The 57,671-nt window shown below is 49.2% G+C and carries 50 protein-coding genes (2 of these 50 running past the window's edge); 26 read left to right on the forward strand and 24 right to left on the reverse strand.

Annotated elements, in window-relative coordinates; genetic code table 11:
* From BWI97_RS08225 to BWI97_RS08250, 6 genes are all read left to right on the forward strand, one after another.
* Positions 1 to 331: the 3' portion of a hypothetical protein gene (locus BWI97_RS08225; RefSeq protein WP_102200661.1), read on the forward strand. It extends 2 nt beyond the left edge of the window; 331 of the gene's 333 nt are visible here — the last part of the coding sequence; its start codon straddles the left edge of the window (only 1 of its three bases is visible, at position 1); it ends in the stop codon at positions 329 to 331.
* Positions 332 to 387: 56 nt separating this feature from the next.
* Positions 388 to 669, forward strand: coding sequence for a hypothetical protein (locus tag BWI97_RS08230; protein WP_102200662.1), 282 nt, complete (start codon positions 388 to 390; stop codon positions 667 to 669).
* 314 nt (positions 670 to 983) lie between these two features.
* Positions 984 to 1,211 carry a heavy-metal-associated domain-containing protein gene (locus tag BWI97_RS08235; RefSeq protein ID WP_102200663.1) on the forward strand — a complete coding sequence of 76 codons (228 nt, stop codon included), beginning with the start codon at positions 984 to 986 and terminating at the stop codon, positions 1,209 to 1,211.
* Between the two features lie 35 nt (positions 1,212 to 1,246).
* Positions 1,247 to 1,582, forward strand: a complete 336-nt coding sequence (locus BWI97_RS08240) for a DUF6686 family protein (protein WP_146010897.1) — start codon at positions 1,247 to 1,249, stop codon at positions 1,580 to 1,582.
* Positions 1,583 to 1,591: 9 nt separating this feature from the next.
* Entirely contained in the window at positions 1,592 to 2,029 is a 438-nt protein-coding gene (locus BWI97_RS08245; RefSeq protein ID WP_102200665.1) for a hypothetical protein, read from the forward strand.
* A complete protein-coding gene (locus tag BWI97_RS08250; RefSeq protein WP_102200666.1) occupies positions 2,026 to 2,955 on the forward strand; it encodes a DUF6607 family protein in 930 nt (309 codons plus the stop codon). Before BWI97_RS08245 ends, BWI97_RS08250 begins: the two co-directional genes overlap by 4 nt.
* Before the next feature lie 57 nt (positions 2,956 to 3,012).
* Here the strand turns inward: BWI97_RS08250 and BWI97_RS08255 are convergent, their stop codons facing one another.
* The 6 genes from BWI97_RS08255 to BWI97_RS08280 all read right to left on the reverse strand — a co-directional run bounded on the left by BWI97_RS08255 (position 3,013) and on the right by BWI97_RS08280 (position 12,283).
* Positions 3,013 to 4,185, reverse strand: coding sequence for a glycosidase (locus BWI97_RS08255; RefSeq protein ID WP_102200667.1), 1,173 nt, complete (start codon positions 4,183 to 4,185; stop codon positions 3,013 to 3,015).
* On the reverse strand, positions 4,172 to 6,058 hold the full coding sequence (locus BWI97_RS08260; protein ID WP_102200668.1) for a sodium:solute symporter family protein: 1,887 nt from the start codon (positions 6,056 to 6,058) through the stop codon (positions 4,172 to 4,174). The genes BWI97_RS08255 and BWI97_RS08260 overlap by 14 nt, the downstream gene beginning before the upstream one ends.
* Positions 6,059 to 6,132: 74 nt before the next feature.
* Positions 6,133 to 7,239 (reverse strand): glycoside hydrolase family 26 protein, encoded by a 1,107-nt coding sequence (locus tag BWI97_RS08265; RefSeq protein ID WP_233207780.1) that lies wholly within the window; start codon positions 7,237 to 7,239, stop codon positions 6,133 to 6,135.
* A gap of 201 nt (positions 7,240 to 7,440) precedes the next feature.
* A complete protein-coding gene (locus BWI97_RS08270; protein WP_094813169.1) occupies positions 7,441 to 9,039 on the reverse strand; it encodes a RagB/SusD family nutrient uptake outer membrane protein in 1,599 nt (532 codons plus the stop codon).
* Positions 9,040 to 9,209: 170 nt separating this feature from the next.
* Positions 9,210 to 9,920: a hypothetical protein gene (locus tag BWI97_RS08275; protein ID WP_094813167.1), complete on the reverse strand. Its 711-nt coding sequence runs from the start codon at positions 9,918 to 9,920 to the stop codon at positions 9,210 to 9,212.
* Complete coding sequence (locus BWI97_RS08280; protein WP_102200670.1) at positions 9,887 to 12,283, reverse strand: TonB-dependent receptor; 2,397 nt, start codon at positions 12,281 to 12,283, stop codon at positions 9,887 to 9,889. Before BWI97_RS08280 ends, BWI97_RS08275 begins: the two co-directional genes overlap by 34 nt.
* Before the next feature lie 257 nt (positions 12,284 to 12,540).
* Between BWI97_RS08280 and BWI97_RS08285 the strand changes: the two genes are divergently transcribed.
* The 6 genes from BWI97_RS08285 to BWI97_RS08310 all read left to right on the forward strand — a co-directional run bounded on the left by BWI97_RS08285 (position 12,541) and on the right by BWI97_RS08310 (position 20,903).
* The gene (locus BWI97_RS08285; RefSeq protein WP_102200671.1) at positions 12,541 to 13,413 is read left to right on the forward strand and encodes an AraC family transcriptional regulator; all 873 of its coding nucleotides are present in this window, start codon (positions 12,541 to 12,543) and stop codon (positions 13,411 to 13,413) included.
* Between the two features lie 148 nt (positions 13,414 to 13,561).
* Positions 13,562 to 14,062 (forward strand): gluconate 2-dehydrogenase subunit 3 family protein, encoded by a 501-nt coding sequence (locus BWI97_RS08290; RefSeq protein ID WP_094813161.1) that lies wholly within the window; start codon positions 13,562 to 13,564, stop codon positions 14,060 to 14,062.
* 5 nt (positions 14,063 to 14,067) lie between these two features.
* Positions 14,068 to 15,774 carry an FAD-dependent oxidoreductase gene (locus BWI97_RS08295; protein WP_094813159.1) on the forward strand — a complete coding sequence of 569 codons (1,707 nt, stop codon included), beginning with the start codon at positions 14,068 to 14,070 and terminating at the stop codon, positions 15,772 to 15,774.
* A 156-nt stretch (positions 15,775 to 15,930) separates the two neighbouring features.
* Positions 15,931 to 17,004 carry an AraC family transcriptional regulator gene (locus tag BWI97_RS08300; protein WP_102200672.1) on the forward strand — a complete coding sequence of 358 codons (1,074 nt, stop codon included), beginning with the start codon at positions 15,931 to 15,933 and terminating at the stop codon, positions 17,002 to 17,004.
* 154 nt (positions 17,005 to 17,158) lie between these two features.
* Positions 17,159 to 20,035, forward strand: coding sequence for a TonB-dependent receptor (locus BWI97_RS08305; RefSeq protein WP_158242717.1), 2,877 nt, complete (start codon positions 17,159 to 17,161; stop codon positions 20,033 to 20,035).
* Between the two features lie 40 nt (positions 20,036 to 20,075).
* Positions 20,076 to 20,903, forward strand: a complete 828-nt coding sequence (locus BWI97_RS08310) for a tyrosine-protein phosphatase (protein ID WP_102200674.1) — start codon at positions 20,076 to 20,078, stop codon at positions 20,901 to 20,903.
* A 503-nt stretch (positions 20,904 to 21,406) separates the two neighbouring features.
* On the opposite strand, the gene BWI97_RS08315 is transcribed toward BWI97_RS08310, so the two are convergent.
* On the reverse strand, positions 21,407 to 22,300 hold the full coding sequence (locus BWI97_RS08315) for a phosphodiester glycosidase family protein (RefSeq protein WP_102200675.1): 894 nt from the start codon (positions 22,298 to 22,300) through the stop codon (positions 21,407 to 21,409).
* Positions 22,301 to 22,435: 135 nt separating this feature from the next.
* Positions 22,436 to 24,625 carry a S9 family peptidase gene (locus BWI97_RS08320; RefSeq protein ID WP_102200676.1) on the reverse strand — a complete coding sequence of 730 codons (2,190 nt, stop codon included), beginning with the start codon at positions 24,623 to 24,625 and terminating at the stop codon, positions 22,436 to 22,438.
* A gap of 333 nt (positions 24,626 to 24,958) precedes the next feature.
* Between BWI97_RS08320 and BWI97_RS08325 the strand changes: the two genes are divergently transcribed.
* Together BWI97_RS08325 and BWI97_RS08330 are read left to right on the forward strand one after the other, a co-directional pair.
* Positions 24,959 to 27,991, forward strand: coding sequence for a two-component regulator propeller domain-containing protein (locus BWI97_RS08325; protein WP_102200677.1), 3,033 nt, complete (start codon positions 24,959 to 24,961; stop codon positions 27,989 to 27,991).
* A gap of 70 nt (positions 27,992 to 28,061) precedes the next feature.
* Complete coding sequence (locus tag BWI97_RS08330) at positions 28,062 to 28,706, forward strand: response regulator transcription factor (RefSeq protein WP_094813959.1); 645 nt, start codon at positions 28,062 to 28,064, stop codon at positions 28,704 to 28,706.
* Between the two features lie 80 nt (positions 28,707 to 28,786).
* On the opposite strand, the gene BWI97_RS08335 is transcribed toward BWI97_RS08330, so the two are convergent.
* From BWI97_RS08335 to BWI97_RS08345, 3 genes are read right to left on the reverse strand one after another with little or no spacing between them, the layout of a single operon-like run.
* Positions 28,787 to 29,362: a hypothetical protein gene (locus tag BWI97_RS08335; protein WP_094813961.1), complete on the reverse strand. Its 576-nt coding sequence runs from the start codon at positions 29,360 to 29,362 to the stop codon at positions 28,787 to 28,789.
* A 21-nt stretch (positions 29,363 to 29,383) separates the two neighbouring features.
* Positions 29,384 to 30,253 (reverse strand): ChaN family lipoprotein, encoded by an 870-nt coding sequence (locus tag BWI97_RS08340; protein WP_102200678.1) that lies wholly within the window; start codon positions 30,251 to 30,253, stop codon positions 29,384 to 29,386.
* A 60-nt stretch (positions 30,254 to 30,313) separates the two neighbouring features.
* Positions 30,314 to 30,715: a GNAT family N-acetyltransferase gene (locus BWI97_RS08345; RefSeq protein ID WP_102200679.1), complete on the reverse strand. Its 402-nt coding sequence runs from the start codon at positions 30,713 to 30,715 to the stop codon at positions 30,314 to 30,316.
* A gap of 87 nt (positions 30,716 to 30,802) precedes the next feature.
* Between BWI97_RS08345 and BWI97_RS08350 the strand changes: the two genes are divergently transcribed.
* The 9 genes from BWI97_RS08350 (at position 30,803) to BWI97_RS08395 (ending at position 40,053) form a co-directional block, all read left to right on the forward strand.
* Positions 30,803 to 31,414 carry a thioredoxin family protein gene (locus BWI97_RS08350; protein WP_094813965.1) on the forward strand — a complete coding sequence of 204 codons (612 nt, stop codon included), beginning with the start codon at positions 30,803 to 30,805 and terminating at the stop codon, positions 31,412 to 31,414.
* 268 nt (positions 31,415 to 31,682) lie between these two features.
* Entirely contained in the window at positions 31,683 to 32,495 is an 813-nt protein-coding gene (locus BWI97_RS08360; RefSeq protein ID WP_102200681.1) for a hypothetical protein, read from the forward strand.
* 63 nt (positions 32,496 to 32,558) lie between these two features.
* Positions 32,559 to 33,434 carry an NAD kinase gene (locus tag BWI97_RS08365; protein ID WP_102200682.1) on the forward strand — a complete coding sequence of 292 codons (876 nt, stop codon included), beginning with the start codon at positions 32,559 to 32,561 and terminating at the stop codon, positions 33,432 to 33,434.
* 107 nt (positions 33,435 to 33,541) lie between these two features.
* Positions 33,542 to 34,504 carry a hypothetical protein gene (locus BWI97_RS08370; RefSeq protein WP_199181996.1) on the forward strand — a complete coding sequence of 321 codons (963 nt, stop codon included), beginning with the start codon at positions 33,542 to 33,544 and terminating at the stop codon, positions 34,502 to 34,504.
* Positions 34,505 to 34,570: 66 nt separating this feature from the next.
* Positions 34,571 to 35,242, forward strand: a complete 672-nt coding sequence (locus tag BWI97_RS08375; protein ID WP_102200683.1) for a DUF6089 family protein — start codon at positions 34,571 to 34,573, stop codon at positions 35,240 to 35,242.
* A gap of 100 nt (positions 35,243 to 35,342) precedes the next feature.
* Complete coding sequence (locus tag BWI97_RS08380) at positions 35,343 to 36,083, forward strand: isoprenyl transferase (RefSeq protein WP_094813975.1); 741 nt, start codon at positions 35,343 to 35,345, stop codon at positions 36,081 to 36,083.
* 99 nt (positions 36,084 to 36,182) lie between these two features.
* Positions 36,183 to 38,798 carry an outer membrane protein assembly factor BamA gene (gene bamA / locus BWI97_RS08385; protein ID WP_094813977.1) on the forward strand — a complete coding sequence of 872 codons (2,616 nt, stop codon included), beginning with the start codon at positions 36,183 to 36,185 and terminating at the stop codon, positions 38,796 to 38,798.
* 62 nt (positions 38,799 to 38,860) lie between these two features.
* Positions 38,861 to 39,436, forward strand: coding sequence for an OmpH family outer membrane protein (locus BWI97_RS08390; protein WP_094813979.1), 576 nt, complete (start codon positions 38,861 to 38,863; stop codon positions 39,434 to 39,436).
* A gap of 5 nt (positions 39,437 to 39,441) precedes the next feature.
* Positions 39,442 to 40,053: an OmpH family outer membrane protein gene (locus BWI97_RS08395; RefSeq protein ID WP_102200684.1), complete on the forward strand. Its 612-nt coding sequence runs from the start codon at positions 39,442 to 39,444 to the stop codon at positions 40,051 to 40,053.
* Positions 40,054 to 40,310: 257 nt separating this feature from the next.
* Here BWI97_RS08395 and BWI97_RS08400 read toward each other — a convergent pair whose 3' ends face one another.
* Together BWI97_RS08400 and BWI97_RS08405 are read right to left on the reverse strand one after the other, a co-directional pair.
* Complete coding sequence (locus tag BWI97_RS08400; protein ID WP_176454271.1) at positions 40,311 to 40,949, reverse strand: lipoprotein signal peptidase; 639 nt, start codon at positions 40,947 to 40,949, stop codon at positions 40,311 to 40,313.
* Between the two features lie 142 nt (positions 40,950 to 41,091).
* Positions 41,092 to 42,357, reverse strand: a complete 1,266-nt coding sequence (locus BWI97_RS08405; RefSeq protein ID WP_233207781.1) for a proline dehydrogenase family protein — start codon at positions 42,355 to 42,357, stop codon at positions 41,092 to 41,094.
* Positions 42,358 to 42,683: 326 nt separating this feature from the next.
* Here BWI97_RS08405 and BWI97_RS08410 point away from each other — a divergent pair, with 326 nt between their 5' ends.
* Together BWI97_RS08410 and BWI97_RS08415 are read left to right on the forward strand one after the other, a co-directional pair.
* The gene (locus tag BWI97_RS08410; RefSeq protein WP_094813983.1) at positions 42,684 to 43,784 is read left to right on the forward strand and encodes a chorismate mutase; all 1,101 of its coding nucleotides are present in this window, start codon (positions 42,684 to 42,686) and stop codon (positions 43,782 to 43,784) included.
* Positions 43,785 to 43,908: 124 nt separating this feature from the next.
* Positions 43,909 to 45,162, forward strand: coding sequence for an MFS transporter (locus BWI97_RS08415; RefSeq protein ID WP_102200685.1), 1,254 nt, complete (start codon positions 43,909 to 43,911; stop codon positions 45,160 to 45,162).
* 285 nt (positions 45,163 to 45,447) lie between these two features.
* On the opposite strand, the gene BWI97_RS08420 is transcribed toward BWI97_RS08415, so the two are convergent.
* The 8 genes from BWI97_RS08420 to BWI97_RS08455 all read right to left on the reverse strand — a co-directional run bounded on the left by BWI97_RS08420 (position 45,448) and on the right by BWI97_RS08455 (position 53,910).
* Positions 45,448 to 46,545 (reverse strand): M20 family metallo-hydrolase, encoded by a 1,098-nt coding sequence (locus tag BWI97_RS08420; RefSeq protein WP_094808442.1) that lies wholly within the window; start codon positions 46,543 to 46,545, stop codon positions 45,448 to 45,450.
* A 36-nt stretch (positions 46,546 to 46,581) separates the two neighbouring features.
* Positions 46,582 to 47,541, reverse strand: a complete 960-nt coding sequence (locus tag BWI97_RS08425) for an ADP-ribosylglycohydrolase family protein (RefSeq protein WP_094808441.1) — start codon at positions 47,539 to 47,541, stop codon at positions 46,582 to 46,584.
* 54 nt (positions 47,542 to 47,595) lie between these two features.
* A complete protein-coding gene (gene argB / locus BWI97_RS08430; protein ID WP_094808440.1) occupies positions 47,596 to 48,384 on the reverse strand; it encodes an acetylglutamate kinase in 789 nt (262 codons plus the stop codon).
* Positions 48,385 to 48,445: 61 nt separating this feature from the next.
* Positions 48,446 to 49,390: an N-acetylornithine carbamoyltransferase gene (locus BWI97_RS08435; protein WP_102200686.1), complete on the reverse strand. Its 945-nt coding sequence runs from the start codon at positions 49,388 to 49,390 to the stop codon at positions 48,446 to 48,448.
* A gap of 92 nt (positions 49,391 to 49,482) precedes the next feature.
* The gene (locus BWI97_RS08440) at positions 49,483 to 50,613 is read right to left on the reverse strand and encodes an aspartate aminotransferase family protein (protein ID WP_102200687.1); all 1,131 of its coding nucleotides are present in this window, start codon (positions 50,611 to 50,613) and stop codon (positions 49,483 to 49,485) included.
* A gap of 170 nt (positions 50,614 to 50,783) precedes the next feature.
* Entirely contained in the window at positions 50,784 to 51,740 is a 957-nt protein-coding gene (gene argC, locus BWI97_RS08445; RefSeq protein ID WP_102200688.1) for an N-acetyl-gamma-glutamyl-phosphate reductase, read from the reverse strand.
* A gap of 120 nt (positions 51,741 to 51,860) precedes the next feature.
* Complete coding sequence (argG, locus tag BWI97_RS08450; RefSeq protein ID WP_102200689.1) at positions 51,861 to 53,063, reverse strand: argininosuccinate synthase; 1,203 nt, start codon at positions 53,061 to 53,063, stop codon at positions 51,861 to 51,863.
* Between the two features lie 178 nt (positions 53,064 to 53,241).
* Entirely contained in the window at positions 53,242 to 53,910 is a 669-nt protein-coding gene (locus tag BWI97_RS08455) for a GNAT family N-acetyltransferase (protein WP_094808435.1), read from the reverse strand.
* Positions 53,911 to 54,282: 372 nt separating this feature from the next.
* Between BWI97_RS08455 and aat the strand changes: the two genes are divergently transcribed.
* On the forward strand, positions 54,283 to 54,918 hold the full coding sequence (aat, locus tag BWI97_RS08460) for a leucyl/phenylalanyl-tRNA--protein transferase (RefSeq protein WP_102200690.1): 636 nt from the start codon (positions 54,283 to 54,285) through the stop codon (positions 54,916 to 54,918).
* An 86-nt stretch (positions 54,919 to 55,004) separates the two neighbouring features.
* Here aat and BWI97_RS08465 read toward each other — a convergent pair whose 3' ends face one another.
* The 3 genes from BWI97_RS08465 to BWI97_RS08475 form a co-directional block, all read right to left on the reverse strand.
* The gene (locus BWI97_RS08465) at positions 55,005 to 55,709 is read right to left on the reverse strand and encodes a head GIN domain-containing protein (protein ID WP_233207782.1); all 705 of its coding nucleotides are present in this window, start codon (positions 55,707 to 55,709) and stop codon (positions 55,005 to 55,007) included.
* Between the two features lie 115 nt (positions 55,710 to 55,824).
* Entirely contained in the window at positions 55,825 to 56,781 is a 957-nt protein-coding gene (locus BWI97_RS08470; protein WP_102200691.1) for a hypothetical protein, read from the reverse strand.
* Between the two features lie 95 nt (positions 56,782 to 56,876).
* On the reverse strand, positions 56,877 to 57,671 hold the 3' portion of the coding sequence (locus BWI97_RS08475) for a flavin monoamine oxidase family protein (RefSeq protein WP_102200770.1). Its footprint extends 759 nt past the window's final position; the window shows 795 of its 1,554 coding nt (coding positions 760-1,554); the start codon falls outside the window, past its right edge — the gene reads right to left on this strand; it ends in the stop codon at positions 56,877 to 56,879.

The raw sequence follows: 57,671 nt of genomic DNA on the forward strand, positions 1-57,671 counted from the left end.
GGCTGCACCCTTGCCCAAAGTGACGGAGTCACTAAAAAAACTGTTAGACTACGCGGAGGACATCCGTCAGCATCACCCGGACGTCTGGAAAAAAGGCGGTAATATCCAGGGTAATGATAGCTATGATACACTAAAAAAAATCGTTCAACGGGGTCACTTTGAAGAGGGTGATGCCGAGTTTATAAAAACCTGGAAGGCCTGGAAGGCTCGTCATATGAACCATACCAACATTGAAGGAATGGTGGCCAGTTTGAAATGGCTGGCTGTTCCTGAAGTAGGTTTACGGGAAATGAAAAAGGTGATTAAGACTGAAACTGATAAGTCTAACTAGATTACTATCCATCCTATTCCGATTTTTAAATAGACCAACAACCAATCCTTGTACCCATGAAACGTTTAGAAAATCAGGTAGCCGTCATTACGAATGGCACGCAAAGTGCAGCCACCACGCTGGCCGAAATTCTCCGCAACGAAGGAGCTAAAGTATTATTGGTAGACGAAGACAAAGAAGCTCTGCAAGAAGCCATGCATCGACTGGGCGTTGGCAGTGGGGATGATCTGGGTTATACGATAGGTTCCGGTGAATCAGGTCCCTCAGCGTATGCCCAACAAGCCATCGAGCGTTTTGGCAAAGTGGATTTGTTCATTGCGTTATCGTCGCTTTCCTAAGATACAGCAACCTTTCTTTACATTTTTGATTTTCAGCTTCGCCCCGATTTGTAACCCTTATGGTCAGATCGGGGCGAATGTTGTTCATAAGTGAAGGCCCTTCGTTTAATCTCGCGTCACTAACGCGAAACCATCTCCGCCCCGATCATTCCCTAACGATTTTACATCGGGGCGAGCCCAGTCCAAAAACTTTTCAACAATTTTTCCCAATCACTTGTACGGCATGTTTTCATCATGCACTTTTGTATTAATTATAATTAGTCTAAATAAATATTAACTCAATTACCTCACCAATCATTTCATTGATTCAGCTTATGAAAAGAATCTGTTTTCAAACGAATTTGAATTCTCCCCTGGGAATTCAGGCGGTGAAAGAAAGTCTGGGTCAACTGGGTATCACCCGATTTAGCATTGACTTTCTGACGCAGTCACTGGAGGTATTCAGTGAATGGATTGCTCCCGAGCGAATTATAGAAGCCTTGAAGCGTACAGGCGTCACCTGTAAACTCCGGCATATAAAAACGCCTTCCCTGGCTGATTGAATTCGATCCTTTTCTCCGATTTAACTCCGGTACTCATGCACCAATCTCATTGTTTCCGTACCCTCACGCAACAGGAAAATGGCTACATCGGCTACTGCGAAGGTTGCCAGACGTACAACCTGGCTTTCAATAATATCTTACTGATTTTCAACGCCGAAGATTTCCAGTATTTTTTGGAAATGCTCCAGGAGCGGTGCAACATGAGCTACTTTTCCACCTCGCACGGCAAAGAAATTATCATGCGGTCGCCGGTATTGAATCTGAATATTCTGCTCGCTGAATCGGAGCTGGAAGAACTCATTAACATGATGCAGGAAGTGAATCTGATTGTGGAAGCTCATAAAATTCTGTATACCAGTTCGCTTGAATAACTAATTCTCATGAGTATTTCCCGTATCCGTATTCTGATTTTCTGGGTGTTGACCACCGTGTGCATGATCCTGCACTTCAATTTTCATGTAGGCGATTTGTTCTACGGCATCAACATCGTTCGCGAAGGGGCCAATGGACAGAAACCCATGTCGCTGGTCATCATCCGATTCATTTTTGAATTATTTCCGCTCATCTGGGCGGTTGCTCTGCTCTATCTTCAATCGATCGAGTGGCGGAGGGTAAACTTCTTCCTCAGCATTCCGTTTACGCTGGCTCACCTGAGTCATGTCGTCGGCGAACTGAAGGAAGGAGACCCTTCGCAACTTTTATTATTAACCTTCGTCCTGCTGATGAGTATCCTGCTGACGATTGAATCCTGGAAGTGGCTTAAAACCCCTGATTACCAATTTACGAACCAGCAAAAATCGAAACCCGTATTCGAATGAAACGCTTTATCTTCACCTTAACCCTGGGTAGTCTGCTTAGTACTGCCTTTGCTCAGAAATCAGCTGATATTCAGGCGATCAAAGGTCAGTGCGGCTGTCACGCCATCACTTTTAAATACGCTGAAACGTTCTCTCCCAACCGCGAATACAAATTCAAGGACCGAAAAGAAATGGGTGCGTTAGAGTACGTATTCGTGGACGAAGAAACGCCCAATAAATTAGTACTGATGCACCTGCTGGTCATCAACGATAGTACCATCATTAAACATTGGCGGGAAGACTGGAAATTCCAGAATACGGATCTGCTGGCGTACGAACAGGACGCGGAGTGGAAATACAAAGCCCTGACCGCCCCGCAGGCCAAGGGCCAGTGGACGCAACAGGTTTTTGAAGTAGACGATAGCCCCCGCTACGAAGGTTCGGCTACCTGGTTTCACGCCGATGGCCGCCATGTCTGGGACAATACCACCGACGCTCCCCTGCCCCGCCGCGAGTACACGACCCGCAACGACTACAATGTGATGCGTCGCGGCAATCGCATCGTTATCACGGATTACGGCTACCTGCACGATCAGGACAATGCCAAAGTCCTGCGTACCCCCGATGGCGAGAAAATCATTGCCTACGAAAAAGGCATCAATGATTACCACCGCGTTAAAGAAGCGGCTTGTAACTCAGCGAAAGACTGGTGGACGAAACACCGGACGTTCTGGGTGGATGTCCGGAATGTCTGGGGTGATCTGATTGCTCAGAAAAAAGGTATTCAACTGGAAAAGAAAATTGACGGCAAGAGTCTAAATCAATCACTGGATGACCTTTCTGCGGCGTATCTGAAAGCTCCCAAAGCGACAGCGGCTAATAAGGCCGAAATCAAAGCTACGATCCAGAAGTTTCTGAAAAATAAGGAGTTAGTAGGTATGAAGTAATGAACCTATGATCTTTAACAAAAAAGCTCGTCCGTATGACACGGACGAGCTTTTTTGTTAGTTGGTTAAGGCCTTGTTTCGATCAATTAAAGCCGTTAATCGCTGTACCGAAGCCGCCGACCGCATGCCATCCACCGGGGTATGTACCACATAGTCAAGCAATCGGTCGAGCGTGGTTGTTGCCACGTGCATACGCGTGTCGGATGAGCCGTAGTAGATGAATACCGTGCCGTCGTCGTCCAGAATCCAGCCGTTGGAAAAGACTACGTTTGATACATCGCCGATCCGTTCTTCCCCTTCGGGTGCCAGTACGTAACCCGCCGGCTTGTAAATCACTTTTGTCAGATCCTGTAAGTCCGTCATGAACATATACAGCACGTATCGCAAACCAGCCGCCGTATTTCGTACCCCATGAGCCAGATGAAGCCAGCCTAGTGACGTTTTCAGCGGAGCCGGTCCCTGCCCGTTTTTGACTTCGTATACGGTATGATAGTCTTTCGGATCGATCACCGTTTCCTGGGTAATGATGGCTTTTTCCATCGAATCCGCCAGACCCAGAGCAATCCCTCCGCCCGTACCCGCCTGAATGAATCCATCCTGCGGCCGAGTGTAAAACGCGTATTTACCTTCCACCCATTCGGGATGTACTACCACGTTGCGTTGCTGCGGCGAGGGCGTTTGCAGATCGGGTAATCGCTCCCAGGTTTTCAGGTCACGGGTCCGGGCGATGCCGCACTGGGCAATAGCCGCCGATTCATCGCCGGGTTGGGCGTTCGGGTCTTTGCGTTCGGTACAGAACAGGCCATAAATCCAGCCGTCTTCGTGCTGTACTACCCGCATGTCGTACACATTGACGTCCGGTTCATCGGTTTCGGGCATGGTAATGGGATACTCCCAGAACTGAAACTGATCGATTCCGTTGGGGCTTTCAGCTACGGCAAAAAACGATTTTCGATCCAGTCCTTCCACTCGCAGAATCAGTAGATACTTGTCTTCTATTTTGATGGCCCCGGCATTGAAGGTGGCATTGATTCCAAACCGCTCCATCAGAAACGGATTGGTTTCGGGATTCAGATCATACCGCCAGAAAAGCGGCGTATGGGCGGCCGTTACGATGGCATATTGATAGCGGTCGAACAGACCATTCCCCAGATCTGCCTGTACGTTGGGACGTCTGAGCAGTCTATCGTGGGCTTCCTGCAACTGAGCAAGCCGTTCATGAAAAGTCATTTAAGGTTTTAGTTAAACGGTGAGCGGAAGCTGGCGATGCAGGTTCTTCCGTCGGTAAGCGATCCCACCAGGTTTTCTTCAAAATCACTACACAAAGGCCCAATACACCCAGGGTTATCGTTAGCTCAACGTTCATTTTCAAAATCAGATACATGGGCACCAGCGTCAGTCCACACTGAGCGATGATCCCGATGATGACATTAAAGGCGTCTCGTCCAAACGCTTGGTTGGGCCGAAAATCGGGATCTTCGGCCTGTACCTGATCTTGAATCGGCTTCCAGAAACCCCAGGGACGTACGGTCCGGTAAAAGGTAGTCAGCGTTTGCCGATCCGTCGGCGGCGTCACCAGCGAACCAATGATACACCCCGCCAGCGAGAGCAGAAACAGCAGCGGGAAATAATACAGACTCAGCGTTTCGCGGAAGACGTAAGGGAAAATCAGGGCCGGAACGATTCCCGCCAGCATACCCCAGAAAAAGCCATTGGCATTAAATCGCCACCAGTGCCACTTTAATACATTGGCCGCGACGTAACCGCCGTACAAAGCCGAGACGATCCATTGCAGAATGCTGTTAACATCTTTAGCAAACAGTCCCATCAGAATACCGATACTGGCTACTACCAGTCCTGAGAAGTAATTCATCCGGGAAATGCGGCTATTGCTGGCTCCGGGATTGATGTATTTCAGGTAAATGTCATTCACTACGTAGGCCTGAGCGGCATTGAGCGTACCCGCAAAGGTGCCCATAAACGCCGCCAGTAAGCCAGCCAGCAGCAGGCCCATCAGCCCGGCAGGTACGAACTGCAAAATGGACGCGGGCAGGATTTTCTCGAAATCAATGCCCCGCGATGTATGCAAGCCTAGCTGATCGAAATGCAACAGAGCCAGTACCGTCAAACCCATCACCATTGCGTACCGCACGGGCAGCAGCACGATGGAGACAATCCCACTCATCTTGGCGGCTTCCTGGGGTGATTTGGTCGATAGAATTTTCTGCATGTCGTAATTCGGAGCGGGTCCGGCCAGACTTGCCAGTATTCCTTTAAAGGTCATCATCATGAAGAAGATTCCGAACAGGGAAAAACCATCCGACTTGATTTTGGTATTCACCTCATCCAGAATCCCCGACCAGTTCAGATCATCAAGTTTCCAACCGAAAAAGGGCGTATACCAGCCCTGCGGTACTTCCAGCGTTCTACTGGAAAGCTCCTGCATGGCAATGACGGCAATCACGAAAGCCGAAATCGTCATGATCCCGTACTTCAGTACGTCGCCAATCACGATGCTCGTCATACCACCCAAAATGGCGTAAAATACGGCAAAGGCAGTAAAGATGATGCCGTAGAAAGGCCCCACGTATTCCGGAGCGATGCGGAACGGCAGGTACGGAGCCATGCTTTCAAAGGGAATAAAAATTTCCATGAATTTGCCCAGACCCACGAAACCATACGCCAGAAATCCCAGGCAACTCAACAGGGCAAACACGACGACGATGGTATGCGAGGCCGTTACCCCCGGCCCCTTGCCAAACCGTGTTCCGATCCATTCGGCTCCAGTGGTCACGTTCGAACGGCGTAGCCAGACCGACAGGTACATCATCATAAATACCTGATTGAATACGGGCCAGAGCCAAGGAATCCAGAGGCTTTTCAGTCCGTACACGAAGGCCAGGGAGACCATCCACATGGTACCGGAAATGTCAAACATGTCCGAGGCGTTCGACAGCCCCAGCATATACCACGGCAGGGTTTTGCCGCCCAGCAGATACGCTTCCTTGTTGCGGGAAGCCCGTTTTTTGAGGACTAAACCCAGCACAATGACCGCCACCAGATAAATGATGATGATACAAAAGTCCAGTAGGGATAATTTCATGATTGCTCCGTTGCTAGCTAACCAACTCAGTATACGTTAGGCAAGTTCCGGAGAGTCATGCATGAGCCGAATACTTAGCGGTAGAGTTGGGCAGCCGCCGTTTTCTTTTGGAGGTAAACGTCCGATTGCTGGGAAAATTTCTTAAAATCTTCCGCAGTGGCTTGTCCGGCGTAGGGAGCGTAAAAGTGTCCCGGATTGCCATTTCGCCAAACCAGCACGTAAGATAAACCCGCGTTTTTGATAATCGGTGCCAGTACCTGCGTCCACCAGTTCGGCTGGGGCAGTTTTTCGAGGCCGGTTTCGGTGATGGCGTAGACCTTTTTCTTTTCCTGCCCCACCTCTTTCAGAATTTCCACCATTTGACGCGTATTCGCCACAAAATGGTCAGGCTGACCGGGTTGCGGACGGTGGTAAATGTCAAAACCAACGATGTCGATATACGCATCGCCGGGATAGCGTTCGAGGTATTCTTCTTTCGTTGGAAAACGGTCGGTCGAATACGCATAGAGTACGTTATGAACGTCCTTTTTATCGCGTAAATACTCGACCGTATATCGCCACAATTGCACGTATTCGGCCACCGTAGCGTGGTCTTTCCCCCACCAGAACCAGCTACCCGTATGCTCGTGGAAGGGTCGGAAGATGACCGGAATGGCTTCGCCTTTGGGGCCTTTCAGACTTTTGAAATAAGCCGCGACCCGATCCAGCCAGGCATCGTACCGTTGCCGGGCCTGCGAATCGCTGAAGAGTGTACGAATGGTGAAATCTGCTTTGTCCCAGCTGGTTTTCGTGGGGTTGGTCGGGTTGTTTAGGTGCCAGCTAAAGGTGTTGACACCGCCCTGAGCGTAGACCTGCTCCACAAATTTCCGCTGACTTTCGAAGGGAATCCCGTCGATTTCGTGGGTGCTATCGAATTCAATCCGTCCCAGATCCCAGCCGAATACGGCGGGGTACTCGCCCACGACTTCCTTTACATCCGAACGACCGGCTTCAGCCCGCCAGTTCACGCCATACCCCAAATCGTCCTGATGGCCGAACATGGTTCCTTTTTTTGCCAGCTTCTGCAAATTGGCATACAGATTCCGGGTTTCTTTCGTGGCTTTTTTATCAATGGGGGCGGTCTGAGCACCGAGGCTTCCCGCGTATAAAGTCAAACAAACCAGAGCCGTACGCAACATCATTTTTTTTGTTTAAAGATAAAACAAAGGCTTCTACCCGATTCGAATAGAAGCCTTTGTTTGGTTATTGATTGTTAGTTGCTGGACTAGTACTAGCGTTCGTTGATGGGCTATTCGGATCTGATTAGTAGTTTACAAACAATCGATCTTATGTACCTATCAGTTTAAGAACTATCAACCAACAACTAAAAACCAACAACCCAATTAATACGCCGGATTTTGTTCCAGACCCCAGGACTGTACTTCGTTCGCCGGAATGGGCAGTACAGGGATGGAATTGACCGAACCTTTAATACTATGACTCATGGCCGAAGAACGAATCGAAGCGGGTAGTGAGTTAAAGTACGTTCCCGTACGAACCTGATCCCAGAAGTGCAGGGCTTCCATACCCAGCTCCACGCGACGCTCGTGGTAAATGGCATCCAGCAGAGCCGTTCCCGTTACCGTAGCGGCGATCGGCGGCAGGGCCGAAGCGGGCGTATTGGCGGGTTCGTAGGTCATGGTATTCAGTTTCGAACCTTTGGGTAGCGTAGACTTACGAGCCCGGTCACGAATCTGATTCAGGATCGTCCGAGCTTCGCTTTCGTTGCCCAGGTGAGCAGCGGCTTCGGCTCGCATCAGCAATACATCCGCGTACCGCAACTTACGAATGTTTTGCGGCGACTGCGAAGGCTGCGTAGGCTTGATGATGGCCGCTTTCCGGTTCAGGAAACCCGTTGAGTTTTCGGAAGGGAAGTTGATCACCTGCTCGATACCCGTAACGATGTCGCCCGTTTTGTAGATCGTAGCGGCTTTACGGGGATCATTCGCTTCAAAGGCATTCACCAGACTTTGCGTCGGGTTATTGAAGCCCCAGCCCCAGGTATTCCGGTTGTTCTGAATCTGGTTGTTGTTCGTTCCGGAACGCTGGATACCCCAGGTCACGTTGGATTCGGCAAACTGAATTTCAAACAACGATTCCGCATTGTTTTCATTTTCACCTTCCTGAATCGCGGCGTAGTTGTCGGTCAACGCGTACTGACCCGATTTGGCAATTACATCGGTCAGATCGTACAACTCTTTCCAGGTATGTCCCCGGGGATTGTCGGTTCCCATCTGATACAGGATCGCACGGGCCAGGAATCCATTGGCAGCACCTTTGGTCGCACGACCCGCGTCTTCCGCCGCGTAGGCATTTTTCTCGGGTAACAGTTCAGCGGCTTTCTTGAAATCTGCCTCAATGAACGCATACGTTTCGCTGAGGGTAGACCGCTTGGTATTGCTGTAATCCGAAGGCTGTACGGGTTTCGTGAACAAAGGCAGTCCACCGTACAAACGCAGCATGTAGAAATAGCTGTAACCCCGAATGAAGTACGCCTCGCCCATCAACCGGTTTTTCAGCGTTGCATCGATGGGTGAATTTTCCAGGTTTTGCAGCAACAGGTTGGTCCGATAAATCGCCTGGAACATGTTTTGCCAAACGGCCTGAGCGATGGTGTTGGTACCCGTAGCCCGCCATTCTTTCAGCTCCTGTAAGGGAGGCATATCGCCCGGCGTACTGCCTTTTTCGGCGTCTTCCGAAAGTACATCCCCGAACATCCACTCGTAATTGTGGTTGACGTAGTTGCCCAGACCATCGTTTCCTTCGTCGTAAGCCAGTACGTCATAGGCCGCATTAACGGCCAGGATGGCATTATTGGGATCGGTATAAAAGTTCTGGTCCGTATCCTGGCCCAGCGGATTTTTATCCAGAAAATCGCTGCAGCTCTGCATGGTACCGCTGGTAGCCAGCAGCAAAGCCACGATGATATATTTGAATTTCATTTTTTTCAGTTTACTGTTATGAGTTTAGAGTTTAGGGTTTAGAGTTGATTTTGCATCCAACCCAAAACTCCGACTCTAAACCGTTTTGAAAATTGAGCGTTAGTTAGCTTGAGTTTAATGCTGATCTGTACATTTAACTCAAAACGCTAAACCCTAAACTCAAAACTCTCCTAGAAATTGAGCGTTAGCCCGGCACGCCAGGTTTGGGGTTGTGGATAGGTTCCCACGTCCACACCCACGGCCAGCGGGTTGTAGCTCCGGTTGTAACCATACTCACCGATTTCGGGATCCAGACCTTTGTAGCCCGTTACGGTCAGGAGGTTATCTACTGAAACGTAGGCCCGTACCGTTGACATTTTCCAGCGATCCGTTACCACTTTCGGAAGGGTGTATCCCAGCGTTACGTTACGCAGACGCAGGTAATCACCACTTTGTACGAACCGATCACTGAAGCGGTAGTTGGCATTGGCATCCTTCGCCGTCATGCGGGGTTCGTTGGTATTCGTGTTCTCAGGCGTCCAGCGGTTGAGGCGATCCGGAACGGAGTTCCAGGTACCCATTGAGCTACGGGTAAAGTAATCCAGTGCATTTACTACTTCTACGCCTTGTACACCCTGGAAGAATAAACGGAGATCAAAGTTTTTATAACCCAGCGTTGCGTTGAAACCGTAGCTGAATTTCGGCGTAGCACTACCTAAGTATACGCGGTCCTTGTCATTGATGATCCCATCACCGTTAGCATCTACGAAACGTACATCACCCGGTTTAGCGGTACTTTCACCCACAATGTTGTATTGCGTATTGTAAGCATTTGCTTCTTCCTGCGTTCTCAGGATGCCATCGGTTTTCAGCCCGTAGAAGTAAGCGATTTCGCGACCCACCGACGTACGGGTAATGTTACCCCAGTTACTGATGACGTTAGCCGATTCAATACCCGTACCTCCACCAAGCTGGTTACTTCATTTTTGATCTTCGTGAAGTTTACGCCTAAATCGTAACGGAACGCTCCGATTTCATTGCGATAGTTCAAGGCTAATTCGATCCCATTATTCCGCATGCTACCGGCATTGACATACGGAGGTCCTACGCCGATAAACACGGGTACAGGAACGCGTACAATCATGTCAGCCGTATTCTTGATGAAATAATCGGCCGTCAAACTCAGGCTATGATTGAAGAAATCCGCGTCGATACCAATGTTGGAGCTCGTCGTCGTTTCCCACTTCAGGTTCGGGTTGCTCGCCATCGTCGGAGCGAAACCTTCCACGATTTGGTCGCCGAACACGTAGCGGTTACCACCAGAAATCGTCGTTACGTACCCGTAGTTATTAGCCGAATTCTGGTTACCTACCTGACCCCATCCGGCCCGTACTTTCAGGTTGCTGATGGCTTTGATGTTAGCCATGAAGGGCTCATCCGTTACGTTCCAGCCGAAAGCAAAAGCCGGGAAAATACCCCAACGGTTCCCTTTCAGGAAGCGGGAAGAACCATCATACCGCAGCGTAGCCGTCAACATGTACTTCTCGTTGTAGCTATAGTTCGCCCGACCAAAGAACGACAACAGGGATTCATCCGAAGGTGGCGTAGTCGTCGGAATCACGTTCGGATTACGGCTGGAGGACAAATACCGCAGATCCGTATTGTTCGGCACATTATAGGCCGTCATACCGATGTTATCAAACGTGCTGCGTTGAGCTTCCGTACCAATCATACCCCCGACGTGGTGCTTACCAAAGTCATTATCGTAGGTCAGGTAAGTAGAAGATACCCACTGCGTCTGCTCACTCCGATACTCCGTCAACTGGCTGTTGGGACGTAATTCTTTGATGTCCAGGAAAAACTCGGGCAGGTACTGCTTGTTGTGAACGTTTTTGTAATTAACGCCGAATTGGGAACGCAGTTTGAAATGTTTCAGGAACGAAGCCTCTACGTATGCGTTGGCGTTCAGCAGACTTTCGTAGCCTTTGTTACCGGACATTTCATTCGCGGCACGAGCCGGGTTGTTTTCCTGCGAGACAATCGTACGACCCCAGTTATTCGTTTCCGGGTTCCAGGCGGGTGTAATGGGTTCCGCCCGCAGAGCCGTAGTCAGTACCCCCGAGAACAGGTCATTGTTGGTAAACGTTTTGTTCGTACGGGAAAACGCTCCGGAGATCCCACCCGTCAGCCAGTTGTTGAAGGTATAATCGTTGTTGAAACGCAGGAAATACTTGCGTAACGAAGAGTTTTTCACAATCCCGTCCTGACCGAAATACGTACCCGTCAGGCTGTAGCGTGATTTATCCGTACCACCCAGTACGTTCAGGCTGTAGTTCTGGATGGAACCCGTTTGCATTACTTCTTTCTGCCAGTCCGTACCCTGCATGTTGGTTTGAACGGCGTTGTTGAGCAGGCGATACTCGGCTCCATTCTGATCCAGCACTGTTCCGTCGTTGCGGTACGCTTCCAGACGAAGGGTTCCATATTCGGCGGCGTTCAGCATTTTCAGTTTGTTCCAGGCATTCTGTACCCCGGCGTAACCATCCAGCGTAAAGCGGGTTGGACCGGAACGACCACGTTTGGTCGTAATCAAAACCACCCCGTTGGCTCCGCGAGAACCGTAAATAGCCGTAGCCGAAGCATCTTTCAGGATTTCCATGGAAGCAATATCCGTAGGAGCCAGGAAGCTGATGTCGTTCGTCTGAAAACCGTCCACTACGTACAGGGGATCGGAGTTATTGATCGTACCAACCCCGCGAATCCGAATCCGGCTGGCCCCACCGGGTTCGCCCGAGTTAGCCGTTACGTCTACCCCGGCTACGCGGCCCTGAATGGCCTGCGTTACGTTGGGCGTGGCAATCTGCGTCAGTTGCTCCGACTTGATGGAAGCCACCGAACCCGTCAAATCACTTTTCCGGGCTGAACCGTACCCAATTACTACCACTTCATCAAGCGATTTGCTGTCGGATTGCAGTACAATCGTGTAGGTCGATTCGTTCGTAACCGGAATTTCCTGCGTCTGCATTCCCACGAAAGATACCACCAGCGTGGTAGCATTGGCGGGGATGCTCAGGGTAAAGCGTCCTTCAACATTGGTGTTGGTTCCAAGGGTGGTTCCCTTGATGGAAAGGCTTACGCCGGGGAGCAACTCCCCTTTCTCGTCAGCCACGGTACCGGAGATCGTCCGGTTTTGAGCAAATAAGGTTCCGAAGCACCCTAGAAGCATCAATCCTGAGAAGAAAAGATAAAACTTAAAACGATTCATAGAGTCAATTTTTTCGCAACAAAATTATGTTTCAATTTTATCATTGCACTAACACAATTTTATCATTTACTTGAACATATTTTCATTTTTATCAGTCATAAATTATCATTATATATCGATTAATTGCAATGATCGCCGAATAGTGCCACATTTTTCTTTGATTATTTAAACGGATTACCGAACAAAAAGTAACTTTGTACTAATACTATGTTATCAAAACTTTTGTTTATCGCTAAAACCTCTTTTACCTTTGCTTTATGAGTAATCTCTACCGCGAAATCACACCGCTTACCCAGCATGACTGCTTCACGCTGTTTGCCCGGGTTAAGTCTGATTTTGATTTCCCCCTGCACTATCACGAAGAATTTGAGCTGAATTTTATCGCCCGTGGACCCGGCATCAAGCGGATCATTGGGGATCATTCCGAAGTGATCGAAGATCTGGAGCTGGTACTAGTAGGCACTAATCTCCCCCACGGCTGGTTTCTGCACCAGTGCGAAAACAAGGAGATTCGGGAAATTACGATTCAGTTTCACCGCGATCTGTTCGACGAAAAATTCCTGCGTCGGAATCAGTTGACGTTTATCCGGATTTTGCTGGAGCGAGCGGCCAAAGGGGTACTGTTCTCGCGGGAAACGATTGAAGCGGTACGGCCCCGGCTGGAAGCCCTTACCCAGAAAAGCGGTTTTGATTCGGTACTCGACCTGATGTCGATTCTGCACGATTTGTCGATTTCCCGAAACATGCGTACCCTTTCCAATACCTCTTTCACGCACGATCCCTTTCATTATAATAGTCGGCGGATTGAAAAAGCCTTTGAGTACATGCGGGCCAACTACGATAAGAAAATCACCCTGGCCGATGTCGCTAAGGTTGCCAGTATGCCAGAAGTGTCGTTTAGTCGTTTTATCAAGAAAAGTACGGGCAAAACGTTTGTTGATAGTCTCAACGAAATTCGGCTGGGTCACGCCTCACGCATGCTCATCGATACCACACAGACCATCGCCGAAGTATCTTATAAATGCGGATTTAATAACTTATCGTACTTTAATCGGACATTCCTGAAGAAAAATGGCTGTACACCACGGGAATTTCGCAGTAACTATTCCGGTTCGCGGGTCTTTGTGTAAAATGCCACGCTTACTCTTTATTTTTACCTGAATCAATCCTCTAAACCAGGTATCATGCCAGCCTTCCTATCTATCGCTCAAAGGCTTTGGTTCTGATCGAAAACTTTTTAATTCATCATTTGTGGAACGTAGAATCGCATTAAAAAACATGGCCGCCGCGTTTGGCGGTCTGCTGAGTCTCCCCTCCTGGGCTCAGCACTGGACGCCCGAGACGGTGGCGGGTTCTCCCTTGCTTTCCGCTCTGGAAGAATCCACGCTGGCGGACCTGGCCGAAACCATTATTCCGGAAACGGATATTCCCGGAGCGAAAAGCCTGGGCGTTCCCGCTTACATTCAGAAGATCGTCAATGATTGTATGGATACGAAAGCTCAGGAAACGCTGAAAAACGGACTCTACACGGTCAGCGATCTGGCCCAGAAGAGTTCAGGTGGCAAAACGTTCTCGGGCATGGACACCAATCAGCGACTGAATTTTCTCAATCAGCTGAACGCCGGAGCCGATGAAGAAACCAAAGACTTTTTCAAACTGGTCAAAAGCCTGACCATTCGCGGCTTTACCACTTCGGAGTACTTCCAGACGAATATCAATCATTACCAACTCGTACCGGGCTTTTACCACGGTTGCGTCCCCGTTTCAACTGGCAAATAACGATCATGACTATACTGGAATCAACGGCAGCCAATCAATACGATGCAATCGTGGTTGGTTCGGGCATCAGCGGAGGCTGGGCCGCCAAAGAATTAACGAAACACGGGCTGCGAACGCTGGTACTGGAGCGGGGAAGGGACGTGAAACACGTAACCGATTACCCCACGGGCATGATGAGCCCCTGGGAGTTTGAGCACCGTACCCAGCTTCCCCTGGAAATTAAAGAAGCCAACCCGATCGTGAGCAAGTGTTACGCCTTTTACGAAGGCAGTACGCACTTTTTCGTGAAAGATGCTGAACATCCGTACGTACAGGAAAAGCCTTTCGACTGGATTCGCGGTTATCAGGTCGGTGGAAAATCCCTGTTATGGGCCCGCCAGACGCAGCGGTGGAGTGATTTCGATTTCGAAGGCCCCGCCCGCGATGGCTTCGCCGTTGACTGGCCCATCCGTTACGCGGATATTGCTCCCTGGTACAGTTACGTAGAAAAATTCGCCGGGATTTCCGGTAATAAAGACGGACTGCCCAACTTGCCCGACGGCGAGTTTCAGAAGCCCCACGAAATGAACTGCGTGGAAGATTATTTCCAAAAGCAGATTGCCAGCAAATACAAAGACCGGAACGTGATTCAGGGCCGTTGTGCTCACCTGACCGAACCGAAAGACATTCACTTCCAGCAGGGTCGGGCCCAGTGTCAGCACCGTACCATCTGCGAACGGGGTTGTCCCTTCGGTGGTTATTTCAGCAGTAACGCCTCAACGATTCCCTGGGCCGCCAAAACGGGTAAAATGACCCTACGGCCTCATTCCGTCGTCCACTCGATTATTTACGACGAGAAAAAAGGGAAAGCAACGGGCGTTCGGGTGATCGATGCGAATACCAAGAAAATGACGGAGTACTACGCCCGCATCATTTTCGTCAACGCAGCGGCTCTCAATACCAACCTCGTACTGCTGAACTCAACGTCGAACCGTTTCCCTAACGGATTGGGTAACGACAGCGGTGTGCTGGGCAAGTACGTGGCCTTCCACAACTACCGGGCTACGATTTCTGCCGAATACGATGGTTTCCTGGATATGAAAACCGAAGGTCGTCGTCCCAATAGTCCGTATATTCCGCGTTTCCGGAACGTGCATAAGCAGGAGACCAACTTCCTGCGGGGCTATGCCGCGGGCTTCAACGCCGGTCGGGGTACGTATACCAATCAGGACGGTATCGGTGCGGATCTCAAGAAAAACCTGATGAATCCCTCCTGGGGCGGCTGGCACGTAGGCTCCCACATGATGGGCGAAACCATCCCGAAAGAGAACAGTACGGTTCAGCTTGATCCGAATAAGAAAGATCCGTTTGGCATCCCGCAATTGGCCATCAACATGTTCTACGATGACAATGACGAGAAGATGATCAAGGATTTCCACGAGCAGTTCACCGAAATGTATACGGCGGCTGGTTTCAAGAACATCCGTACCCGTGATTCCAAGCAGGCTCCGGGACTGGATATTCACGAAATGGGCGGCGTTCGGATGGGTAAAGACCCTAAAACATCGATGCTCAACAAGTGGAATCAGCTACACGCCTGCAAGAACGTGTTCGTTACGGACGGGGCTTCGATGACTTCCACGTCGACGCAAAACCCTTCGCTGACGTACATGGCTCTGACAGCCCGTGCCGTCGACTACGCCGTGAAGGAAATGAAGAAGCAAAACCTGTAATTTCAGGATAGAAGTCTGATTTTGAGGTCTGGTACACATTGTATCAGACCTCTTTTGTTGGGCCCGCAGTCTACCTTTTTGGTAATAATTTCTTAATCCTTCCAGCCTCAAACCCGGTAGTAACGAATCCTATCTTTACTGGAAATATCCAGCGATATGATTTCCCTCATTACCACCTTCGCTTTCGCTCAGGCCTTGATTGGTTTGTACGTCTTACCCAAGCAGACCATCTTTAGCCGCCAGTATTTATACCTGAAAACCTTGATTGCCCTGATCAGTATTCACCTGGGCGTCAAACTGTTTCTGCTCTCGGTCCTGAACGACCCGTATCTGTTTGGCCGGCTCAACAGCTTCACGACCTTTTCCTACGGACCACTGCTGTATTTTCAGTATCTTCAGTTCAAAGGCAAAGTCCTTTCCCGAACGCATAAAGTCCTCCACCTCGTACCGTTTGTCTTCGCTTTTACGCTGTACGTTTCCTGTTTGATTGGGCAAATTCCCAGCAAAAATCCGGCTTTGTTTCAACAGATTTTCGAAGTATTTGTCTACCTGCTTATGGGCTCCGTCGCCAGCTATACGACCTGGTTGCTCTGGAAACTCGTACCGGATACGCAGCTACCCCGCCGCGAACGGAATCTGTTACTCCAGTGCAGTGCCTTTTTCATGAGTTCGGTTTTCATGGGCTACTGTACCTCTTTTTTCAATACCTGGCTGGGTACGCACTGGGACGCTCATTTTTTCCCCTACCTCGCGTTCGGGATCATTTGCTGGATTTGTCTGCGGTTTTTTCTGACGCAGAACTATACCCAGTCCAAACCAGCCGAAACCGCTCGTGAAACCTATGAGAAATCGGGCCTTTCGGACGCTCAACTACAAGCATACTTCGAAGCTCTGGAGCAGCTCATGCGACGGGAAAAACCCTTCCATAATCCCGATCTCTCGCTGGATGATTTAGCCCGATCCCTGAAAATCTCCCGGCAGCAATTGTCGCAGGTACTGAATCAAAAAGCCGAGAAGAATTTTTACGCCTATGTGAATGATTACCGCGTTCAGGAAATGATCGTTTTACTGAAAAACCATCCCGGTGAAAAAATTGCGGAGCTGGCTCATCAGGTCGGCTTCCAGTCGAAGACCACGCTGAATACCTATTTCAGGAAAGTGACCGGATATAGTCCCACGCAGTACCAGCAATTTCTGAGCAGTCCCATCTCGGAGCCGTCTAAAATTTAACAATTCGTTAAAATTCACAAACACCTAACTTCCAGTAGTTTACAAGAACGAAAAGTTCAGGCCGAACGGGGCGAACCTGCCCGTTCGGCCTGAACTTTTTTCTTTTCCCACGCCCCTAGTTTCGCTGCCGAAACACAATGACACCCCTATGCAATTGAAACGATTACTTTTTAGTCTGCTCCTCTGCCTGAGCGGAACCGTTGCGTTCGGTCAACATTCGGGCTCCGTAACGGGACGGATTGAGGACGAAAACGGTCCCTTACCCGGAGCGGCGATTCGCCTGAAAGGTACCTCGCAGGGAACGGTAACCGATCTGAGTGGAGCCTTCCGACTGACGAACGTACCCGCCGGACCGGTTACGCTGGCTGCTGGCTACATTGGCTACCAGACGGCTGAACTGACGGTACAGGCTACGACGGGCGAAGTAGTTATTCCCGTCATTAAACTCACGCCCGAGGGGAAAGCTCTGTCGGACGTAGTAGTTCGCGGTACGATGGCGGCCTCCCAGATCAAGGCGATGAGTATTAAACGAAATTCCCTCGCCCTGATGGACGTGATGGCCGCCGATGCGATCGGAAAACTACCCGACCGTAACGCCGCCGAGGCCGTCCAGCGGATGCCCGGCGTGGCGGTGGCCCGCTACCACGGTGAGGCCGATCAGGCGACGGTACGGGGCGTACCCTTTAGCTGGACTTCTACCCTGCTCAACGGCACCCGCATGCCGAGTGCCAGTGTGGGCGGTAGCCGGAATGCGGTACTCGACGCCGTTCCTTCCGAGATCATCCAGTACGTACAGGTAGCCAAAGCTCTGACGCCCGATATGGAAGGCGATGCCATTGGCGGTTCGATCAATTTTGTGACGCGGGTCGCTCCGGAGTTTCGCAAGCTGAGCGTGAGTGCCGCCGGTGGTTACAACAACTTTTCAAAAGACGGTACGTACAACGCTTCCATTACCTACGGCGACCGCTTTATGAAAGGCAAGCTGGGCGTCATGCTGACGGCGGCCATCTGGGATCGGCAGTGGGGAACGGACGAATACGTCGTTTCGTACAATACGGGCCTGCCGGTTCCGGAGCAACGGTATTCTTTGAACAGCTTATTGCTGAAACGGTACATGGGTAAACGCCAGACGTACGGACTTAACGCCGGGCTGGAATACCGTTTCAACGAGAAACACCGAATCTTTGGTCGGGCCCTGCACGACAAGTTCAACGATATTCGTCCGGTATACGAGTCGTATCTGCTTTTCAATACCAACGAATACCAACTGAATTACCGCTACTCCTACTACCAGACGCGAATTGACGGCGGAGAAATCGGTGGCGAGCATCAGCTGGCGTCGCGGTTGAAACTAGACTGGTCGGCTTCAAATTACGTTAGCGAATACTACATCGATACGCCTCCTACGTTGCCCGAAGAGAAACGCGGTTTGCCCATTGCCACCTTCCGGCAGAAGCTTACGCAGGGTTTCGGGGGACTGGCTTCGGATGGGAAACGGTATTTGTCTTTTGATTCTCCCAACGGCGTAGGTGACGACCCGATGCAGATTCTGCCCCACCTGAAAGACCCGAAGGAACGGGTGGACCCCACGCAACTCACGCTGCAGCAACTGGTCATTTATCAGTTAGGTACGAAAGAAGAAGACCGGATAGCTCAGGCTAATGTGAAGTATGACTTTTCGTCGCGTTTTTCGTTAAAGGTTGGTGGCAAGTACCGCCACAAGTATAAGGAATCGACGCAGGCCTCGCTGGTTTATCTGCCCAACCGAGCTCTGGGCGTTCCGAATGCGGCTCCGCTGGTGCCGCTTAGTCAGCTGGAACGTACCGAATTTCCCGTTCGCCAGAACTTCTTCCGTAACCTGAATGCTGATTATGGTTCCTATGCGATCAATAATCTGACCAAGAACCAGTTGTTTGATCTTTTCTCCACGCAGTTTCAGCAAACCAATCAGTTTCGGGACGTAACGCCGGTTTCTAATGCCACGGGTCATTTCGATGGTACGGAAGATGTACTGGCCCTTTACGTGATGGGTGAATGGAATGTGACGCCCAAACTCAAGCTTTTTGGTGGGGTACGCAACGAGCATACGGCCGTGCAACTGAACGGTTCGTCGTACAAACGGGAAACGATTACTGAAAACGGACAATCGAAAAGCGTAGAGACAGTAACTCCTACTAAGGTGAAGAATGATTACCACGCCTTTTTGCCGATGATTCACCTGAAGTACACGCCTACGTCGAAATCCGTGCTTCGGGCTGCTTTTACGCGGACGTTCATTCGTCCGAATTTTACCGAACTGAATCCGGGCGAAAACATCAACACCACGACCAATCCCCTAACCATTACGCGGGGCAATATCAATCTGAAACCCACCTTCGCCAGTAATTTCGACCTGATGGGTGAGTACTATTTCGATAATATTGGTCTGGTCACGGGCGGTCTCTTCTACAAAAAAATCAAGGACTACAGTTTCAGTAATCAGTCCATCGAAACTTATAACGGTGCTCAGGCTCTGGTGACGCAACCGCAAAACCTGGAAAATGCGTCGTTGCAGGGACTGGAACTGGGTATACTTCGTCGCTTCGATTTTCTGCCGGGTTTTCTGAGTGGTCTGGGTGCTGAGCTGAACGGTACGGCGATTCATTCGTCGCTACGGGTACCGCGAATTGTCAATAACGAACGGCAGTACGAAACGACTTCCCTGCCCAATCAGTCGAAATTCCTGTTCAATTCCATTCTGTTCTACGAACGCAAGGGACTCACGATTCGTCTGGCTGGCAACTTCCGGGGTCGCTCAGTCGAAACCATCAATCAGCAGTTAGGCCCTGATTTCTACATCTGGACGAATAACAACTTCACGCTGGACGGTTCGGCGGCCTATGCCATCAACGCGAAGTTCCGGGTGTTCGTGGAAGTCAATAACCTCACCAACGAGCCCGTTCGCATGTACATGGGCAAACCCGAACGGACGACCAGTACCGAGTGGTATTCGCAACGCGGACAGGCCGGTATTCGCTGGGACATTTTCTAATCATAAGGTTCATCTACGCTTATTCATTCCTAACATTCCTATGAAAAAGGCATTCATTCTCATTGCTTCCGTATTGATTTCAGGAACCGTTTTTGCTCAGCAGGATACGCTGGTTTATAACAGCCGTCGGGCCGTTGTGCTGGAGGGTAGTTCGAATTTCCGCGACCTGGGAGGTTATCCTACGCCCGATGGCCGTCAGGTGCAGTGGGGCCGCATCTATCGCTCGGCGGATATTAGTAAACTCAGTGATCAGGATCTGAAAACACTGGAATCCGTTCATCTCGCGGTAGACTGCGATCTGCGGAGTCCCGAAGAGGTCCAAAAAGCTCCGGACCGTCTCCCGACGGGCGTGCAATACGTACACCTGCCCGCGGGTAGTGAACACGTACAGATGGCGAAGTTTTACGAAGCGATGAAGAATAGTACGCAGAAAGATACTTTACTACTGCAAACCTATCGGAGCACTGAGCACCTGAAGGCCAAGTACAAACCCGTGTTTGATCATTTACTGACGTTGAAGGGTAATGAATCCTTACTCTTTCACTGCACGGCAGGAAAAGACCGGACGGGAATCGGAGCCGCTCTGATTTTGTCGGCCCTGAATGTAGACCGTCAGACGATTTTAAAGGATTATCAGGCAACGAATCAGTTCTGGAAAGTGGACCGCGAACGCATGTTACAGGGCATGGCTCAGCAAGGCCTCAATCCCGAAGCCGCCCGCTCGATGCTGGACGCCAACCCGGCTTATCTGGAAAACACCTTCCAGGCAATCGATAAAAAATACGGCAGCATGGATCAGTTTCTGGAACAAGAAATGGGGTTAACCGCTCCGCGTCGGAAGGCGTTGCAGGATAAGTTTTTGAAGTAAAAAAGCTGGGAAAGTTGTTAAAACTAAGACCCTTTTCGTCCCGTTGAGTTGGCTGGTTATTTAGTCCATATCGCGAACGCCGCTCTTTTCATCCCGCTTTAGGCCAACGCATTGCGGATGAAAAAGGCGGCTTTTCGCGATAGGACGGGGCCTGGGTTTTGTCGCCCATGAAGGCATCCGAATGTAGTTTAACAAGTATAAACTTTCAACCGACAACTAATGAAATGTTGAAAGAAGAAACCCCCTCCCGCCCGGAAGCCATTCCATAGGGGCCACCATGGAATGGCAACGGAACAACCTACGACAGTCGCAACGCGGTGGCCTAAAGCAGGCTGGCTTCAGGCGTGGAGAAGACCAGCCTGGAAGGCTTCTGGGCTACCGAACAGCCCTATCTGAAACACTAAATTCCGTCTAGGTGAATAATGAAACTCCATGAGGTAAAAATAGGCTCTTACCCAGCCATGCCTGCGGGACGAGTTAGGTCTAGGCATACAAACCACTCCTTACTTCTTGCGAATATAAATCGCATTACTCACCGCCCTTTCGCCTAGATGATCGAAGACCTTATTGTCCGAAGGCATATTGACTACGCCTTCGTGAGGCTGACTCGTAATGACCATCGTCGTAGAACCGCCGCCATCCAGATTGACCGCACGTTCGCAGCGAAACTGTTTCAGTAAGTACGTCAGTTCGGGTAAGGACATCCCCGCGGCCTGGGCATTTCGTCCGTCCACGGTAACCAGCAAGAGGTGTTTTTCACGCGTAATGCAGGCTGCCGTACGGGGATGACGGTTATCATTGAAGGCATTCTTTTTCAGCGGTACCGGCTGCCCTTCCCACAACAGCAAAGGACCCGTTACCATGACATTCGGAGCATTCAGTTTTTGATCCCAGCCATAGGCCCGTTCATCGGGAGCTCGCTCAATACTGACTTTACGTTTGCGAATGGTCAGAGCGGCCTGTTTATGTTCGATCAAGGGTTTACCAGCGGCATACGTGGTCGTATCCAGTACCTTTCCATCAATTTTGATGAGGTCTTCTGACCCTGCTTGCTTCACGTTGAAAAACGTACCGTTCACGGCCGCAGCGGCTCCCGCTTTTTTGGTCAGCGTACTGGTCGGCACCAGCTTACGCGTCGAATCACCTGGCGTATCGGCGGAAACCAGGCCGAAGACGACCCGTCGATTTTTCAGTTTGGTGTCCAATACATTGATGTTCTGATTGGACTGAAAAAGCTCTTTGTCTTTCAGATGTACGTGTTTCCAGGTCACTCCAGGGGCCACGTCCAGAAAATTCCAGGTGGCTTTCATCAACGCCAACGAGTCGTCAGTACTCGTTCGGCTTTGAGCAGAAGTAAAGCCTGCACAACTTATTAATAGGATACACAGATATTTCATAGCTATTTATTTTCACAAGACTTCTACAATAACCGCGTAAAAAGCGTACCTCCGCTAGAACGCTCCGGGGTAAAGCCTGGTTTAGCGTTTTTCAAACAAAAATCCCCGACCACTTAGGGTCAGGGATTTAGCTTCTTACTTCGTTCCGACGTAACGTTCAAAAAATTCATAAATCCGTAACATCCGATCAATTCGCTGCCGAACGTTTCCGCTCCGGCTCAGCTCGTGGGTACCACCGGGCATGCGTACGTATTCCACTTCTTTACCCATGATTTTCATCGATTTATACATCATTTCCGATTGAATGACTCCCGTACGCAAGTCATTTTCGCCGTGTTTGATCAGCAAAGGCGTCCGGATCTGATCGACGAACGTGTAGGGCGAGTTGGCTTCCAGCACGCGATCGGTTTTGTCCAGCCAGGGATACTGGAAATAGTTAGGTACCAGTCGCCAGGCATTGCCTTCGCCCAGAAAAGTGGTCAAATCATACACCCCCCGTTGCGAGAAGGCCGCTTTGAAGCGGTGATCATGCCCAACGATCCAGGCCGTCAGATAGCCCGCGTAACTACCGCCCGTAATCACCTGACGAGCCGTGTCGGCCCAGCTTTCTTTTGCCGCTTCAGTCGCGGCCCGCAGTACGTCCGAAGCCGGTCCGGTACCCCAATCCTTGATGTTACCCCGCTGAAAGTCCAGTCCATACCCACCCGAACCACGCGGGTTGGCATACACTACGCCATAGCCCTGCGAGCAGAAATACTGAAATTCATGCCACATACTGGCCTCGCCCGGTCCCCACATCGCAGTCGGTCCGCCGTGCATATTCAGTAACAGCGGATATTTCTTACCGGCCTGTACGTTCGCGGGTTTCATAATCCAGTACTCCACCGTCTGGCCGTTTTCGTTCTGGAATGTCCGCTTTTCGGGCATACTCAGGGTTTTCTTCGCTACCCAGTCATTGAGAAAGGTAAAAGGCTTAGCCCCCTGAATGGCCGTTTTCAACTCGGCCAGCGTCAGATCCGAAGCCTTTCCTTTTTTAGCAGCTTTCGCCAGCGAAATCCAGTACACCTCATTCGGAGCGGAAACCTGCGTTTTTACGAATACGAGTTTATCCGCTGATACGTCAAAATCCAGCATACCCGAATCGTAATCCGAAAGTTGTTCGACCTTTTGCGTCGCTACGTTCCAGCGGTACAGCGGTTGGCCCCCATTGGACTGGGCACTGAAATACAGATATTTGGAATCTTTCGACCAGGACAGGTTCGACACCGAGCGATCCAAATCAACCATTACCGGCTTTGCAGAGCCACCCGTAGTAAGTATCGTCAGCTTGGGGAAATTGACGCCTTCGGAAGGACTCGTCAGCAGGGCAATTCGCTGTCCATCCCAGGAAGGCAGCGGAGCAAAGGCTCGCTGGTTTTCGGCCTGAAAAACGTCCTGCATCTGGCCGTTCTCCGGCGTCAGGCGAATGACCTTGCTGGTTTGTTCGCGGTCGGGATGAGCGTTGGCTTGCTGACCCGTGGTTACGTACAGGAATTTACCGTCGGGACTCCAGGCAGAAGCCTGAAACGACTTAAAGCCCGTAGTCAGGACTTTCGGTGTGGCCCCTTCCTTCAATTCCAGCACGCAAATGTGACTAAAATTGAGTTCGGGCTGGGTCGTAGCTTCTCCCTGAAAATTGAGTCGGTTGATGACTTTCGCTTTTTTATCCACTACATCCTGATTGAGGAAAGCCCGAATTTCAGCCAGTGAGCCATCCGGATTGGGTTTTACTTTCGAATCACTTTTCAAAAAGGCATTGTCTTTGAAGCCCGGCTTTTCAAACGACCATTCGGGTACCGTCTTGGAGGGATTGAACAGACTATCTTTCAGTAATTCCGTCAAACTTAATCCTACCGAAAAAACGATTTTTGATCCATCGTGAGACAAAATCGGGTTTCCAATACCGTATTTCCAGTCGGTTAGCTGGCGGGGTTCCCCTCCTTCCAGGGAAAGTTGAAATAATTGCGATTTTCCTTTGACCGGACGCGTAAACAGCAAGGTTTTAGCATCCTTCCAGAGAGCCCGGCTCACGCTTTCTTCACCCTGCGTCAGCTGGCGGGACGGGTTTTGGAAATCCGTCAGCCAGAGGTGCGTCCGGTAGATGTATTCCCATTTCTTTTCAGCATCCGGTTCGGTAGTTTGCACGGCGTATACTGCCCGTTTGCCATCGGGCGAAAGACTTACCGACGAAGCCGATTTAATACGGGTCAGGTCAGTAACGGTAATTTTTTCATTTTGTGCCCACAGGAAAAAGGGCATACAGAGCAGTACCAATAGTATTCTCATACAAACGGGAATAAAGTGAAGAGACGAATTTGCCAAAATTAGTGAAGAATACCCCAGAATGTAAAGGGCCTTTGCAGGTGTAGATGAGTGGCAAAGTGCGTACTTCGAAAGGCGGAATTCTGGCTACTTGTGGGTTGATTGTACCAAAGCCTTAAAACTAAAAAACAGCTCCGCAAGACAGAACTGTTTTTTTCCCTTAACCAAAACTTTGTAAAAATTCTACGGCCCAAAATTAAAAAACCTATCCCTCCCATAAAATCCCACATATTGGGGGGTTTCTTGCAAAATTTGCGTGTTTTACCTTTGTTTTTGCACGAAACGTGCCCTTCAGCCATGATTAAAGTCTTTTTTCTGTGTCTTGCCTGCTTTTGGGCCTGCTTCGGATTTGGTCAATCCAATTCGGTTTTTCTGGACCAGTATTCGCTGGAAGAAGGGCTTTCTCAAAGTGGTGTCAACTGTATACTGAAAGATCAGCGGGGGTACATCTGGCTGGGTACCCAAAATGGTCTTAATCGTTTCGACGGGCATCAGTTTGTTACCTACCAGCATCAGCCGTTTCAAGTCAATAGTCTGTCGAATGAATTCATTCTGTCGCTTTGCGAAGATCGGCGGGGACAGCTCTGGGTAGGTACGCGTCAGGGTCTCAATCGCTTTGACCGGGTAAATGGTATCATTACCCGATATGGTACTTCTTATAAACTTACCGTTCAGACGCTCCTCGAAGACCGCGATGGCTCGCTCTGGATTGGCACGCCCGATGGCCTGTTTCGGATGGCCAGCACGGCCAGCCCTAAGCTCGACTTTCAGAAGTTAGTACGTTCTTCGGATTACCTGCTCAAAGACCGCGTCATTTATACGCTCTTTCAGGATGCTCAGGGTTTTCTCTGGGCCGGAACCAATCAGGGTTTATACCGCATCAGTCCCATCGAGAAGGGCATCCGGCGGGTCATTCCCTGGTCGTTGCCGCATACGCCAGTGTACAGTATCGTTCAGGATTCGCAGCATCGCCTCTGGATTGGTTCTGAAGCAGGATTGCATCAGCTTACCACCCAAAAGCCCGGTCCCGCCCTACTGTTTCGACCTACGAAGCAACCCATACTGGCTCTGCTGGCGAGTCATGAATCCGTTTTGTGGGTATCCGTACGGAATGAAGGTATTTATCGGTATGACCTGCACAACTCCACCCTGCCGCTTCTTTCTCACTGGACGGGAAATGCTAAAAAAGGGCTGCAAAGCAACGTAATTTCCTCGCTATACCAGGGACCCGACCCCAAAGAAGACGTCATCTGGCTGGGTACACGCGATGCAGGCATCCAGGTTTTTAGCCATGCTAAAAATAGTTTTCAGCACTGGGAAGACCTGATTACACCACCGGGTTCTTCGCAATTATTCTTTTCGCTATACACCGACCGTCATAATAACCTCTGGGCCGGTACGTATCGAGGCTTATTCTGTATCAATCGGAATACTCTGGAAAGTCAGCAGTTTAGTGAGAAACTGCTGGGTGAGCGGATTCACACCATTCTGGAAGATTACAAGGGTACGCTTTGGGTAGGCAGTAGTAAAGGCCTCTACTACTGGAATGGACGTCAATTTGTCAGCGATCCGGCTCACCGGGAGTTTCCGATGGTTAGTAAACTCTACGAGGACCAGCACCATCAGTTATGGATTGGTACGGGAAAAGCCCTGTACAAGCGTAGTACGACTGGCCAGCTCACGCGGTTTGATTTTAGTTCCAAAGGACCTGGTTCAACCATTGAGGCCATTCAGGAGATGCCCGACGGTACGCTTTGGGTAGGAACGTCGGGAGGACTCAACCGGATCGATACCAACGGCCGCATTACCCCCTATTACAACCAGACCGACGACCCGGAAAGTCTGCTGAGTAACGAAATTTACGATTTGCACCGCGATCGCAAAGGACAACTCTGGATTGCCAGCAGCAAAGGCCTCAGCCGTCTGTTTTTCAGGGATGGCCACCCCCACTTTGAACACTTTACGGAGCAGGAAGGCCTGGCCAATCACGTAGTGTATGGGATGCTGGAAGATGAGGAAGGTCGCTTCTGGATGAGTACCAACCGGGGTCTTTCCCGCTTCGATCCCCGCACGCAAACGTTCCGAAACTACACCAGCCGGGATGGCTTGATGGCGAATGAATTCAACAACGGGGCTTTTCACCGCAGTGCTGACGGAACGTTTTTCTTCGGGGGTATTGGGTTACTCGTCAGCTTTAATCCGCAGGAACTTACCGAAAGTCGCTTTACGCCTCCGGTCGTACTGACGTCGTTTCGCAAATTTGAAAAGCTCTTTGCCTTCGACAGCCTGCTTGCTCATGACCATCAACTGACGATTCAGGCCAAAGAGAACTTTTTTTCCTTCGTGTACAATACACTCGACTACAGCAGTCCGCAGAAAAATCAGTATGCCTATCTGCTCGAAGGATTTCATACCAACTGGAATTTCAGCGGTACTCGTCGCTACATCAGTTTTTCCAACCTGAGTCCAGGGAAATATACACTTAAGGTAAAAGCTTCCAACGCCGACGGCCTCTGGAACGATTCCCAAATGTTACAGATTCCGATTGTCGTGGTGCCGCCCTTCTGGCAACGATGGTGGTTCTACGCCATTTGCCTGCTTGTGGTAGGTGGCACGGCACGACTCATCTATGGTTACCGGGTTCGGAAGCAGGTGGCCCACTTACTGGAGCTGGAAAAAGTTAAACTGACCGAGAACGAACGCGTCCGCAAGCTTGCTGCCCAGGATTTACACGATGAATTCGGGAATACCATTACCCGTATTTCGATGCTTACCGAAATCATTAAAGCCCGGCTACCGGAGCCTTCGTCGGAGGTGCTGCCGCTGCTTACCAAGATTAGCGATAATGCCAACCGGATGTATCAGGGAACAAAAGATTTCATCTGGGCCATTAATCCTGATCATGATAATCTTTACGAAATCGCCATTCGACTCAAGGATTTCGGTGATGACGTACTTGATAAAACCGGCATCCGATTTGACATCAGCGGTTTAGAAGAGTCTTTACGTAATTACGTCTTACCGATGGGGATGAGTCGCCACCTGATCTTTCTGTTCAAGGAAGCCATCAGCAACACCCTCAAACACGCTCAGGCTACGCAAACGTTCCTGGCTTTTGAACGCCAGGGCGAAGAGGCCACCATTCGCTGGATCGACAACGGACAGGGATTTGACGCCAGTAAACGACGCAAGGGTAACGGACTGCTTAATATGGAAAGCCGGGCTCGTAAGTTTGAGGGCCTGGTGACAATTGAAAGTGTTCCGTCTCAGGGTACCGTTGTCAGCGTCCGTATTCGTTTACCTCAGAAAAAGTATACTGAGTCTACATAAACTCCTGTTTTTTTCTTACTCATGCAACGCCTATCAACCAAAATGTGTCTTTATTGTACTTTTAAAAGCCATGAATCTAGTTTTGTCTGCTCCTGAAATAATAAATGTCTGTATTGTCGAAGACGATTCGGTCATACGTGAAGGTTTTGCCCTACTCATTGACGGCACTTCAGGTTTTCACATTGTCAATACCTATGCTTCCTGTGAAGAAGCCCTCCCTCACCTGAATCAGGATGCTCCCGATGTTGTTTTGATGGACATTGAATTACCGGGCATGAACGGTATTGAAGGCATCAGCCGAATTAAGAAAGCACGGCCCCAGACCAATATCATTGTCATTACTGTTTACGAAAACGACGACCTGGTATTCAAAGCTTTGTGTGCCGGTGCAGGTGGCTATCTGACGAAAAACATGCCCCCCAATCGCTTGCTGGAAGCCATTCAGGAGATTCAGAACGGCGGGGCTCCGATGAGCACCAATGTTGCCCGTATGGTGGTGCAATCCTTTCAGAAAAACCGGAATTCGCCCCTTACTTCGCGGGAAACCGAAGTGCTTGAGCTGTTAGCCAAAGGCAAAAGCTACTCTACGATTGCTGACGAACTCTTTGTGGATAAAGAAACCATTCGTACGCACATCAAGAATATTTACTGGAAGCTGGAAGTACACTCTAAAGCCGAAGCCATCGAAAAGGCAACCAAAGAACGGCTGATCTAGGAATTTTCTTTCAACCATAGATTACCAACAAAAAACCTCCCGAAAAATCGGGAGGTTTTTGTTAGTAATCGTTTAAGCCCTCAGGAACCTAGCCTACGCATGATCAGCCGCTGAACACCTTCAAAGAAAAGCCGGGGTTTCAGGGTACGCCAGTTGGGAATTTCCTCCAGCGTGCCGCCGTAATTGATGTAATAGTCTAAGTGGTATTTTGTGAATTCATCTTCCACAAAATCCCGGAAGTTCAGAGCAGTAATCCAGCCGTCCCCTATTTCTTCAAACCATTCGGCGTAATAGTCATCGTCGGTACTCCCGTGAAAATTGAACACATTTTCACCAATCAAAATGAACTTGCTGATTCCCTGCGATATCTGCTGGTCAATCACATTACGTTTAAAATGCATGATGTCATTGTGGAGCGTATCGTTCCATTCGCCCAGCAATTCAATGATCGTAAAATTCAGATCATAATCTGCGTACAGGATTTTGCAGTATAAAGTTTCGGAACCGATGTCATCCCAGTTAGGATGTATGTAATAATCATATACGGTATTTTCGTACTGCTGATAATTGTACTCCCGTTCAAAAAAGGGAGACTGCGGATCTTCGGCGGCGATGTAATATTTCTCCCAGCCGTAAAAAGGTTCTATATCCTGCATGGCTTTCGTCGTCTTTACTTTTCAATGGGTTTTCGTCATGGTCTCAGGTACTACTAAAATAAAATGTGCCAGTTCGGGCTTGGCTTGCGTGGGTGCGGCCAGGTTGGCTTCTTCTACCGTAGCGATCGTTACGATGCGTAAATCCGGATTCGCTTTTTTAAGATACCAGTAAATGCCTTCGAAATTCTGACTGTGGTAACTGCCGTTGAAATGCAGAAAAGTTTGCCCCTTCTTCCAGTTTTTCAGAATGAAGTGAGCCATCGTCGCATCCTTGATCGCCTGAGCCTTGGCCATATTTTCGGCAGCTGCGGAACCGGCTGAGCTATGCATACCGCCCATTTTCAGCATATCGGCGTAACCCGGCAGGGTTAAATCAACGGTGACAGGCAAGGGAGCAATGGCCTGCTGAGCTTCAGGACTGAGACGGTTTAACTCCTCCAGTCCCTTTTTGGCCACAATACTGGCATAACGCCGGGGAATGTTAGTAGCTACGAAGGGAATGGATTCGCTCTGGGCAAAATCCACCAGCGGTTTATAGTCCGTCCGGAAATTAGGCCAAACCTTGGCTTCGGCTTCGAGTTGCTGCATGGTTATCTTTTTCTGTCCGTACTCGGTCAGTACCAGCTGATTGTCGGCTTCAAACATTTCAGCTCCCAGAACGAGTTGCTGCTTTTTGCGTTCATACAAGTCTTTAGTCAGTTCGAGTTGTAGCCAGTGACTGATGGGATTGTTATGCAGTTCACCAAACAGGATGACATCCGCATTAGCCGCCTGCTGAAGCAGGGCCTCGTAGCTCGAAGGCTTTAAGTGCTGATTGTAAATAAGATACGCTGGTTTATCAGTAAAAGCTCCCGCTAGTATACCGACAAGAATCAGAAACAGGCTTCGCATGAGAGAAAGCAACAGTGCTTAAAATGAAAAGGTAGGGAGCATTTGCTTCCGGTGAAAATTTTACTTCTGCCGATCCAGCGTAAAACAAACTTCGCTGGGTTTCATTCCAATCTTGGGATAATAGGTAACGGCTTTCGGGGCGGCCAGCAAAATCAGGGTGGTCATGGGCCCAGCTACTTCGTGTGTCAGTTCTACCAATCGACGGCCAATCCCCTGGTGCTGGTACGCTTCATCCACAGCCAGATCGGCCAGGTACGTACAGAAACTGAAGTCACTCAGGGCCCGTGATACGCCCACCAATTGGCCTCCATCCCAGGCGGTGACTAGAATATTGGCCCCATCCAGCATGCGTTGCATTCGTTCAGTATCGGCAACGGGTCGGCGTTCGCCCAATGTTGAGCGGGTCAGCAGGTCGATAAACGTTTCAGCGGAAATTTTTTTTTCTGTGTTGTACTCAATCATGGCGTAATTGGATGTTTATTTCGTTTCACAGGCGGTTGAACTAACCCAATCGGGTAACCGTTGCGGTAAAAATTTCTTTACTTTTTTATGGAAACTTCTCCCCTTATTTCTTCCCAGCGTCTTGCATCTGCCTATACTTATTCCGCTTACCGGCAACTGATCGATGAATTACTGACTGAAGGTAAAACTACGGGACCCAAACAGTCGGAAATGCTAACCAGGTTTACACAGCTCAATGTACAACGGATGCAGCGGCTGGACAAGACCACCGTTCTGATGCCCGAAATTCTGGCGGCCATTGGGACTAATCCTAAGGTTTACTACTGGCTCATCATTACGGAGGGCTGGTGCGGCGATGCAGCCCAGATCGTTCCCGTACTCGAACGGATTGCCGAAGCTTCGCAGGGCAAAATCCAGACCCGGTACGTGCTACGGGATACCAACCTGGATTTGATTGACGCTCACTTGACCAAAGGTGGCCGGGCCATTCCAAAGCTGGTTATTCTCGAAGCCGACACGCTCGAAGAAGTAGCTGAATGGGGTCCCCGGCCCACTCCTGCCCAGGATTTATACTGGTCGCTCAAGGAAGCTAATGTGCCCTTCGATGAACTCAGTACGCAACTGCATACCTGGTACGCCAAAGATAAAACGCTCTCGACGCAGGCCGAACTGTTTGAGATCTTGAAACGGCTCTCGTAACTTACTCAAAATCAATCATTGAAAATCGTTGTCAGTGATTGATTTTTTGTTTCTTTCAGTCGGTACTACCCAAATTTCCGTACATACCCGAGAGCAGTCAGCCAGGAAAAGTCCTGAAGGGTACGGGCTTCTTTTTCAGTCGCTTGTAGTAAAAGCTACGGTCGGCTTTCGTATTAAAAACATTTTTTCATGGTGGGAATCCGGGTGTATCGTTATAATTTTGACGAAAACGCCAGCCCGGCTGACCATTGAAGGGCGAGGTTAAACTATGATACGTTGGAGCGGTAAGCGACTGATTGTCAATATTTTACTATTCGGTATTTTTCTACTTGCGGCCTATTACCTCTGGTTTCCACCCATTTGGGCTTGTCAAACCGTACGCTTCCGTGGTTTTTCTAAAATTGCTCCTGCCGTATACGCCAGCGATCAGATCAATACGCAGCGTCGTGATTCGTTGCTTCATTTTATTGGTCAGGCTCGTAAACGGGTCAGTGGATTCTGGGGAGAGCAGCGGGGTGAGGCCACCATTATTTTCTGCTCCAATCGGGAAGAATATCAGAAATTCTGTTTGCTCTACGAAGGGGCGGGCTGTAGCCTCGGTACACCCACGGGTTCCTGGATTGTGCTCAATCCGGATGGTCTGAACGTGGACGTGATTGCTCACGAAATGTGTCACGATGAATTATTTGCACGTTTAGGCTGGATGAAAGCCAAATCTTCCCTGCCGCAGTGGTTCGACGAAGGCGTGGCCCTCATGGTCGATTACCGCTACTCGGATCCCGACCTGACCCGCCGTTACAACGGCTATGTGCAGGAATGGGATATACTCACCAATCACGGCAAGACGGCTCCGCATTTACAGGATATTGTGACCTTGAATGGTTTTTTTGGTACACAACGGGGTCAGGCTGATGCCAGCCGAACGGCTCAATCCTACGTTACTTCCGGCAAAGAAGTATCGCGTTGGTTAGGGCTGGTTGGGCAGGCAGGCCTGCAACGACTGGTTCAACAAGTTCGGGATGGTTATGAATTTGATCAGGCCTACCGGGAAATTGAACAATACCATCGCCCAAAACTTTAGTCCTGCTCTGGGGTTATAGTACCGAATGCCTTCCCTCGAGTTACGGCTTAAAGCATCTGTTTCATGAAAATTGCTCTTAATGGCCGTCCGCTGACGGAACAGACCAGACCTGCCATTCAGGCTTTATTGGGTGAACTGGCCCGCCGGGGAGCGGAAGTACAGATTCACGAAGACTATCGCCAAAACATTCAGGAAGCGGCTATCAACCATCCGTTTACCGCAACCTATCGCAGTCGTCAGGATTTGTTTGACGCCGATTTTGTTTTTAGCATCGGCGGCGACGGTACCTTACTCGAAACGGTTACGCACGTCGGCGAACGTACCTTACCCATCGTTGGCGTCAATACGGGGCGACTGGGTTTTCTGGCCACCATCAATCCAGACGAAATTACCCAGACGCTGGATTGGCTGGAAAACGGTAAATTTTCGATCGACGAACGCGTACTCCTCCACGTCGAAAATGATCGGGACGTTTTTGAAGGTACTAATTTCGGACTGAACGACTTCGTGGTTACCAAAACGGATCGTTCATCGATGATTGTGGTACATACCTGGCTCGATGGAGAATTTCTTAATTCGTACTGGGCCGACGGGCTGGTTATTTCCACGCCTACGGGCTCGACGGGTTATTGCCTCAGTGTAGGCGGACCAGTCGTATTACCGCGTACGAACAATTTTATTATTGCTCCAATTAGCCCCCACAATTTAAACGTCCGGCCCATCGTGGTCAACGATGGCAGCCGGATTGAGGTCACCGTGGAAAGTCGTAGTAAAAGTTGCTTAATTTCCCTGGATTCCCGATCCAAAGTAGTCGATGATTCCGTACGTTACTGCGTCAGAAGAGAACGCTTTAGTGCTCATTTGGTGAAAGTAAAAGGAGACACGTTTCTGGAAACGCTGCGTAATAAACTGAACTGGGGCTTAGATATTCGTAATTAATCCTTCCAACTCACCTTCAACCACCAAAGTATTCTACTCCTCAACATACCAATTTTCACTGGCTGTCGTTAGACGAATACCTTTAGTGATTCATATTGATCTGTCATATGAGAAAAAGACTATTATTAATCAGTACACTCTACCTATTAGGATTGGGATATTCCCAAGCTCAGTTCAGATTTAGCAAGAATTATTCAAAAGGTCGCAAACCTCAATTTGAAGCGTATTCTAGTGTAGGTTTTGGTATTGGTACGTCTAATTATTATGGAGAGCTTGCTCCCATTACAGACCCTATCAATGCAACCTTCAAAATGATGCGATGGAATATTACGGGAAACTATACGCGTCACTTTACGCCTCGGTTGAGCGGGCGGGCAGCTTTAACTTTGGCCCGTTTAGCAGGAGATGATTATACTTACTCGAAAGGCCGTCCGAGTTTTGATGGCAATTTTTACCGGAACGCTCACTTCCGTAACGATTTGAAAGAATTGTCGTTGACGGGTATTTACAATATTGTTCCTGAAGGGCGTAATGCCTTTGATCGTCCCGTTGTTGTACCCTATATCTTTGGCGGCCTTGCTTTATTTGCTCATAATCCCAAAGCCCGTACACCTGAAGATTTAGGCAATGAGTGGGTGAGGTTACAACCCCTGGGTACTGAAGGACAAGGACAGCCGGGTGGCCCAAAATCCTATTCGCTTGTTTCTGCCTCCATCCCGGTTGGGTTAGGGTTCCGTTTCCGATACAAACGCAACTGGGACATTTCTGCTGAAGCGGGTATTCGCTTCACCTTTACTGACTATTTGGACGACGTAGGAGGTAATTACGCTAATCCGGCGAGCTTTACCGATCCCATTGCCCTAGCTATGAGTGACCGTACGCTTGAACCAATAGCGGCTCGTAAAGGCGGCGATCGTATTGCAGAATTGCAACGTATCGCTCAAGCTAACAATGGCGAGTTGCCTTCTAAAATCACTCGAGGCGGTGGTAACAAGGACATGTATCTGTTGACAGCCATTCATGTCAATTATATCATTACCCCGAAAATTAAATGTCCTCCCTTACGTTAGCAGTTTTGTATATAGCGATATATTAATCGATGGGTTCGTGCTTTACCACACGAACCCTTTTCACATATGCTCCAGCGATCTATTCTTTTCTTCTTCCTGTGGATGTCAGTATTCGGTTGGGCTCAGGCTCAGAAAATTGAGTTTGGAGCTGGCTTGGGTATGATGCATTACAAGGGGGACATTTCTCCCAAGCTGCATCTCAAGTTTGCCCGTCCCGGAGGGAATCTTTTCTTTCGCTATAATGCCTCTAAAGCTCTTTCTGGTCGCGTTTCTTTTACTGCCGGACGAATTTTTGCCAGTGACTTCGAAAGCTCCGACCCTTTTCAGCGAGCCAGGGGTGTTATCTTCGGTACACGGATGATCGAAGCGGGAGCAGATCTTCAGTATAATTTCCTGAACTTCGACTATACGCGTAAGCGGCCCCGTAACTGGTCCCCCTACGTTTTTGGTGGTCTGGCTTTCTATAATTTCCAGCCCGATCAGCCAGCTACGGAATCATATAAAAAGTCGGGCTTAGCTATCCCCTTCGGAGCCGGTATTAAGTGGCAGATCAAAGGCCCCTGGAGCTTGGGTTTTGAGTTTGGAACCCGTAAGACCTGGTCGGATTATCTAGACAATTATAACGTATCCGGACCAACAGTTCCCAAAGAATTACAGTCCGATCCGACGCGAAAAGACATGTATTACTATACGTCTATTTCCGTGAGTTATACAATCCTTCGGGTGATCTGTCCCTAATCCTGGTAAACCGAACGAAAACTGCCACGAAATACTTACTTTTGCACGATCGTTCAGAACCGGTAAGGTTTCGAACCTTATCGGTTTTTCGTATTAGAGGATGAAGGAAACTATTCATACAGGCAATCTCCCCCGCCACATCGCCGTTATTATGGACGGAAACGGACGTTGGGCCAAACAAAAAGGTATGTTAAGCCGGATTTTCGGCCACCGTCACGCCATTAAAGCTGTAGAGGAAGTCGTGGAAGGCTGTGCTGAGCTAGGCATTGAGTACCTGACGCTCTATACATTTTCCACGGAAAACTGGGACCGTCCCCAGGAAGAAGTAGATGCTTTAATGGAACTGCTCGTACAGGCCATAGCTGACCAAACCCCCAAACTGCTGAAAAATAATATTCGCTTGTTAACCATTGGTGATACCGAAAGTCTGCCTGCACGTTGCCAACGAGATTTAAAGCTGGCCATGGATCGTACCCAGCACAATACGGGTCTTTCGCTTGTGCTTGCGTTGAGTTATAGTGGCAAGTGGGACATCATGCAGGGCTTACGAAAACTCGTTGATGCAACCCAACGTGGAGAATTTGCATCTGGGGAGTTAACCGAGGAACACCTGAGTAAAGCCTTGGCTACCAGTGGTATGCCTGACGTAGATTTAATGATCCGTACCGGCGGTGATCACCGCATCAGTAACTTTTTACTGTGGCAGTTAGCCTATGCCGAACTTCATTTTACGGATACCTTCTGGCCCGATTTCCGCCGGGAGCATCTGGACAAGGCTCTCAAAGATTATCAGAACCGTGAACGTCGTTTTGGAAAGACCAGCGAACAATTAAAAGCCTAACTATTCCCTAAAATTTCTGTTTCCCGGAACTACTGACTGGAAAAGCATATTACTTTGAAAGACAGTCACTTCCGCTTCAGAAATATTGTCATTAACCCAATGAGAAAGGTTTTCCCTCTCCTCCTGATTTTCCTGCCATTTCTTTCCTTTAGCCAGGCCCGCGTGGGTTTAGGCGGCCAGCCGGCATCGCCTCAGCAACCCGCTGCTAGCCAGGAAATTGATTATACGCAGCCGAAAGAATACATCATCAAAGGAATCACGACTAGTGGAACCAAATTCTACGACGCAGCTTCGCTGATTTCTATCTCCGGATTGGGCGTTGGCGATAAAATCCAGATTCCTGGTATTGCGATCTCGGGAGCCATTAAAAAATTGATGGATCAGGGTATTCTGGAAGACGTAGAAGTAACGGCGACCAAAATTGAAGGTGAAAACATCTGGCTGGACATTTTCATGCGGGAACGTTCCCGCTTGTATAAAATCACCTTTACGGGAGTTCGTAAAGGCGAAAGAGATGCTCTCAATGACAAGGTGAAACTGATTAAGGGAAAAATTATCAATGAAGCCCTGATCAAAAACACCCAGGCTACGATTAAAAAACATTACGTTGAAAAAGGCTTTCTGAATGTGGATGTGAAAGTCCGTCAGGTATCAGACACCGCCCGGGGCAATAATGCGGCCCTGAACGTAGCCATTGCCAAAGGGCCTAAAATCAAGATTCACGAACTGGAGCTGGATGGTCGGGAGCAATTGTCCGAGGCTACTGTTCGGAATAAGATGAAGGGTACCAAGCAAATGCGTTTTGGCCGGGTATTCACGCCGTCCAAGTACATTCCGAAGAAATTTGAAGAGGACAAGGGTAAGGTCATCGACTTTTATAACAAAAAAGGGTATCGCGACGCCCGTATCGTAGTCGATTCTGTGTACTCCCATGATCACAAAACGGTTGACGTATATGTGAAACTGGAAGAAGGTAAGCGATACTATTTCCGTAATATTTCCTGGCAGGGTAACTACCTGCACTCCGATTCTTTACTGACGGAATTACTGGGTCTCAAGAAAGGTGACGTATATAATCCGGAAGAACTGCAGAAACGCTTACAGGGAAGCCCCGGTTATGACGTTTCTTCGCTGTACATGGACGCCGGTTATCTGTATTTTCGGGCCGATCCCGAAGAGACGGCGATTGAAGGTGACTCAATTGACATCAACTTCAATATTTTCGAAGGCAAACAGTTTACCATCAACAAAATCATCCTGAACGGAAATACCAAGACTTCTGATCACGTCGTACTGCGGGAAATCCTGACGCTACCCGGCCAGAAGTTCTCGAAAACGGCCGTTGTGAGTACGCAGCAGGAATTGGCCCGTCTGGGTTATTTTGATGCGGAAAAAATCGGTATTAACCCGATTCCCCGGAACGACTACACCGTAGATATTGAGTATACCGTTGAAGAAAAGGCTTCGGATCAGATTGAGCTTTCCGGGGGTTGGGGTGGTTACATTGGCTTTGTCGGTACATTAGGGGTTGTGTTTAACAACTTCTCGGCCCGTAACATCACGAACCTGAAAGCCTGGCGTCCGCTGCCGGCGGGGGATGGTCAGAAGCTGGCCGTTCGTTTTCAGGCCAATGGTAGACAGTTCCAGAACTATTCGCTGTCATTTACAGAGCCCTGGCTGGGTGGTAAAAAACCCAATGCTTTTTCCTTCAATATCAACCGTCAGATCTACCGTATTTTCGATTATAGCGGTAACATGTACGGAAACTATTACGGCGGTTACGGCGGTGGCTATGGCGGCGGTTACGGTGGTGGTGGACCACTGGGACAGGAACGTGGTTATTTCAATACGACCGGTGCCTCGATCAGTTTAGGTAAACGTCTGCGTCGTCCTGATAACCGTTTTGGCCTGAACATGGCTCTCTCGTACATGCGTTACGAGTTCAACAATTACCCAATCCTGATTCAGAACTTTAGCTCGGGGAATGCCAACAACATTTCCTTGATTACAACGCTGACCCGTTACGATCTGGATAACCCGCAGTATACCCGGAGGGGTTCGTCGCTGTCGCTTTCTGCCACGCTGACGCCTCCCTACTCCCTGTTCAGACCCGACAGCTGGAATCCGACAGAAGCACAGGAGAAATACCGATTCCTGGAGTACCACAAATGGATGTTTGATTTGTCGTGGTTCGTTCCCATTACCGGTAAACTGGTTTTCCATACGCGGGCTCACATGGGCTTCCTGGGTAGCTATAACTCCAAACTGGGAATCATTCCAATGGAGCGTTTCGTATTGGGCGGCTCGGGTCTTTCCGGACAAGGTCAGTTTGCCATTGCTCAGGACATCATTGGTCTGCGTGGGTATGATGATCGAAACGTACGCTATGACCCTACCCGCCGTTACGAAGGAAATGGTGGCGTCGTATACAATAAATACGTGATGGAACTTCGTTATCCGATTTCATTGAACCCTTCCGCTACGGTATTCGTACTGGGCTTCCTCGAAGGGGGTAATAACTGGGATAGTTATAAGTACTTTAATCCCTTTGACATTAAACGTTCGGCGGGTATCGGTGCACGTATTTTCATGCCTGCGTTTGGGATGATTGGTATTGATTACGGTTATGGTTTCGACCGGAACGTCGGTCCGAACGGTACGCAGGAAGCAGGTAAAGGTCAGTTCCACTTTACCATTGGTCAGCAAATTCGCTAGTTGTCTTTAAGCTTATTTAGTCCGCCACTGCTGAATTATAGTATTGTTAAATCCATTAACTCGTGAGAAGCAGCTTATTTTTCCTATTTTTGGCGTTCGTATTGCAGGCGAGTCCTGCCTGGGCCCAGCGATTTGGATATATTGACTCCGAGTACATTGTTAGCAAAATGCCCGAGTTTCAGAAAGTGAACAGCGAAATGGACCGCTGGACGCAGGTACGAACCAAGGAAATTGCTGACAAACACGCGGAAATTGATAAGCTCGAACGTCTGTACAAATCGGAAGAGCCCTTGCTTACCGAGCCTATGAAGCAGCAGCGTCGGGGAGAAATCGAACGAAAAGAAAACGAAATTAAAGAATTAAATAACAAGGTTTTTGGTTATAATGGACAGTACCACCAAAGACGAAAAGACGTACTCAAACCCATCATGGATGAGCTCAGCCGGGCCGTTGAAAAAGTAGCCCGGCAAAAACAACTTCGCATGATTCTGGACAAATCCTCCGAAGGCCTGGCCATGATCTATACGGACCCCCGGGATGATTACTCGGATTACGTACTCGAAGAATTGGGCATAGATCCGAAAGCGAACCCCAATCAAACAAACACACCAACGCAAAACACAAAGACCAAGCAGTAAAACCAATGAAAAAACAAATTTTTGCCGTTCTGACCGCCGCTGCCCTAGCCTTCGTAGGATTAAACGCGAATGCCCAGTCAGCCCTCAAAATTGGCTATACCGATATTGATGTTCTGTTAGCGGGTCACCCTAAATCAAAGGCTGTAGAAGCTGAACTGCAAACTCGGAGTACGCAATACCAAAACCAAATGCAGAGTCTGCAAAAAGATCTGCAGGATAAATACACCTCTTACCAGAAAGCAGAACCTACCATGTCGGATGTAATCAAAGCCGACAAACAGAAAGAGCTGCAAGGTATTCAGGAACGTCTGCAAACGCTGCAACAGAATGCTCAGACTGAATTAGGTCAAAAGCAACAACAACTGCTCCAGCCCCTGCTGACGGATATTGACAACGCTATCAAAGCCGTTGCAAAAGAGAACAATTACACGTTCATCCTGAGCAGCTCGGTTAGTACGCAATTGAACCCAATCGTACTGTACGCCGATCCTGCTACGGAAGTAACGGATTTAGTATTCAAGAAAATGGGTGTTGATCCCGAGGCTCTGAAAAAGGCAGCCGCTGCTCATCCTGCTGCCGGACAAGGTGCCCCTAAAACGCCCGTGAAGAAGCCCTAATTTGCTTACTGATTGCATAAAAAAGACCAGACTTTTTCGAGTCTGGTCTTTTTTTATGCAATCAGTAGCATAGAAACTGAGTTCCCGTAAGCTATGGCGTATAGGCCTTATTATCTCTAAAAAGCTTACATAGACTTTTTTGTACTTCCCATCCGTATCCAGTTCATCACCTTGCCTCCTCTCCGATGGTAAAGGCTGTCTCACAAAAAAGCCTCCAGGTGTTTGTACCAGAGGCTTTTGTGGTTAAATCTACACTTTTATACTTCCGAGGACGAATCCCGCAGTACATCATTTTTTACCGCAGGTTGGTTCTCATCCGGTGTCCTCTCTTCTTCAAAGAACTTAGATTGGAAAATCAGGATGCAGACAACTCCCAGAAAAATGGAAGCATCGGCAATGTTAAAAACCGGACTCGTATAATAGGTACCGCCCCATACGGGAATCCATTCGGGTAGATAACCCTCCCAGGGATTTAAAAGAACCATGTCGATCACCTGTCCGTGGAACCAGGGCGAAGGAGCATCGTAAGGAGCGTTCCCTAGCAGTACGCCATAAAAGGTTGAATCGATCACATTACCGATGGCTCCACCCAAAATGGCAGCAATGCACCATAACAGACCATCCGGAGCATTTCGACGGGCCAGTCGGGTCAGGTACCAGGCAATTACAGCCATGGCAACCAGACGGAATAGCGTGAGAATCAGCTTGCCATAGGGATGGTCCAGCTGCATACCGAAGGCCATACCCGGATTCAAAACGTAATGGATACTCAGCCACTTTCCGATCAGGGGAATGTCTTCCCCCAGATACATATTCTTGTATACGAGGTATTTAACAGTCTGATCCAGAACAATAACAAAGAATGTTAGCAAAAAAAACTTCAGAGGATTCTTCATTCAGGTAATCATTAGCAACCCACAAAGAAATGAGTTAATCGGGTAAGTCGTTCCTATCTAACGTACAAAATTCAGAAGTGTTTGTACGAAACGGGCAGCTTTTATACGAAAAGCCCCCATTCGAGTTGAATGAGGGCTAATTTCAGGCTTGTTGAGCCGTTTTTTTTGATTTACATAACTGCTGTCGAACAGCCCGCTTTCGGCGGCGGGCTTCCTTCTTAAGCAGGGTAAATTCCCGGCTGGCTTGTCCAGCTACCGAGGTATTTTCTTCAGCCCGGCGGAACAAATAAGGCATCACGGCTTCAACGGGCCCGTAAGGCACATATTTGGCTACATTGTAACCGCTATGAGCTAAGTTAAAACTAATGTTGTCACTCATTCCCAGCAATTGGGCGAACCAGATGTGAGCATCATTCACGGGAATACCGGCCTCTTTCATTTTCTCAGCCATGAGTAGGCAAGAGTATTCATTATGCGTGCCCAGGCAGATGGAGATTACATTTCTATTTTCCAGGAAATACAGAACGGCCTGGTTATAGGCCTGATCGGTTGCTTCTTTCGTGGCATGAATCGGATCAGCGTATTCCATTTCGTGGGCCCGCTGGCGTTCTTTTTCCATGTAGGCTCCGCGTACCAATTTCACGCCCAGCTCATATCCTTTGGCTACAGCCGTTTCCGTGGCCTGAACCAAATTAGCATAGCTTTCCACGCGGTACATCTGATACGTGTTCCAGACGATGCATTCCTTCCGGTTGTACCGCTCCATCATCTCGTAGGTCAGTCGATCGATCGTATCCTGAATCCAGGTTTCCTCGGCATCGACAAAAATCCGAACGTGATGCTCAAAAGCCGCCTTGCAAAGAAGATCCATCCGTTCGCGTACCCGGGCAAATGCCGCCGTCTCGGTTTCGTTCAGCCCTTGCGTCGACTGAGCTTTTTCCAACAGTTCGGTACTGGCAATACCCGTGACTTTAAATACAGAGAAGGGAATAGCTGGCATCTGGGCGGCCTTTTCAATCGTCCGCAGAATTTCCTTTACCGTTTCGTCGAATGATTGCTCAGAATCCTCTCCTTCCACGGAGTAATCAAGAATTGTTCCGATGTGGGCCTTATCCAACTGCTGGATGGTGTGCGTACAGCCTTCAATCGTTTCGCCCCCGCAGAAATGCTCAAAAATTGTGTTTTTAATAGCTCCTTTAATGGGAAATTTGAGCATTAAAAACAATTTGATAAAAAAGGTACCTATCTTTACGAGCCAGTTTCGATTCATGGCCGCAAAAATGAAATAGGTTTTCTTGAGTTGCCAGTCGGATTGATTAGCAAAAGCTACCGAGGTGTCATCAAAAGAAAGTTTGGTTTCGCGAGTCTGTTGATGAATCGGAGCTTTCAAAATGTCCATTTTGGGCATGGAAGTGAACCGTGTTAGTGTAAAAGTTGTGAATATAGCGGGCAGGTTCAGGTTGAGTACTCCAGCAATCTAAGTAAGCCAATCGGCAAGAAATATTTTTGTCGAAAAGCGGCTACAAAGGTAAGGGGAAACGCTCTTCAATTTTACAAGTCAGTGCTGATTTTTTTAATAAATATGGTTATCTTTGAAATGTTAACATTCTGATTTTAAGTTTGTTACTACAATCGAAGTACCAGAAGATTTTGCCTAAACGTTACTCTTCATCATAATAAACTGCTCCCCGGCTTTTTGAACAAATAAACGCTTACTAATTAACGATTTACGAGATGAGTGCGACGCTGGACATTGTGCCTTTGCAGGATTGGATCAACACCAACGGAAAGCCCTTGATGATTGCGGGTCCCTGTAGTGCAGAAACAGAAGAACAGGTTTGGGAAACGGTAACCCAAATCGCCAAAGAGGGCTATGCCCACGTTATTCGGGCTGGGGTTTGGAAACCACGTACCCGTCCGGGTTCCTTTGAAGGTATGGGAGAGGCTGCTTTGCCCTGGCTGGCGGCCGCAAAGAAAGAAACGGGTCTGCCCCTGGCTATTGAAGTGGCGAGTCCCGAGCACATTGAACTGGCTCTGAAATATAACGTAGATATTCTATGGATTGGGGCCCGTACGACGGTGAACCCCTTTAACGTACAGGACATTGCCGACGCTCTGAAAGGCGTGGACATTCCGGTATTGGTGAAAAACCCGGTAAACCCTGATCTGGCTCTCTGGATCGGAGCTCTGGAACGTCTTCAGAACTCAGGTCTGAAGAAGCTGGCGGCTATCCACCGTGGTTTCTCGAACATGCAGGAGACGAAATACCGTAACTCACCCATGTGGCAGGTAGCCCTGGAACTCAAACGCCAGTTGCCGAACTTACCCATCATTGGTGATCCGAGCCACATGGCCGGTAAACGTCAATACCTGGCTGAGCTGACCCAGCGTTTCCTGGATCTAAACTACGACGGTCTGATCATTGAGTCACACCGTAACCCGGCGGAAGCGTGGTCGGATGCTTCGCAACAACTGACGCCGGCCGCTCTGGGCGAAATGCTCCGTAGCCTTCAGGTACGTCAGTCAGATGTTAGCGATTCAGAGTACCACAGCCACATGGATGAACTCCGTGCGAAAGTAGACAACATTGACCGCGAATTGCTGGAAGTACTGGCTACGCGTATGGCCATTGTTGAGAAAATGGGTGAGTACAAACGTGACAACGGTGTAACGATTTTCCAAATCGATCGCTGGAAGCAAGTGCACGCTTCACGGGCTGAAATGGGTAAAAAACTGGGTCTGTATACGGATTTAGTAGAAGATCTCTACCGCCTCATCCACGAAGCTTCGATCCGTAAGCAGACGGAAGTAATTAACTCGGTTTCTCAGGCATAAGCTGAGAATACTTATAGAAAAAAGAGGTCGCTGTACAGCGACCTCTTTTTTCTTTTAATGCGTTTTTTAACTATACGTTTGTAGCATTGCATGGAATTTCTTTCTAACAGCTCTATTCGTTCGCATGAATGCTTACCCTACTGATCCGTTTGCCGCCCTGCGTTACCGGGAATTTACCTTTTTTGGTCTAGCCAGTTTCTTCTTCACTACCGCCATCCTGATTCAGGAAGTTGTTTTAGGTTACGAAATTTACCGGATTACGCACGATCCCTTAGCTTTAGGGTTAGTAGGCCTCGCGGAAGCAATCCCCTACATTTCACTGGCATTGCTGGGCGGACACTTTGCCGATAAGTACGACAAAAAACGAATCATCTTACTGAGTTTGCTCGTCATTCTGGTGGGTTCGTTCATTCTGCATTGGGCTACATTGCCCGAAACGCGGGCCGCTCATCCGGATACTTTTCTACTTACCATTATCTACGGCGTAGTGGCTTTAATTGGCCTGGCCCGTGGCTTTTATAGCCCAGCTACTTCTTCTCTGAAAGCATTCCTCACGCCCCGTGAAGTCTATCCTAATGCCGCTTCCTGGTATAGCTCCTTCTGGCAGACGGGAGCAATCCTGGGGCCGGGGCTTGCCGGATTTCTTTATGCCTGGATGGGTATGGCGGGTACCATGTGGCTGGTGATTGCTGGATTAGGATTGGTCTTTCTTTTGTTTTTATTCATCAAAAAGAAACCCATTCCTGAAGTGTCGGAAGCAGAAGAACAGCTTAGCGTCTGGCAGAGCATTCGGGAAGGGATCACATTTGTGTTCGGGAATAAGCTCCTCCTCTACTCCATTTCGCTGGATTTGGTGGCCGTATTGTTTGGCGGAGTCGTAGCGATCCTGCCCGTTTTTGCCGAGGATGTTCTTCATGTAGGAGCTGAAGGCTTGGGTATTCTGCGAGCCGCCCCCTCTATCGGAGCCGTACTAACGCTCGTAGCGACTGCCGTGTACTCGCCCGTACGCAGAGCCTGGTTAAACATGCTCATTGCCGTTGCAGGATTCGGTATCGCTACCATCGTTTTTGCCCTATCAACGCACTTCTGGCTTTCTGTAACGATGCTTTTCCTAACGGGAGCGTTTGACAGTATCAGTGTAGTCATTCGTCAGGCTATTCTCCAACTGGTTCCACCCGACGAGATCCGGGGACGCGTACTTTCGGTTAACAGTATCTTCGTCAGTACTTCCAATGAAATCGGAGCATTTGAATCGGGCTTACTGGCTAAAACCTTTGGTACAGTCCCTTCCGTACTCATTGGCGGAAGCCTTACGCTGGTTATTGTCGGTTTCATCTGGGTTCGTACTAAAGAACTTCTGCACGTAAAGCTGATATAACCGTGCAAGACCCGATACAAAAAGAAAGGCTAACTCGGTTGAGTTAGCCTTTCTTTTTGTGAGAATGTATTATTCAAAAATCTTAAATCCGAAGTAGCCAACGGCGAGCCAGAGTAAGCCTTTAATCAAAAAGAAGAAAAAGCCGGCCCAACCCAAACGCTTAATCCAACCTTTCCAGCCGGGAGTGGTTTCCTTTTGCTCCATAATATTTAGAATGATTCTATTGAATTCAAAAATCGGCAAAAAGATTCTTTTCTCCGAAGAAATACGCAGATTTCTTGTCGATCAGGCTAGTCCCCCTTTCGCCAGCACTACGTACTTAAGCATTTCAACGTACAACTGAATTCCTTCTTCGATTTCGTGCAAATAGATAAATTCATCGGCCTGGTGCGAGCGAGCCGAATCGCCGGGACCCATCTTCAACGAAGCACAGCCAATCACGGCCTGATCGGACGTGGTGGGTGAACCGTAAGTTGTGCGTCCCAGTTGAATACCCGCCTGCACAACGGGATGTTCCAGAGGAATACTCGAAGGCCGCAACCGTACCGAACGAGCCTGTACTTCCGATTTCATATGGGCCTGGATAATGTCACAGGCTTCTTCCAGCGTGTACTGATCCGTTACGCGTACGTCGAGCGTAAAATAGCAATTGGCTGGAACGACGTTATGTTGCTGGTTTTCGGTACGAATCACCGTAGCCGTCATTTTCATTTTTCCCAGCATCGGCGATTCCTTGGGGAATTCATACGAACGTACCCAGGCAATGTCGTCGAGAGCTTTGTACAAAGCATTTTCTCCTTCTTCACGAGCCGCGTGACCTGCTTTTCCCTGAGCCATACAATCGAGTACCAGTAAACCTTTTTCGGCGATGGCCAGGTGCATTTGCGTGGGTTCACCCACAATGGCAAAGTCAATCGACCCCAGGTTTCCGGAATTCCACAGCAGTTCCATGCCGTTGGCTCCGGAAACTTCTTCTTCCGACGAAGCCGCAAAGACAATGTTGTACGCTAAATCCGTCCGATGGTAGAAGTAGCAGAACGTAGCCAGCAGGGAAACCAGACAGCCTCCGGCATCATTGGAGCCCAATCCGAAGAGTTTTCCGTCTTCCACCAAAGGATTGAACGGATCAAGGGTCCACTTCGGGTTGGGTTTTACCGTGTCGTGGTGCGAATTAAGCAGTACCGTCGGTAAATCCGGATTGTAGTATTTATTCCGGGACCACAGGTTGTTATTCAATCGGGAAAAGGGCATGTTCCGTTCCCGGAAAAATTCTTCCAGCAGATACGCCGTCTGATCTTCTTCGCGGCTAAAGGAGGGCGTCGCGATCAGACGTTTGAGTAATTCAATGGAATCAACAGTGAGGCTTTCAAGAAGCTGAGCCATACTTACTAATTTAAAAGGGGTCGTGTGCCTCCTTCTTTATGAATGAAGAAAACGGGTAAATCGCCCAGCTAAGTCTTCGATGTTTTCGAGACGGGCCAGCGTTTGCACCCAGTTGACCGGAATACCTTCCAGTCCGTAATAGAGTCCGGCCAGACCGCCCGTAACGGAACCCGTGGTATCGGCATCATCTGCCAGATTTACGGCCCGCAGGACGGCATCCGAATACGTGTCAGTCGTCAGAAAACTCCAAAGTGCGGCTTCCAGCGAATGCAGTACGTAACCAGAAGAGTAGATTTCCTTTTCAGATAATTGTATAAGGTCTTCTTTTAAAATACGGGCAAACAGTTCGCATTCATCCGCCGAACAAATCTGCTCGGGAAACGAACCCAGCGATTGCTGAATCGTCCGGTAAGCTTCTACTTTTTCCTTACCCGCCAGGAGTTCCTGAGCAAAGGAAACCAATACAAAGCAGGCAATCACCGAACGAATGTGACCGTGGGTCAGGCTTGATACGTTGCGTACAATCGCAAAACGTTCATCCAGACTCAACTTCGGCTGCTGGTAATGAAAGTAGAAAGCCAGGGGCAGGATTCGCATAAGCGATCCGTTGCCATTACAGAGCTCACTCGTTTCGCCCGCCTTCAGGGGTTCTACGCCCTGCTCCAGTCGATCCAGAGCGTTACGGGTGGAAATACCAATGTCAAAGACCGAGCCATGAGCCGTCCAGTCCCCGTAAAGATACCAGTTTAAAAAGCGGTTTGCCAGAGTTCGGTAATCCAGCCCCTGGATCAGTGTTTCGATGGTTTGATAGGTCAGAGCACTATCATCCGACCAGGTACCGGCGGGCTGGTGGTGCGTGCCGTAGGCTCGCATGCCTTCAACGGGCTTGTTTTTTAGAAAATTACGCGTTGTAAATTCCACCGGAACACCCATAGCATCTCCCACAGCAGTACCAATCAAGAAGCCATGAACACGAGAGTCAAAAAGTGATTTCATACGGTGTTGTTACAATTGCGGTAGTTTAAACAGACCATTCGGGCGGAATGGCTTTTACTCAGTAAGTCGGATCCGGGTACCGGTGGTGCCTTCGCTAACGGCCTGTCGAAGATCGGTGGCGTGGCAGATGGTAACCTGTTTAACGCCATCATGAAGGGCCTTGAAAGCATTATCCAGCTTCGGAATCATCCCGGCATAAATGGCTCCGGAGGCTTTGTGCTCAGTGTAAGTACCCGGATACAGTTCGGATATGACGGTCGTATCGTCTTCAGGATTAGTCAGTACGCCTTTTTTTTCGAAACAATATACTAAATTAACTTCAAAATGCTTCGCTAACGCCACCGCAACGGCCTGAGCCTGGGTATCAGCGTTGGTATTGAGCATGGAAGCCAGAGCCGGGTCAAAGGTAAGCGGGGCGAAGACGGGAACCAGTCCTACTTCCAGAAAACGCTTGATCTGCTCCTCATTTACCGACTCGATGTCGCCTACAAAACCATAATCAACATTCCAGCCCGTCCGTTTTTTTGAACGAATAATCCCGCCATCGGCTCCGGTTAGCCCCAGAGCGTTACAATCGAGAGCCTGTAGCTGAGCGACGAGTTGTTTATTAACGAGTCCCCCGTACACCATCGTGACGACATCCAGCATGGCAGCATCGGTCACGCGGCGACCTTCCACCATCACCGTCTCCACATCCAGTTTGACTGCCACCTGCGTAGCAATTTTTCCGCCCCCGTGTACCAGAATCTTGGGCAAGGGCAAGGCCGCAAAATCCGCTAAAAACTGCTGGCGGAGGGTCGGGTTATCGACCACGTTTCCACCAATTTTAATAACCGTGAGCATGAAGGTTCGAGTAAAAAAAAAGGGTATACAGGTTTTTACCCGCATACCCTTCCGTCTATGATTAAGCTTGTAACATTCGCTTGAGTACGGCCTGAGCAGCCCACACGCGGTTTCCAGCTTCCTGAATAACAATTGAATTGGCTGAATCCAGTACGGCGTCTTCGACCACCAGATTCCGGCGAACGGGCAGGCAGTGCATGAACTTGGCCTGATTCGTCAGTCCCATTTTCTCCTGCGTAATCATCCAGGCTGGATCACTGTTGATGATCTGTCCGTAGGTTTCGTACGAAGACCAGTTTTTCGCGTAAATGAAATCAGCTCCTTCGAAAGCTTCGCGTTGGTTGTGCGTCACGCGGGCGTTCCCCGAAAACTCGGGAGCCAAAGCGTAACCTTCGGGATGCGTAATGACGAAATCTACGTCAGCAGCATTCATCCACTCGGCAAAGGAGTTGGGTACGGCCTGGGGCAGTGCCTTCACGTGCGGAGCCCAGGTCAGTACTACTTTCGGACGAGCCACTGTTTTCGTCTCCTCGATCGTAATCAGATCTGTAAAGGATTGCAACGGGTGTCGTGTCGCTGACTCCAGACTCAGAATCGGTACGCCAGCGTACTTGACAAATTGCTTGATGACCTGCTCCTGGTAATCCTTCTCCCGATCGGTCAGCGAAGGAAAACTCCGTACGCCAATGATATCGCAGTACTGCCCTACCACAGCGGCCGCTTCCTTGACGTGTTCGGCCTTATTTCCGTTCATGATCGCTCCATCTTCAAATTCCAGACCCCAGGAATCCGTGGTAACGTTCATTACCATCACTTTCATACCCAGATTTTCGGCTGCTTTCTGCGTACTCAGCCGGGTGCGAAGGCTGGCGTTAAAGAATAGTAAGCCCAGCGTTTTATGCCGTCCCAGGTTTTCGTCGGCATAGGGGTTCTGTTTCAGCCAAAGAGCTTCCTGCACTAATCCCGGCAGGTCAGGAACATCATGAACGGAAAGAAATTGTTTCATTGGTTGAGTTTACAGTTTTCAGTTGGCTGTTTACAGTTTTCAGTTAAACGTTTCAGAAGACTGAAAACGATCAACCGAAAACTGTAAACTAGCTAAGCGTTTACCGCCAATACTTGATCGAGTGCTTCCAGGAATTGATCGCTTTCGGCCTGACCGATGGCCAGACTCGGCAGCAGACGCAGGGTGTGCTTGCCCGCGTAGCCACAGAAAATTTTATGTTCGAACAAGAGGGTGTCCCGGATTTTATCGACGGGCTGTTCAAATTCGATACCGATCATCAAACCGCGACCGCGTAACTCCTTGATCCCGCTGATACCTTTGAGTTGCTCAAACAGGTAGGCTCCCTGCTTTTCGGCGTTTTCGATCAGGTTCTCGTTTTTCATAATGTCGAGCACCGCAACCGCCGCCGCACAGGCCAGGTGGTTACCTCCAAAGGTTGTACCCAGCATACCGAATTTGGCGTGGAATTTGGGTGAAATCAGTACGCTGCCAATCGGAAAGCCGTTACCCATTCCTTTTGCCGTGGTAATCAGATCAGGTTCTACACCCGTAAACTGGTGGGAGAAGAACTTACCCGTCCGCCCGTACCCGCACTGTACGGAATCCAGGATGAGTACGGAACCGAACTGATCGCATAACTGGCGAGCAGCCTGCAGGAATTCCGTGGAAGTCACGTGAATACCACCGACGCCCTGAATGCCTTCCACAATTACCGCACAGATTTCTTCGCTCATGTTGGCTTTCAAAGCCTCCACATCATTGAAGGGGATGAACGTAACGTGCGAATTATCGTTAATGGGAGCGACAATGGAAGGGTTATCCGTAACCGCTACGGCTCCGGACGTACGACCATGGAAAGCCGCTTTAAAAGCGATTACTTTCTTACGTCCGTTGTAGAAAGAAGCCAGTTTCAGGGCGTTTTCGTTGGCCTCAGCCCCCGAGTTCACCAGAAACAGGGAATAATCCGGGTAACCGGAAAGGGCCCCCAGCTTCTCGCCTAGTTCCTTTTGTAAGGGAATTTGTACGGAATTGGAGTAAAATCCAATTTGTGAAAGCTGACGCGTCAGGGCTTCTACATAATACGGATGTGAATGACCCACCGAAATGACCGCGTGACCACCGTACAAATCCAGGTACTGATCCCCTTTTTTATCCCATAAATAACTACCCTGAGCTTTCACAGGCTCGATGTCGTAGAGCGGGTAAACATTGAATGGATTCATGCTTTGTTATTTTTATGGTTTCAGGTCTTAGAAAGTTTGAGGTTTGAGCAGGTTTAAAGTTTAAAAACGTTTCAAACATGATACTGATCTGTATCTAAACCTTGCCCTTATTCAAACTTTATACGTATTCAAACCTTAAACTTTCTCAAACCTGAAACTCTTCAAACTCCTTAAAAACCGACTGATTTCAGATTCAGACCGGCTTTTTCATCCAGTCCAAACATCAGATTCATATTTTGTACAGCTTGACCGGAAGCCCCTTTTGTTAGGTTATCGATGATACTGGTGATCAGCAATTGTCCTTCATGTACTTCCAGGTGAATCAGACCTTTATTGGTATTCACGACCTGCTTCACGTCGATACTCGCCGGACTTACGTGCGTAAAAGGATGCGTGGCGTAGTAATCGGTATAGAGCTTCGTCGCCTCTTCCAGCGTACCCGCAAAATCCGTATACACATTGGCCATGATACCCCGCGTGAAGTTGCCCCGGTACGGAATAAAGTTGATTTTCTGCGTGAAATCAGCCTGTCCCTTTCGCAGTACCATCCCGATTTCGGTCAGGTGCTGGTGCGTAAAGGCTTTATAGATACTCATGTTATTATTCCGCCAGCTGAAGTGACTCGTCGCACTGAGCGATTGTCCGGCTCCCGTACTGCCGGTTACGGCGGATACGTGTACCTCGTCCTTCAGAAAACCAGCCTGGGCCAGCGGCAACAGAGCCAATTCGATACTGGTCGCAAAGCAACCCGGATTGGCAACCTTCCGAGCCTGACGAATCACCTCGCGTTGCAGTTCGGGCAAGCCGTATACGAAGCCGTTGGACTCGTCCCGAAAATCCGTACTCAAATCAATGATCCGTACGTTTTCGAAATCAGGATTTGCCGCCAGGAACTTTTTCGATTCGCCATGTCCCGAACACAGAAATACCACGTCTACATCCGTATGAAAGTGTTCCGCAAACGTTAAATCCGTGTCACCGAATAAATCCGTGTGCGTAGACGCTACGGGTTTGCCCGCCTGACTATTTGAATGAGCGTAAGCAATGGTTGCTTCGGGGTGATGAATCAGAATGCGAAGCAATTCGCCTCCTGTATAACCAGCCGCTCCAATAATGCCAATCTTCATGAATAGTAGTTCGGTAGTAGTTGATTGTTGTTCGTTACTAGTTTTCAGTTTGTAGTCTACCGTTTTCAGTTTTTCTTGAACTTTCCTCTACAAACCACTAACAACAACCAACCATCCACCTTATTTATCGTTCAATTCAGTGATTTTACGGTGAATCATGGTCTGATTCGAGGCAATTTTCGAGAAGCCACGTACGTCATCGCCACTCCAGGCATTGTTCATTTCACCGTAGCTGCCGAAGACATTGCTCATCAGATCATAGGGCGACTCGATACCCGTTACGAAGAAGCGGTACGGCTGCAACTGGACGTTTACTTTGCCCGTTACGTGCTCCTGCGTGCTTTGCAGGAAGGTTTCCAGATCCCGCATGGCTGGCTCCAGGAATTGGCCTTTGTGCAACAGGGTACCGTAGTTACCCGAAAGCATTTCCTTGAAATAGATCTGCTGCTCGGTCAGTACGTGTTTTTCCAGAGCGTGGTGAGCTTTGATGATGATCAGGGGAGCGGCAGCCTCAAAACCAACCCGTCCCTTGATTCCGATAATCGTATCACCCACGTGAATGTCCCGACCTACGGCAAAGGGAGCGGCCACTTCCTGTAATTTCCGAATGGCATCCACTGGATTTTCAAACGTTTCGCCGTTCACGCCTTTCAATTCACCGTGTACAAAATCCAGCGTCAGGGATTCCGTATCCTGCCGCTGCAATTGCGTCGGCCAGGCTTCTTCGGGTAAAAATCCGTCGGAGGTCAATGTTTCCTTGCCCCCTACCGACGTTCCCCACAACCCTTTGTTGATGGAGTACGCGGACTTCGTCCAGTCACGTTGTACGCCTTTTTCTTTCAGGTACTCAATCTCTGCCTCCCGGCTCAGTCGCAGGTCGCGAATGGGCGTGATGATTTCCACGTCCGGTACCACAATCCGAAACACCATATCAAAGCGAACCTGATCGTTTCCGGCTCCGGTACTACCGTGGGCAACCGCTTTGGCTCCAATTTGCTTGGCGTATTCGGCTACGGCCAGTGCCTGAAATACCCGCTCGGCACTTACCGACAAGGGATACGTATTGTTTTTCAGTACGTTTCCGAATACCAGATACTTCAAACAGTTGTCGTAATAGTCGTTCACTACGTCGAGCGTAGCGTGACTGGCTACCCCTAATTCATAGGCGTTCCGTTCTACGGTCTGGAGTTCCGACAGCGTAAAGCCACCCGTATCAACCAGTACGGAGTGCACTTCATAACCCTGATCATCCGACAGGTATTTTACACAGAAAGAGGTGTCCAGACCACCACTATACGCCAATACAACTTTGGGTTTACTCATTTTTTTGAATGTAGACAGTGGATTGCAGATGCGAGTCCGCGTTCCTGGTTATGGAAAGGGCAGAAATTGAGATCAATTTCCATCCGAAAGACACTTAAAAAAAGCGGGAAGGAATCGCTTCCCACCCGCCAAAATTATAACGAACGAAGAACAGTTACCCAGTAACCGTCAATAAATCCTAGAGAACGGGCTCCTCTATTTCTTCTTTTTCGTGATGCCTCAACAGCAGCCGTTGTTTGATCTTGTTCCAACGCTCGTAGATTTTCGCATTTTTCAGGAAATTCCACTTCGTCTTTTTCTCTTTTTCTTTCTCCCAGGAAGGATCGAACATCATGCCCGTGCAAAGGCAGTGCTTACGACCTGTACGGCTGAGCACGTCAAAATTCACGCAGGATGAACAGCCTTTCCAGAAGGCTTCATCTACGGGTAATTCGCTAAAGGTAGTTGGTTTGTAACCTAGCTCCGAGTTGATCTTCATCACGGCCAGACTCGTGGTAATGCCAATAATCCGGGCGTTCGGGTATTTAGTACGCGAAAGTTCAAAGGCTTTTTCCTTGATCATTTTCGCAATACCACTTTTGCGGTGATCGGGGTGGACGATTAATCCTGAGTTAGCCACAAATTTGCCGTGATCCCAGGTTTCGATGTAGCAGAAACCCACCCACTCGCCCTTACGGGTCATGGCAACAATGGCTTTTCCTTCCTCCATCTTGCGGCGGAGGTACTCAGGCGACCGCTTCGCAATACCAGTACCGCGTTGCTTGGCACTTTCTTCCATGTGCCAGCAAATTTCTTCAGCTAGGTACAGATGCTCTTTCGAGGCAACCTGGACTTTATATTCGTTCATTTGATTACTTAAACAGGAAACTCGTGTTGAATGAAAGTACACTGACTGTTTGTCAGACAGCCTTGCTTAACGACTCATACAACCAATACTGGAAGAAAATAGTGTGCCGGACGGCCAAAAATCACAGGCGTACCGGCCTCCGTCGTTCCGGCCTGAAGAATGGCCGCCGCGGTGGCTGGGTAGCAAAAAAAGGCTCGATGATGGCCCGTGATTTCATTTCCTTTAGAAGAGATGTTTCTTAAAAACGATGCAAAGTTTAGAAAAAACTAATTACTTCACACGAATATTATCAATTTTTTATTTATTTTCCCTATAACCGCTGGTTAGGCCGAAGTAGTTCGGTAGGTGGGTTAAATTTTTTATAGATCGGATATGACGAATCTGACAGCAGAGGATCTTATCTACGGTTACATGAATGGCATTTTCCCGATGGCGGACGCGGATGGAACCCTGTATTGGTATTCACCGGAGCCGCGGGCCATTATTCCCATTGATACGTACAAACCCGCCAAGTCCCTACGACCCATTTTGAACAAAAATACCTTTTCCATTCGGATCAATTCGGATTTTGAAGGCGTCATGCGGGGCTGTGCCCGTACGCGGGCGGATGGGGAAGGCACCTGGATTTCCGAAGAAATCATTCAGGCCTATACCGATCTTCATCGCCTGGGTTTTGCTCACTCCGTCGAAGCCTACGTGGACAATGAACTCGCGGGTGGCTTGTACGGAGTGTCGATTGGTGGGGCGTTTTTTGGAGAATCGATGTTCTACAACGCTCCCAATGCGTCGAAAGTAGCCTTTCATTACCTGATCGAACGCTTACGCGAACGTCAGTACTACTTGCTTGATACGCAGTTTATCAATGATAATGTGAAGCGGTACGGAGCGATTGAAATTCCGCGGGCGGAGTACATGTTCCGTCTACGAATTGCTCTGGATCAGCGTTGCCGATTTAGTGACAATGCTCCTATGCCTTTCATTCCTTCGTTTCGCACGAATATTCCCTGAAAGAGAAACCCCGCCTGCTACGCGGGGTTTCTCTTTTCATTGCAACGCTTTTGGCAGGGAATCTTCCGTCCAGCCTTATTTTTCCATTAATCCCGCCGGGTCACATCACTACCGCCCGATTTTCGAACCGATACGGTTTTTGCTCCACCCGCGTAATAAACATCACTTCCGCCACTCGCCTCTGCCGAAATCTCTTTAGTGGCGTATACGTGAGCATCCGAGCCTCCCGACGCTTTTACGCGTACGACGTCAGCTTTAAATCCCATAGCCTTGACATCCGAACCCCCACTGGCGGAGACCTCAAATACCTGAGCACTACCGGATAAATCGGCGTCGGAGCCGCCACCCGCTGAAATCGAAAAACGATTGGCTTTCACATCCATACGGGCATCCGAGCCACCGCCCAGATCTACGGATAAATCTCCCACGTTCAGCGTTCCCTGCGTGTACACGTCTGAGCCACCGCCCGCCCGCAATTTTTCGAGCGTTTTAAAGGATACATACGCCTTTACCGAACGGTTTTTACCCCAGTTGCCCATGCCTGACTCCCGATTGATTCGCAACACCAGTACACCTTCTTTCACTTCGGAAACGACTTCGTCTTCTTCCACGCCTTTCGCTTCCAGACGCAGACTTTCAGCAGAACTTTGGGTAAGGTACAGATCAATCCCGTGGCTGACCTGAATGCCATTAAATCCGCTTGCGGGACGGGTTTTCTGCCAGTTTTGGGCCTGTACCTGATACGAAAAGGCCAAAGCGGCCATACTGGTGAGTAAAGTAAATCTCTTCATTAGTAGCGTTCGTTTTAGTAAAGGATGCAGGAAGTTCGCAAAATGTTGCACAAAAATGCCCCCGCCTTCGTAAAAGCGGGGGCTGGTTCAAGTTTTGGTTAAGGGAGTTGTTTACTTATTTGACCATTACTACGGTGCCGTTTACCACGTACGTAGCTTTATCCGTCTTGACGTTGTATACGTTGTCAACCGAACGAACGGCCGATTGCGTCAGGAATACATCATAGGGTTTTAGTACATTAGTCTGGGCATCACGGTGATAGAGCGTATCGCCCACGTTCACTTCGCTCATGCGTTTGACGCCGCTGGTGGTCAGTACGGGGTGATTGGCCGTAGCTTCCAGACTCACCGATTCCCACTGCGTAGATTGAGAAGCCGTTAGTTTAGCCGCCGGATCCATCAAGGTCAAGCGAGTCAGGGCAAAAGACTGATTAGTGTGAATATCCAGTTTCTCTACCGTAGCCGTTTCCAGGAGCTTCGTGGTGGCATTGAAGCTCTGAATCTGGTCGCCCGCCGTGATCGAAGCAATGGCTTTCGTGGTACCGTTGGCCAGGGTCACTAACGCATCCGCTGGGAAGCAGTACTCAATTTTCTCTCCTTCCTGAGCGGCTGCCGGAGCACCACCTACCCCTGATTTCGTCAGGGCAAAGGCGATGCAGGAAGAAAGGCCCTTCATGGCTTCTTCGCCGTACTTCAGGTCGTCGATGTATTTGCCCCATACTTCGCCCGGAGCATCTGGACTTGGTAACGGAAAGGCTTTTAGTTTACCATCTTTGGGCGTCGTGTAAATCGCGTACATGCCCAGCTCGGACATTTTCTCCGTTTCGAAGAGTTTGTACAGGTATACCCGACGTTCGGTACCGTCCGAAAACTTAAAGACGAAAGGATCACCCGAACGGTCCAGAATAAAACTACCCGCTTTCACGTACGTGTCCTTTTCGAGGTTCTTAACTGCTATTTTCTTGGCAGCTTCGTATTCAGCAGCCGTAATGGGACGTTTCTCGGAATCCTGGGCCCAGCTACCCGTAGCTACCAGAGCAGCCAATCCTAAAGTCAGGAATAATTTCTTCATAGGGAAAATTAGTTTTCTGTTTGCAGTCTTCCGTTGTCAGTCAATAACTTCTAATAGGTAGCCTATACTTTATACTTTATACCTAACCAACACCCTCATCCCGCCGATACCCGCTTGTGCAACAGTTCTACGGCGTAGCGAGCTGATTCGAAAGCCCCGGCCATCCAAGCGGGCAGGTTACTGGCATGTTCTCCGGCGAAGTAAATATCATCATCGTTTTTCGTCATCGTAGCGTACAGGCGTTGACGGGCGGCATCCGAATAAATGCCCCAGCCTCCTTTGGAGTACGGAATCTTATGCCAGGCTAGCGAAAACGCATTTTCAAACTCATCCTTGTACTGCGGGTGAATCCGGGAACCTTGCTCGAAAGCTAGTTTTTGGCGATCTGCAATGGAAAGCTCGCCTACTTTCTTGGCTAGTCCGTGGAAGTTGTACATGCCTTTCAGTACGCCTTTCGGTCCCAGCATGCCGTGGGCGGGGTAGAAAATTTGCGTAATATCCATGTTGGTTTTCGTGATACCCCCAAAAATCTGGTCGTCTTCTTCCCAGAAACGCCGCTTGAATTGCATCCCGATTTTGCAGGTTTCCATGTACGGAACAAAATCCGCCACCCGCTGTACATCCCCGGAAAGGTCCGAAGGAATGCCCTTCAGTATGGGTAAGGGTAAGGCACAAATGCAGTAGTCGCCTTTTACTTCATGTTTCTGGCCCGTCTTCTTGTCGAGATACACAATCCGTACGCCGGGGTTTGTCTTCCGGATTTCCTGGATTTCACAGGACCGTTTCACCTTATCCCCCACCACTTTTTCGAAGGCTTTCGGAATCATATCCATCCCGCCGACGGGTTGCAGTAACACGGGCTGCTGATTAAATGTGTATTCGCCGACATT

The organism is Siphonobacter sp. BAB-5405 (assembly GCF_002872335.1).
In the GTDB taxonomy this organism is placed as follows: domain Bacteria; phylum Bacteroidota; class Bacteroidia; order Cytophagales; family Spirosomataceae; genus Siphonobacter.

Coding starts and splice junctions, on each gene's coding strand:
- BWI97_RS08230 (WP_102200662.1), top strand. CDS start 388: ATGAAACGTTTAGAAAATCAGGTAGCCGTCATTACGAATGGCACGCAA.
- BWI97_RS08235 (WP_102200663.1), top strand. CDS start 984: ATGAAAAGAATCTGTTTTCAAACGAATTTGAATTCTCCCCTGGGAATT.
- BWI97_RS08240 (WP_146010897.1), top strand. CDS start 1,247: ATGCACCAATCTCATTGTTTCCGTACCCTCACGCAACAGGAAAATGGC.
- BWI97_RS08245 (WP_102200665.1), top strand. CDS start 1,592: ATGAGTATTTCCCGTATCCGTATTCTGATTTTCTGGGTGTTGACCACC.
- BWI97_RS08250 (WP_102200666.1), top strand. CDS start 2,026: ATGAAACGCTTTATCTTCACCTTAACCCTGGGTAGTCTGCTTAGTACT.
- BWI97_RS08255 (WP_102200667.1), bottom strand. CDS start 4,185: ATGACTTTTCATGAACGGCTTGCTCAGTTGCAGGAAGCCCACGATAGA.
- BWI97_RS08260 (WP_102200668.1), bottom strand. CDS start 6,058: ATGAAATTATCCCTACTGGACTTTTGTATCATCATCATTTATCTGGTG.
- BWI97_RS08265 (WP_233207780.1), bottom strand. CDS start 7,239: ATGATGTTGCGTACGGCTCTGGTTTGTTTGACTTTATACGCGGGAAGC.
- BWI97_RS08270 (WP_094813169.1), bottom strand. CDS start 9,039: ATGAAATTCAAATATATCATCGTGGCTTTGCTGCTGGCTACCAGCGGT.
- BWI97_RS08280 (WP_102200670.1), bottom strand. CDS start 12,283: ATGAATCGTTTTAAGTTTTATCTTTTCTTCTCAGGATTGATGCTTCTA.
- BWI97_RS08285 (WP_102200671.1), top strand. CDS start 12,541: ATGAGTAATCTCTACCGCGAAATCACACCGCTTACCCAGCATGACTGC.
- BWI97_RS08290 (WP_094813161.1), top strand. CDS start 13,562: ATGGCCGCCGCGTTTGGCGGTCTGCTGAGTCTCCCCTCCTGGGCTCAG.
- BWI97_RS08295 (WP_094813159.1), top strand. CDS start 14,068: ATGACTATACTGGAATCAACGGCAGCCAATCAATACGATGCAATCGTG.
- BWI97_RS08300 (WP_102200672.1), top strand. CDS start 15,931: ATGATTTCCCTCATTACCACCTTCGCTTTCGCTCAGGCCTTGATTGGT.
- BWI97_RS08310 (WP_102200674.1), top strand. CDS start 20,076: ATGAAAAAGGCATTCATTCTCATTGCTTCCGTATTGATTTCAGGAACC.
- BWI97_RS08315 (WP_102200675.1), bottom strand. CDS start 22,300: ATGAAATATCTGTGTATCCTATTAATAAGTTGTGCAGGCTTTACTTCT.
- BWI97_RS08320 (WP_102200676.1), bottom strand. CDS start 24,625: ATGAGAATACTATTGGTACTGCTCTGTATGCCCTTTTTCCTGTGGGCA.
- BWI97_RS08325 (WP_102200677.1), top strand. CDS start 24,959: ATGATTAAAGTCTTTTTTCTGTGTCTTGCCTGCTTTTGGGCCTGCTTC.
- BWI97_RS08330 (WP_094813959.1), top strand. CDS start 28,062: ATGAATCTAGTTTTGTCTGCTCCTGAAATAATAAATGTCTGTATTGTC.
- BWI97_RS08335 (WP_094813961.1), bottom strand. CDS start 29,362: ATGCAGGATATAGAACCTTTTTACGGCTGGGAGAAATATTACATCGCC.
- BWI97_RS08340 (WP_102200678.1), bottom strand. CDS start 30,253: ATGCGAAGCCTGTTTCTGATTCTTGTCGGTATACTAGCGGGAGCTTTT.
- BWI97_RS08345 (WP_102200679.1), bottom strand. CDS start 30,715: ATGATTGAGTACAACACAGAAAAAAAAATTTCCGCTGAAACGTTTATC.
- BWI97_RS08350 (WP_094813965.1), top strand. CDS start 30,803: ATGGAAACTTCTCCCCTTATTTCTTCCCAGCGTCTTGCATCTGCCTAT.
- BWI97_RS08360 (WP_102200681.1), top strand. CDS start 31,683: ATGATACGTTGGAGCGGTAAGCGACTGATTGTCAATATTTTACTATTC.
- BWI97_RS08365 (WP_102200682.1), top strand. CDS start 32,559: ATGAAAATTGCTCTTAATGGCCGTCCGCTGACGGAACAGACCAGACCT.
- BWI97_RS08370 (WP_199181996.1), top strand. CDS start 33,542: ATGAGAAAAAGACTATTATTAATCAGTACACTCTACCTATTAGGATTG.
- BWI97_RS08375 (WP_102200683.1), top strand. CDS start 34,571: ATGCTCCAGCGATCTATTCTTTTCTTCTTCCTGTGGATGTCAGTATTC.
- BWI97_RS08380 (WP_094813975.1), top strand. CDS start 35,343: ATGAAGGAAACTATTCATACAGGCAATCTCCCCCGCCACATCGCCGTT.
- bamA (WP_094813977.1), top strand. CDS start 36,183: ATGAGAAAGGTTTTCCCTCTCCTCCTGATTTTCCTGCCATTTCTTTCC.
- BWI97_RS08395 (WP_102200684.1), top strand. CDS start 39,442: ATGAAAAAACAAATTTTTGCCGTTCTGACCGCCGCTGCCCTAGCCTTC.
- BWI97_RS08400 (WP_176454271.1), bottom strand. CDS start 40,949: ATGAAGAATCCTCTGAAGTTTTTTTTGCTAACATTCTTTGTTATTGTT.
- BWI97_RS08405 (WP_233207781.1), bottom strand. CDS start 42,357: ATGCCCAAAATGGACATTTTGAAAGCTCCGATTCATCAACAGACTCGC.
- BWI97_RS08410 (WP_094813983.1), top strand. CDS start 42,684: ATGAGTGCGACGCTGGACATTGTGCCTTTGCAGGATTGGATCAACACC.
- BWI97_RS08415 (WP_102200685.1), top strand. CDS start 43,909: ATGAATGCTTACCCTACTGATCCGTTTGCCGCCCTGCGTTACCGGGAA.
- BWI97_RS08420 (WP_094808442.1), bottom strand. CDS start 46,545: ATGGCTCAGCTTCTTGAAAGCCTCACTGTTGATTCCATTGAATTACTC.
- BWI97_RS08425 (WP_094808441.1), bottom strand. CDS start 47,541: ATGAAATCACTTTTTGACTCTCGTGTTCATGGCTTCTTGATTGGTACT.
- argB (WP_094808440.1), bottom strand. CDS start 48,384: ATGCTCACGGTTATTAAAATTGGTGGAAACGTGGTCGATAACCCGACC.
- BWI97_RS08435 (WP_102200686.1), bottom strand. CDS start 49,390: ATGAAACAATTTCTTTCCGTTCATGATGTTCCTGACCTGCCGGGATTA.
- BWI97_RS08440 (WP_102200687.1), bottom strand. CDS start 50,613: ATGAATCCATTCAATGTTTACCCGCTCTACGACATCGAGCCTGTGAAA.
- argC (WP_102200688.1), bottom strand. CDS start 51,740: ATGAAGATTGGCATTATTGGAGCGGCTGGTTATACAGGAGGCGAATTG.
- argG (WP_102200689.1), bottom strand. CDS start 53,063: ATGAGTAAACCCAAAGTTGTATTGGCGTATAGTGGTGGTCTGGACACC.
- BWI97_RS08455 (WP_094808435.1), bottom strand. CDS start 53,910: ATGAACGAATATAAAGTCCAGGTTGCCTCGAAAGAGCATCTGTACCTA.
- aat (WP_102200690.1), top strand. CDS start 54,283: ATGACGAATCTGACAGCAGAGGATCTTATCTACGGTTACATGAATGGC.
- BWI97_RS08465 (WP_233207782.1), bottom strand. CDS start 55,709: ATGAAGAGATTTACTTTACTCACCAGTATGGCCGCTTTGGCCTTTTCG.
- BWI97_RS08470 (WP_102200691.1), bottom strand. CDS start 56,781: ATGAAGAAATTATTCCTGACTTTAGGATTGGCTGCTCTGGTAGCTACG.